The sequence below is a fragment of the Mycobacterium sp. genome (genome assembly GCF_035314905.1).
In the GTDB taxonomy this organism is placed as follows: domain Bacteria; phylum Actinomycetota; class Actinomycetes; order Mycobacteriales; family Mycobacteriaceae; genus Mycobacterium.
The window spans coordinates 1-41,720 of sequence record NZ_DATFYW010000101.1; the positions used below are offsets into that span (position 1 = coordinate 1).

Annotated in this window: 42 protein-coding genes and 1 pseudogene; 26 read left to right on the plus strand and 17 right to left on the minus strand. The window is 68.4% G+C overall.

Features of this window, described 5'->3' with window-relative positions:
- Nucleotides 1-218, minus strand: a 218-nt coding sequence (locus VKG81_RS08505) for a TetR/AcrR family transcriptional regulator (RefSeq protein WP_324395437.1), incomplete at its 3' end; no start/stop codon positions are given.
- Nucleotides 219-391: 173 nt separating this feature from the next.
- Here VKG81_RS08505 and pdxS point away from each other — a divergent pair.
- The 9 genes from pdxS (at nt 392) to VKG81_RS08550 (ending at nt 7,076) form a co-directional block, all read left to right on the plus strand.
- On the plus strand, nt 392-1,303 hold the full coding sequence (gene pdxS / locus VKG81_RS08510; protein WP_324395439.1) for a pyridoxal 5'-phosphate synthase lyase subunit PdxS: 912 nt from the start codon (nt 392-394) through the stop codon (nt 1,301-1,303).
- Between the two features lie 9 nt (nt 1,304-1,312).
- On the plus strand, nt 1,313-2,161 hold the full coding sequence (gene tesB, locus VKG81_RS08515; protein WP_324395441.1) for an acyl-CoA thioesterase II: 849 nt from the start codon (nt 1,313-1,315) through the stop codon (nt 2,159-2,161).
- A complete protein-coding gene (gene pdxT, locus VKG81_RS08520; protein ID WP_324395444.1) occupies nt 2,158-2,766 on the plus strand; it encodes a pyridoxal 5'-phosphate synthase glutaminase subunit PdxT in 609 nt (202 codons plus the stop codon). The genes tesB and pdxT overlap by 4 nt, the downstream gene beginning before the upstream one ends.
- A gap of 47 nt (nt 2,767-2,813) precedes the next feature.
- Complete coding sequence (locus VKG81_RS08525; protein WP_324395445.1) at nt 2,814-3,569, plus strand: YebC/PmpR family DNA-binding transcriptional regulator; 756 nt, start codon at nt 2,814-2,816, stop codon at nt 3,567-3,569.
- Between the two features lie 123 nt (nt 3,570-3,692).
- On the plus strand, nt 3,693-4,271 hold the full coding sequence (gene ruvC / locus VKG81_RS08530; RefSeq protein ID WP_324395447.1) for a crossover junction endodeoxyribonuclease RuvC: 579 nt from the start codon (nt 3,693-3,695) through the stop codon (nt 4,269-4,271).
- Nucleotides 4,268-4,861, plus strand: a complete 594-nt coding sequence (gene ruvA, locus VKG81_RS08535) for a Holliday junction branch migration protein RuvA (protein WP_324395449.1) — start codon at nt 4,268-4,270, stop codon at nt 4,859-4,861. The genes ruvC and ruvA overlap by 4 nt, the downstream gene beginning before the upstream one ends.
- Nucleotides 4,858-5,916: a Holliday junction branch migration DNA helicase RuvB gene (gene ruvB / locus VKG81_RS08540; protein ID WP_324395451.1), complete on the plus strand. Its 1,059-nt coding sequence runs from the start codon at nt 4,858-4,860 to the stop codon at nt 5,914-5,916. Before ruvA ends, ruvB begins: the two co-directional genes overlap by 4 nt.
- Before the next feature lie 23 nt (nt 5,917-5,939).
- Nucleotides 5,940-6,326: a DUF1304 domain-containing protein gene (locus VKG81_RS08545; RefSeq protein ID WP_324395511.1), complete on the plus strand. Its 387-nt coding sequence runs from the start codon at nt 5,940-5,942 to the stop codon at nt 6,324-6,326.
- A gap of 60 nt (nt 6,327-6,386) precedes the next feature.
- Nucleotides 6,387-7,076, plus strand: coding sequence for a hypothetical protein (locus tag VKG81_RS08550; RefSeq protein ID WP_324395453.1), 690 nt, complete (start codon nt 6,387-6,389; stop codon nt 7,074-7,076).
- A gap of 22 nt (nt 7,077-7,098) precedes the next feature.
- Here the strand turns inward: VKG81_RS08550 and gabT are convergent, their stop codons facing one another.
- Genes gabT through VKG81_RS08565 form a run of 3 tightly spaced genes read right to left on the minus strand, consistent with a single transcriptional unit; the run spans nt 7,099 to nt 9,661 of the window.
- Nucleotides 7,099-8,439, minus strand: coding sequence for a 4-aminobutyrate--2-oxoglutarate transaminase (gabT, locus tag VKG81_RS08555; protein WP_324395455.1), 1,341 nt, complete (start codon nt 8,437-8,439; stop codon nt 7,099-7,101).
- A gap of 28 nt (nt 8,440-8,467) precedes the next feature.
- Nucleotides 8,468-9,151 carry a nitroreductase family protein gene (locus tag VKG81_RS08560; protein ID WP_324395457.1) on the minus strand — a complete coding sequence of 228 codons (684 nt, stop codon included), beginning with the start codon at nt 9,149-9,151 and terminating at the stop codon, nt 8,468-8,470.
- A 36-nt stretch (nt 9,152-9,187) separates the two neighbouring features.
- On the minus strand, nt 9,188-9,661 hold the full coding sequence (locus VKG81_RS08565) for a helix-turn-helix domain-containing protein (RefSeq protein ID WP_324395459.1): 474 nt from the start codon (nt 9,659-9,661) through the stop codon (nt 9,188-9,190).
- Nucleotides 9,662-9,718: 57 nt separating this feature from the next.
- Between VKG81_RS08565 and VKG81_RS08570 the strand changes: the two genes are divergently transcribed.
- Genes VKG81_RS08570 through VKG81_RS08580 form a run of 3 tightly spaced genes read left to right on the plus strand, consistent with a single transcriptional unit; the run spans nt 9,719 to nt 12,872 of the window.
- A complete protein-coding gene (locus tag VKG81_RS08570; RefSeq protein ID WP_324395461.1) occupies nt 9,719-10,867 on the plus strand; it encodes an acyl-CoA dehydrogenase family protein in 1,149 nt (382 codons plus the stop codon).
- Nucleotides 10,864-11,841 (plus strand): LLM class F420-dependent oxidoreductase, encoded by a 978-nt coding sequence (locus VKG81_RS08575; RefSeq protein WP_324395463.1) that lies wholly within the window; start codon nt 10,864-10,866, stop codon nt 11,839-11,841. Before VKG81_RS08570 ends, VKG81_RS08575 begins: the two co-directional genes overlap by 4 nt.
- Nucleotides 11,842-11,855: 14 nt before the next feature.
- Nucleotides 11,856-12,872 carry an NADP-dependent oxidoreductase gene (locus tag VKG81_RS08580; RefSeq protein ID WP_324395465.1) on the plus strand — a complete coding sequence of 339 codons (1,017 nt, stop codon included), beginning with the start codon at nt 11,856-11,858 and terminating at the stop codon, nt 12,870-12,872.
- A gap of 51 nt (nt 12,873-12,923) precedes the next feature.
- Here the strand turns inward: VKG81_RS08580 and VKG81_RS08585 are convergent, their stop codons facing one another.
- The 3 genes from VKG81_RS08585 to VKG81_RS08595 form a co-directional block, all read right to left on the minus strand.
- Entirely contained in the window at nt 12,924-13,247 is a 324-nt protein-coding gene (locus VKG81_RS08585; RefSeq protein ID WP_324395467.1) for a hypothetical protein, read from the minus strand.
- A 73-nt stretch (nt 13,248-13,320) separates the two neighbouring features.
- Nucleotides 13,321-13,788, minus strand: coding sequence for an SRPBCC family protein (locus tag VKG81_RS08590; RefSeq protein ID WP_324395469.1), 468 nt, complete (start codon nt 13,786-13,788; stop codon nt 13,321-13,323).
- Nucleotides 13,785-14,114, minus strand: coding sequence for a metalloregulator ArsR/SmtB family transcription factor (locus VKG81_RS08595; RefSeq protein ID WP_324395471.1), 330 nt, complete (start codon nt 14,112-14,114; stop codon nt 13,785-13,787). Before VKG81_RS08595 ends, VKG81_RS08590 begins: the two co-directional genes overlap by 4 nt.
- A 192-nt stretch (nt 14,115-14,306) precedes the next feature.
- Between VKG81_RS08595 and yajC the strand changes: the two genes are divergently transcribed.
- The 7 genes and pseudogenes from yajC (at nt 14,307) to VKG81_RS08630 (ending at nt 23,815) form a co-directional block, all read left to right on the plus strand.
- A complete protein-coding gene (gene yajC, locus VKG81_RS08600; RefSeq protein ID WP_324395473.1) occupies nt 14,307-14,651 on the plus strand; it encodes a preprotein translocase subunit YajC in 345 nt (114 codons plus the stop codon).
- 66 nt (nt 14,652-14,717) lie between these two features.
- Nucleotides 14,718-16,526, plus strand: a complete 1,809-nt coding sequence (secD, locus tag VKG81_RS08605) for a protein translocase subunit SecD (protein ID WP_324395475.1) — start codon at nt 14,718-14,720, stop codon at nt 16,524-16,526.
- A 3-nt stretch (nt 16,527-16,529) separates the two neighbouring features.
- Entirely contained in the window at nt 16,530-17,807 is a 1,278-nt protein-coding gene (gene secF / locus VKG81_RS08610) for a protein translocase subunit SecF (RefSeq protein ID WP_324395477.1), read from the plus strand.
- A gap of 4 nt (nt 17,808-17,811) precedes the next feature.
- Entirely contained in the window at nt 17,812-19,461 is a 1,650-nt protein-coding gene (locus tag VKG81_RS08615) for an ABC transporter substrate-binding protein (protein ID WP_324395479.1), read from the plus strand.
- Nucleotides 19,461-19,985: an adenine phosphoribosyltransferase gene (locus VKG81_RS08620; protein ID WP_324395513.1), complete on the plus strand. Its 525-nt coding sequence runs from the start codon at nt 19,461-19,463 to the stop codon at nt 19,983-19,985. Before VKG81_RS08615 ends, VKG81_RS08620 begins: the two co-directional genes overlap by 1 nt.
- 45 nt (nt 19,986-20,030) lie before the next feature.
- Nucleotides 20,031-22,373 (plus strand): RelA/SpoT family protein, encoded by a 2,343-nt coding sequence (locus VKG81_RS08625; RefSeq protein ID WP_324395481.1) that lies wholly within the window; start codon nt 20,031-20,033, stop codon nt 22,371-22,373.
- A gap of 51 nt (nt 22,374-22,424) precedes the next feature.
- Nucleotides 22,425-23,815, plus strand: a pseudogene (locus tag VKG81_RS08630) (acyl-CoA dehydrogenase family protein).
- A 12-nt stretch (nt 23,816-23,827) separates the two neighbouring features.
- Here the strand turns inward: VKG81_RS08630 and VKG81_RS08635 are convergent.
- The gene (locus VKG81_RS08635) at nt 23,828-24,703 is read right to left on the minus strand and encodes a peptidylprolyl isomerase (RefSeq protein ID WP_324395483.1); all 876 of its coding nucleotides are present in this window, start codon (nt 24,701-24,703) and stop codon (nt 23,828-23,830) included.
- Between the two features lie 99 nt (nt 24,704-24,802).
- Here VKG81_RS08635 and VKG81_RS08640 point away from each other — a divergent pair, with 99 nt between their 5' ends.
- From VKG81_RS08640 to VKG81_RS08650, 3 genes are read left to right on the plus strand one after another with little or no spacing between them, the layout of a single operon-like run.
- On the plus strand, nt 24,803-25,489 hold the full coding sequence (locus VKG81_RS08640; RefSeq protein ID WP_324395485.1) for an MBL fold metallo-hydrolase: 687 nt from the start codon (nt 24,803-24,805) through the stop codon (nt 25,487-25,489).
- Nucleotides 25,486-26,757, plus strand: coding sequence for a histidine--tRNA ligase (gene hisS / locus VKG81_RS08645; protein WP_324395487.1), 1,272 nt, complete (start codon nt 25,486-25,488; stop codon nt 26,755-26,757). The genes VKG81_RS08640 and hisS overlap by 4 nt, the downstream gene beginning before the upstream one ends.
- Nucleotides 26,758-26,779: 22 nt before the next feature.
- Entirely contained in the window at nt 26,780-27,205 is a 426-nt protein-coding gene (locus tag VKG81_RS08650) for a hypothetical protein (protein WP_324395489.1), read from the plus strand.
- 1 nt (nt 27,206) lies between these two features.
- On the opposite strand, the gene VKG81_RS08655 is transcribed toward VKG81_RS08650, so the two are convergent.
- Nucleotides 27,207-28,103 carry a haloalkane dehalogenase gene (locus tag VKG81_RS08655; protein WP_324395490.1) on the minus strand — a complete coding sequence of 299 codons (897 nt, stop codon included), beginning with the start codon at nt 28,101-28,103 and terminating at the stop codon, nt 27,207-27,209.
- 58 nt (nt 28,104-28,161) lie between these two features.
- On the opposite strand from VKG81_RS08655, the gene VKG81_RS08660 reads away from it, so the two are divergent.
- Nucleotides 28,162-29,172 (plus strand): Rv2578c family radical SAM protein, encoded by a 1,011-nt coding sequence (locus tag VKG81_RS08660; RefSeq protein ID WP_324395493.1) that lies wholly within the window; start codon nt 28,162-28,164, stop codon nt 29,170-29,172.
- Here VKG81_RS08660 and VKG81_RS08665 read toward each other — a convergent pair.
- The 4 genes from VKG81_RS08665 to VKG81_RS08680 form a co-directional block, all read right to left on the minus strand.
- Nucleotides 29,154-30,401, minus strand: a complete 1,248-nt coding sequence (locus VKG81_RS08665; protein WP_324395495.1) for an acyl-CoA dehydrogenase family protein — start codon at nt 30,399-30,401, stop codon at nt 29,154-29,156. The genes VKG81_RS08660 and VKG81_RS08665 overlap by 19 nt on opposite strands.
- Nucleotides 30,398-31,540: an acyl-CoA dehydrogenase family protein gene (locus VKG81_RS08670; protein ID WP_324395497.1), complete on the minus strand. Its 1,143-nt coding sequence runs from the start codon at nt 31,538-31,540 to the stop codon at nt 30,398-30,400. Before VKG81_RS08670 ends, VKG81_RS08665 begins: the two co-directional genes overlap by 4 nt.
- Complete coding sequence (locus VKG81_RS08675; protein ID WP_324395498.1) at nt 31,537-32,730, minus strand: amidohydrolase family protein; 1,194 nt, start codon at nt 32,728-32,730, stop codon at nt 31,537-31,539. The genes VKG81_RS08670 and VKG81_RS08675 overlap by 4 nt, the downstream gene beginning before the upstream one ends.
- A gap of 139 nt (nt 32,731-32,869) precedes the next feature.
- Complete coding sequence (locus VKG81_RS08680; RefSeq protein ID WP_414685202.1) at nt 32,870-33,565, minus strand: TetR/AcrR family transcriptional regulator; 696 nt, start codon at nt 33,563-33,565, stop codon at nt 32,870-32,872.
- Between the two features lie 180 nt (nt 33,566-33,745).
- Here VKG81_RS08680 and VKG81_RS08685 point away from each other — a divergent pair, with 180 nt between their 5' ends.
- Nucleotides 33,746-34,609, plus strand: coding sequence for an acyl-CoA thioesterase (locus VKG81_RS08685; protein ID WP_324395500.1), 864 nt, complete (start codon nt 33,746-33,748; stop codon nt 34,607-34,609).
- 1 nt (nt 34,610) lies between these two features.
- Here VKG81_RS08685 and VKG81_RS08690 read toward each other — a convergent pair whose 3' ends face one another.
- From VKG81_RS08690 to ypfJ, 3 genes are read right to left on the minus strand one after another with little or no spacing between them, the layout of a single operon-like run.
- The gene (locus VKG81_RS08690) at nt 34,611-35,438 is read right to left on the minus strand and encodes a mycofactocin-coupled SDR family oxidoreductase (RefSeq protein WP_324395502.1); all 828 of its coding nucleotides are present in this window, start codon (nt 35,436-35,438) and stop codon (nt 34,611-34,613) included.
- Between the two features lie 13 nt (nt 35,439-35,451).
- Nucleotides 35,452-37,110, minus strand: coding sequence for a DUF885 domain-containing protein (locus VKG81_RS08695; RefSeq protein ID WP_324395503.1), 1,659 nt, complete (start codon nt 37,108-37,110; stop codon nt 35,452-35,454).
- A complete protein-coding gene (gene ypfJ / locus VKG81_RS08700; protein ID WP_324395505.1) occupies nt 37,103-37,984 on the minus strand; it encodes a KPN_02809 family neutral zinc metallopeptidase in 882 nt (293 codons plus the stop codon). Before ypfJ ends, VKG81_RS08695 begins: the two co-directional genes overlap by 8 nt.
- Before the next feature lie 72 nt (nt 37,985-38,056).
- On the opposite strand from ypfJ, the gene VKG81_RS08705 reads away from it, so the two are divergent.
- On the plus strand, nt 38,057-39,535 hold the full coding sequence (locus VKG81_RS08705) for a carboxylesterase/lipase family protein (RefSeq protein ID WP_324395507.1): 1,479 nt from the start codon (nt 38,057-38,059) through the stop codon (nt 39,533-39,535).
- 3 nt (nt 39,536-39,538) lie between these two features.
- On the opposite strand, the gene VKG81_RS08710 is transcribed toward VKG81_RS08705, so the two are convergent.
- The gene (locus tag VKG81_RS08710; RefSeq protein WP_324395517.1) at nt 39,539-40,420 is read right to left on the minus strand and encodes an oxidoreductase; all 882 of its coding nucleotides are present in this window, start codon (nt 40,418-40,420) and stop codon (nt 39,539-39,541) included.
- Nucleotides 40,421-40,526: 106 nt separating this feature from the next.
- Here VKG81_RS08710 and aspS point away from each other — a divergent pair.
- A partial coding sequence (gene aspS, locus VKG81_RS08715) for an aspartate--tRNA ligase (RefSeq protein WP_324395509.1) occupies nt 40,527-41,720 on the plus strand: 1,194 nt, incomplete at its 3' end.

A 41,720-nucleotide genomic window follows, 5' to 3' on the forward strand; every position in this document is an offset into this window, starting at 1 on the left:
CCTCGCTGCCCCGTCGTGATCTTCGCGGCGACATAGTCGCCCGCGTAATCGACGGCCTCACATAACAGTTGCGTGCGGCCGCCAGGGAAATAGTGATACGCCGATCCCCGAGGTGCGCCGCTGTGCTCGAGCACGTCGGCGATCGCGGTCGGGTGCGCACCGCGTTCCCGGATCAGCAGTGCGGCCGATATCACCATGCGCTCACGCGGACTTGCCATCCGTCAGCGTCCCTTCGCGCGGATCTCAACGTGTTATGTATGTTGACATACATAAGCCCTGCTGTCCACCGGGTGTGATGCTGTTCGCGCACGCGATCATCGCGTGAGAAATCGGTTGGCGCCCACCCACTAGACTGGGTCGGTACCAGGCATTACCGACAAGAGGGGCAACAGTGGACACCGCGGCTCACCCGAACGGGTCGGGGCAGACCGGAACCGCGCGGGTCAAGCGCGGAATGGCCGAAATGCTCAAGGGCGGCGTGATCATGGACGTCGTCACTCCGGAGCAGGCCCGCATCGCCGAGGGCGCGGGTGCCGTGGCGGTGATGGCGCTCGAGCGGGTGCCCGCCGACATCCGGGCCCAGGGCGGCGTCTCGCGGATGAGCGATCCCGACATGATCGAGGCGATCATGTCCGCGGTCACGATCCCGGTGATGGCCAAGGCGCGGATCGGGCACTTCGTCGAAGCCCAGATCCTGCAGAGCCTCGGCGTGGACTACATCGACGAGTCCGAGGTGCTGACCCCGGCGGATTACACCCACCACATCGACAAGTGGAAGTTCACGGTGCCATTCGTGTGCGGCGCCACCAACCTCGGTGAGGCGCTGCGCCGCATTACCGAAGGGGCGGCGATGATCCGCTCGAAAGGCGAAGCAGGCACCGGCGACGTGTCCAACGCCACCACCCACATGCGCGCCATCGGCGGCGAGATCCGGCGCCTGACGTCGCTGTCCGACGACGAACTCTACGTCGCCGCCAAGGAACTGCAGGCGCCCCATGAGCTCGTCGTCGAGGTGGCGCGGGCGGGCAAGCTTCCGGTGACGCTGTTCACCGCCGGCGGCATCGCCACCCCGGCAGACGCCGCGATGATGATGCAGCTCGGCGCCGAGGGCGTGTTCGTCGGCTCCGGCATTTTCAAGTCCGGCGACCCGGCCCAGCGCGCGGCGGCGATCGTCAAGGCCACCACCTTCTACGACGACCCCGACGTGTTGGCGCGGGTGTCACGCGGCCTGGGCGAGCCCATGGTGGGGATAAACGTGGAGGAGATCGCGGCCCCGCATCGGCTGGCCGAACGGGGCTGGTAAACATCCCGCATGGCAATCGAAGAGATTCTTGATCTCGAACAGCTCGAGATCAACATCTTTCGTGGCAGCGTCGCCAGCACCGGCTCAGGCATCCGGAACCGCACGTTCGGCGGCCACGTCGCCGGCCAATCGCTGGTGTCGGCGGCACGCACGGTTGACGAGCGCTATCACGTGCACTCGCTGCACGGCTATTTCCTGCGGCCCGGAGACCCTCAGATGCGCACGGTCTTCCTCGTCGAGCGAGTACGCGACGGCGGCTCGTTCTCCACGCGGCGTGTCAATGCGATCCAGCACGGCGAAACGATCTTCTCCATGTCGGCGTCCTTCCAGACCGAGCAGCACGGCATCGAGCACCAGGACGACATGCCGCCGGCGCCGGGGCCGGAGGAGATTCCCGAAGTTCGGTCCACGCACTATCTCGAAAGCGACGTATTTCGCCAATTCGCGGAATGGGATGTGCGGATCGTGCCGCGCGAAATGCTGGAGCCGATCCCGGGCAAGGCTTCCCAGCAGCAGGTGTGGTTCCGCCACCGCGATCCGTTGCCCGACGACCCGGTGCTGCACATCTGCGCACTGGCATATATGAGCGACCTCACGCTGCTGGGCTCGGCGCAGGTCATTCACAAGGGCGAGCGTGAGCATCTGCAGGTGGCGTCGCTTGATCACGCGCTGTGGTTTCTGCGCCCGTTCCGCGCCGACGAGTGGCTGCTCTACGACCAGTCCTCGCCGTCGGCAAGCGGCGGACGCGCGTTGACGCAAGGCAAGATCTTCGACCGCGGCGGCCGCATGGTCGCAGCCGTCGTGCAGGAAGGTCTGACGCGGTTCCCGCGCGACCACAAACCGCCGGCTCCGGGGTGAGCACGCCGCGAATCGGTGTGCTGGCCCTGCAGGGGGACACCCGCGAGCACCTGGCGGCGCTGCGGGAGGCCGGCGCCGATGCGACCACGGTGCGCCGCCGCAAGGAGCTCGACGCCGTCGACGCGCTTGTGATCCCCGGGGGCGAGTCGACGACGATGAGCCACCTTCTGCGCGAGTTCGAGTTGCTCGACCCGCTGCGCCAGCGGGTGTCCGACCGGATGCCGGTATACGGGTCGTGCGCAGGGATGATTCTGCTGGCCACCGAAATCGTCGACGCCGGCGCCGACGGACGCCAGGCCGTCCCGTTGCGCGGCATCGATATGACAGTGCGGCGCAACGCGTTCGGGCGCCAGGTCGACTCGTTCGAAGGCGACATACCGTTCGATGGGCTGGACTCGCCGGTGCACGCCGTGTTCATCAGGGCGCCGTGGGTCGAACGGGTGGGGGAGGGCGTGCACGTGCTCGCCAGGGCGGCCGATCATGTTGTGGCCGTGCGTCAAGGCCCGATGCTGGCCACGGCGTTTCACCCGGAGATCACGGGCGATCGCCGCGTGCACAGGTTGTTCGTCGACATCGTCACCGGCCGCGCCGAATCGCCCACGTAGACTCGTCGGGTTACCCGAGTTGTGGGAGAAAGACGAGGTAGTACCGGATGAGCGGCCATTCCAAGTGGGCCACCACCAAGCACAAGAAGGCCGTCGTCGACGCACGCCGCGGCAAGATGTTCGCCCGGTTGATCAAGAACATCGAAGTTGCCGCGCGCGTCGGTGGCGGCGACCCGGGGGGCAACCCCACCCTCTACGACGCGATCCAGAAGGCCAAGAAGAGCTCGGTTCCCAACGAGAACATCGAGCGGGCCCGCAAGCGCGGCGCGGGGGAGGAAGCCGGCGGCGCCGACTGGCAGACGATCACCTACGAGGGCTACGGCCCCAGCGGCGTCGCGGTGCTGGTCGAGTGCCTGACCGACAACCGCAACCGCGCCGCCGGCGAGGTGCGAGTGGCGATGACCCGAAACGGGGGCAGCATGGCCGACCCCGGCTCGGTGGCATACCTGTTCAGCCGCAAGGGCGTCGTCACGCTGGAGAAGAACGGCTTGTCCGAGGACGACGTGCTGGCCGCCGTGCTGGACGCCGGCGCCGAAGACGTCAACGATCTCGGCGACGCCTTCGAGGTGATCTCGGAGCCGTCCGACCTGGTCGCCGTGCGCTCGGCGCTGCAGGACGCCGGCATCGACTACGACTCCGCGGAGGCCGGCTTCCAACCGTCAGTCATGGTGCCGGTGGACGCGGACGCAGCGCGCAAGGTGCTCAAGCTCGTCGATGCGCTGGAGGAAAGTGACGACGTCCAGGACGTCTACACCAACGCCGACCTCCCCGATGAAGTGCTGGCTGAGCTCGACGCGGGCTAGCCGCGGGCGGCCAGCCGATCCCGAGCCGACGTTCCGCGGAGTCGGGCTGCTGCCGCGTGTCGTGCCGGACGAGGTCGCGCGCGGCCGCTAGGCTCTCGAACAACTGTTCGTGAAAGGTGTCGCGTGCGTGTCATGGGTGTCGACCCGGGACTGACCCGCTGCGGGTTATCGGTCGTCGAAGGCGGTCGTGGCCGGCGGGTCACCGCTCTCGACGTCGACGTGGTACGCACACAGGCGGATCTACCGCTGCATCGGCGACTCCTGGCGATCAGCGACGCCGTCGAATACTGGATGGACACGCACAGGCCCGATGTCATCGCGATCGAGAGGGTGTTCTCCCAGCAGAACGTGTCAACGGTCATGGGCACCGCCCAGGCCGGCGGCGTGATCGCCGTGGCCGCCGCCCGCCGCGACATCGACGTGCAGTTCCACACGCCGAGTGAGGTGAAGGCGGCGGTCACCGGTAGCGGCGGCGCGGACAAAGCACAGGTCACCGCGATGGTCACCAAAATCCTTGCACTGCAAGCCAAACCCACACCCGCAGACGCGGCCGACGCGCTTGCCCTGGCGATCTGCCACTGCTGGCGCGCGCCGATGCTGGCCCGGATGGCAGAGGCCGAGGCCGTGGCCGGCGCGCAGCGCAAGAAGTTCAAGGCGAAGTTGAAGGCGGCGCCCGACCGGATGTCACGGAGCGCCACGTGATTGCCTCGATCCGCGGGGACGTCCTCGATGTGGCACTCGACCACGTCGTCATCGAGGCGTCCGGCGTCGGCTACCGGATCAACGCGACGCCGTCGACGCTAGCCACGCTGCGTCGCGGCACGGAAGCCAGGCTCGTCACCGCGATGATCGTGCGCGAGGACTCGATGACGCTGTACGGGTTCGTCGACGCCGATTCGCGTGACCTTTTCCAAACGCTGCTGTCAGTCTCCGGGGTCGGGCCGCGGCTCGCCATGGCGACGCTGGCCGTGCACGAGGCGTCCGCCCTCCGCCAGGCGCTGGCCGGCGGCGACGTCACCGCGCTCACCCGCGTGCCCGGCATCGGTAAGCGCAGCGCCGAACGCATGGTGCTGGAACTGCGCGACAAGGTGGGCCCCGTTGCCGCCACGGCAAGTGCGCCTGCCGTCAACGGTCATTCGGTGCGCGGTCCTGTCGTGGAAGCCCTGGTGGGGCTCGGATTTGCCGTCAAGCAGGCCGAGGAGGCCACCGACAGAGTGCTGGCGAGCGATGACGCAGCGACGACGAGCACCGCCCTGCGCGCGGCGCTGTCGCTGCTTGGGAAGCCAAAATGAGCAGGTTCGAAGCGGACGAGCCCGACGAACGTGAGGTGTCGGCGGCGTTGACGGTCGGCGAGGGCGACATCGACGCCAGCCTGCGGCCCCGCTCGCTTCAGGAGTTCATCGGGCAGCCCCGGGTCCGCGAGCAGCTGCAGTTGGTGATCCAGGGCGCCAAGAACCGCGGGAGCACACCCGACCACATATTGCTGTCGGGCCCCCCGGGCCTGGGCAAGACGTCGCTGGCGATGATCATCGCGGCCGAACTCGGGAGCTCGCTGCGGGTGACGTCGGGACCCGCGCTGGAACGGGCCGGCGACCTGGCCGCGATGCTCTCCAACCTGGTGGAGCATGACGTGCTGTTCATCGACGAGATCCACCGCATCGCGCGGCCCGCCGAAGAGATGCTCTACCTGGCGATGGAGGACTTCCGCGTCGACGTCGTCGTCGGGAAAGGGCCTGGCGCCACATCGATTCCGCTCGAAGTCGCGCCGTTCACCCTCGTCGGCGCGACCACACGCTCCGGCGCGCTGACCGGTCCGCTGCGCGACCGGTTCGGCTTCACCGCCCACATGGACTTCTATGAGCCGGCCGAACTGGAGCGGGTGCTGGCCCGCTCGGCGGGCATCCTCGGCATCGAGCTCGGGGGCGAAGCCGGTGCCGAAATCGCCCGGCGCTCCCGCGGTACACCCCGCATCGCCAACCGGCTGCTGCGACGAGTGCGCGACTACGCCGAGGTACGCGCCGACGGGGTGATCACTCGCGACGTCGCCAAGGCCGCCCTGGAGGTCTACGACGTCGACGAGCTCGGCCTCGACCGGCTGGACCGTGCGGTGCTGACCGCGTTGACCCGCAGCTTCGGCGGCGGCCCGGTCGGGGTGTCAACGCTCGCCGTCGCCGTCGGGGAGGAGGCAACGACGGTCGAGGAGGTGTGCGAGCCGTTCCTGGTTCGCGCCGGGATGATCGCGCGCACACCACGGGGTCGGGTTGCGACCGCGCTGGCGTGGACCCACCTGGGTCTTGCGCCACCGAGCGGGGTCACCGGACTGGGGCAGCCGGGGCTTTTCGACTAGATGAGGGAGGCGGTTTGACACCGATGGTCGTCGCGGGATTGATCTTCGCCGGCCTCGCTGCCGGCGTACACGTTTACATCTTCGTACTCGAGTCGCTGCTGTGGACCGCGCCGCGAACACGCGCCATTTTCGGCACCAGCCAGGAGGAGGCGGCCACCACCAAATTGCTCGCCCTCAACCAAGGCTTCTACAACCTCTTCCTGGCGATCATCACCGCTGTCGGGATCGTGGCCGTCGCGCTCGGTTTCACGGCGGTCGGCGCCGCGCTGGTCTACGCCGGTACCGGCTCGATGGCGCTGGCGGCGGCGGTGCTCATGGTGTCGTCACCTGACAAGGCACGTGCGGCGATCACCCAGGGCGCATGTCCCGTGCTCGCGATTGTCCTGCTCACGGTCGGTCTCGTGCGCTAGGCGGGAGGTTTACGTCGCCGCAGATCATGGGTAATCGGCCCCGGTCGGTAAGGAGGCGTCATGAACGACTTGGACACCGGAGGACCCGCGCGCGGCAGGCTGGACATGCCCCGCAGCCGTGGCGCGGCGAGCGGATTTCTGCTGATTCTGCTCGGCGTGTGGGGTGGGCTCATCCCGTTCGTCGGGCCGTACTTCCACTTCGCTTACACGCCCGATCAGGAATGGACGTGGACCACCGCGCGCGGCTGGCTGGAGGTGTTGCCCGGGGCGGCCACGATGGCCGGAGGGTTGCTGCTGCTGGGGTCGCGCAACCGTGCGACCGCGATGTTGGGTGGCTGGCTGTCGGTGCTCGCCGGTGCGTGGTTCGTCGTCGGTCGCGCGTTCGCCGGATCGCTGGGTATAGGCGACGCCGGCTCGCCGGTCGCGTCTGTCGACTGGAAGCGGGCGGTGCTGGAGATCGCGTACTTCTCCGGCCTCGGTGTGGTGATCGTGTTCCTCGGCGCGCTCGCCCTGGGCCGGCTGTCGGTTCGCAGCCTGCGGGACATCCGGTACGCGCAGCTCCGGGTCGCCGCTGTGGCAGTGCCGCCGGAGCGGGCGGGCGAGCCCGCGCCCGCGCCGACCGAGGCAACGGCGCCGGGCGAGCCGGTCGCCGATGCGACGCCGCCAGACGAGGCGCCCGAAGCGGAGCCGCGGCACCGTTGGGGCGGCCTGTTCGGCCGTCGCCGCCACACAACGACCGCTGCCCCATAGGCAACAACGGCCAACCCCTTCTTCAGAGGTCCGCGAGGATCAAGGCGAGAACGTCGAGGCCTTCGAGGAGTAGCTCGTCGCTGATCGGCAGCGGCGGCAGGAAACGCAGCACGTTGTTGTAGGTGCCGCAGGTGAGCACGATGACGCCGGCGGCATGCGCGCGGGCGGCCAGCGCGCGGGTCAGATCGGGGTCGGGGTCGCCCGTGCCGGAGCGGACCAGCTCGACGGCGATCATCGCACCGCGACCGCGCACGTCGCCGATCCGGTCGTCCTCGGCCTGCATCCGGCCCAGCCGGTCTTTCATCAGGTGCTCGATTTCGGCTGCGCGCGCCAGCAGTCCCTCGGCCTCGATCGTCTCGATGGTGGCCAGTGCCGCGGCGCAGGCGACCGGGTTGCCACCGAAGGTGCCGCCGAGGCCGCTGGCGTGTGGGGCGTCCATCATCTCTGCCCCGCCGGTCACCGCCGACAGCGGCAGTCCGTCGGCGATGCCCTTCGCGGTGACGATCAGGTCCGGCTCGATGCCCTCGTGCTCGCAGGCGAACCACCGCCCGCTTCGCGCGAAGCCGGTCTGCACCTCGTCGGCGATGAAAACCACGTCGTTCGTGCGGCACCACCCAAGCAACGCGGGAAGGAATCCGTCGGCCGGCACGATGAAGCCGCCCTCACCCTGGATCGGTTCGATCACGATGGCCGCGAGGTTGTCGGCGCCGACGGTCTTGTCGATGATGGAAATTGCTCTGCGGGCGGCCAATTCACCGTCGGTGGCCAGCTCCTTGTTGAGTTGGGCATCGCGGTACGGGTAGGACAACGGCGCGCGATAGACCTCCGGCGCGAACGGGCCGAACCCGCTCTTGTACGGCATCGACTTCGCGGTCATCGCCATTGTCAGGTTGGTGCGGCCGTGATAGGCGTGGTCGAAGGCGACAACGGCGCTCTTGTGGGTATACGTGCGTGCGATCTTGACGGCGTTCTCGACTGCTTCGGCCCCGGAATTGAACAGCGCGGAACGTTTTTCGCCCGCGACCGGGGTGAGCCGGTTGAGCTGCTCGGCGACCGCGACGTACTCCTCGTACGGCGTGATCATGAAGCAGGTGTGGGTGAAGTCGGCGACTTGCGCGCGAACCGCATCGACGACCCTGGGGGCGGCGTTGCCGACCGTGGTGACCGCGATGCCGGAGCCCAGATCGATCAGCCGGTTGCCGTCGACATCCTCGACGATCCCGCCGCCTGCCCGCGCGGCATAAACCGGCATCGTGTTGCCGACCCCGCGGGCCACCGCGGCGGCCTTGCGGTTGATCAGCTCGAGCGAGCGGGGGCCGGGGATCTCGGTGACAAGCAGACGGCTCTGTTCGAGAGTGCTCACGGGTTCTCCCTAACGTCGTAGGACGAGCCTAGTCGGCGCCCCCGTCGAAAGTGGGGCCGTCGATGCGGTCGATCGTGGTGAACTCCCCGACCGGCGCCCGCCGCAGTCGCCGCGGCTGACGAACGGGATGGCCCAACGCGATCACCGCCGCGAGCGCCAGCGGTTCGGCGGCGCCGAGCAGCGCGTTGACGTTCGCCTCATCCCGGATCGCCATCGTGGTGACGACGCCGCCCAGCCCTTCGGCGCGGGCGGCCAACAGGATGCTCCACGCGAACGGATAGATGGACGCGCCCCCGGCGAACGAGTAGCGGGTCGCATCGCGGTCGACCGCCGCCAGCTTCGACAGGTCGGCGTAGACCGCAAGCAGGACAGGGGATTCGTCGAGGTGCTCGGCGAAACCGTCGCCACCGCCGGCGCCGTCGGCTGCTGCCAAGGCGTCCGCCTCGGCCTGCCGGTCGTTGACCGGCGACCATGGCCGCAGGCCGGCTGCCGCCATGGCCAGGTAGTCTCGCCACCCTGCCAGATACAGGTCCCGAAGCCGCCGGCGCACCCACCGGTCCTTGATGACCACGACACGCCACGCCTGCGCGTTGCCGCCGCTGGGCGCAAATCGCGCGGTGTCGAGGATTCGTGCCAGCGCCGCATCGTCGACGGGTTCATCGGTGAATTCACGGATCGCGCCGGTGGTGCGAAGCGCCTCGTCGAGTTCCATCGGGCCATTCTGCACGCCCGTTCGCATCCGATGCGCTCAAGCGGATTCGTGCGACGGACGAAATCCCGGCCCGGGCTCGGGCGTGACATCGCGTACCCCGATCTCGCCGCCGCACCGGCGACACGTCAATTGCGGTTCGGCGATCTGCCCACAGGAATTGTGGCGCAACACGATTGGCGGTCCGTCGGGGTGGGGGAGATGCTCGTCGCCCCACTGCATCAGGGTCACGATCGCGGCAAAGAGGTCACGACCGGCGTCGGTGAGGCGGTACTCGTGGCGCTCCGGGTCGCTGGAATACAAGACTCGCTCGAGCAGGCCGGCGTCGACCAGCGTCCGCAACCGTGCCGACAGTGTCGGGCGCGAAATGTTCAGGTTGCGGGTGAACTGCCCGAAGCGGCGCACCCCGAAGAACGCCTCGCGCAGGATGAGCAGGGTCCAGCGCTCGCCGACCAGATCAAGGGTCCGGGCCACGGACTCGGCCTCGAAGCGGTGCGAGAGATCAGGCGCCATGGTTCAAGGATTGTACTGGTTTAGTAAATGAACCATAAGTGGTAACGTCGTTGAACCATGAACCCGACGGACACGCTCGACCCGGCGGTCACCGACATCGAAAAGGTCGCCGAGCGAATCGCCGAGGCGGCGCGGCGCACTTCCGACCTCATCGACGAACATCGCCGTCTACCAGAAGAAGTCCTTGCGCACCTTCACGGCTCGGGGCTGCTTCGCGCCGGCGCGCCTGTGGAGGTCGGCGCGCTGGAGCTGCCGCCGGGAACCGCGCTCCGCTGCGCCGAGACGCTGGCTCGGGGGGACGCGTCGGTCGGGTGGTGCGTGTCGATCGCGATCACCAGCAGCCTGCTGGTCGGCTACCTCCCGGCCACCAGCCGCGACCAACTGTTCGGCCACGCCCGCGGCGTCGCCGCGGGCGTGTGGGCGCCGCGGGGTGTGGCACGGTCGGTCGACGGTGGCGTCGTGGTTTCGGGTCGGTGGGCGTTCTGCAGCGGGATAACGCACGCCGACATGATGTTCGCAGGCTGCCTGCTGGACGACCGACCCAGACCCGTTGTGGTGGCGCTGCGCAAGGACGACCTCACGGTCCTCGACACCTGGCACACGCTCGGCCTGCGCGGTACCGGTAGTCACGACTGCGTCGCCGACGAGGTCTTCGTTCCGACCGATCGGGTGTTGTCGATTTTCGACGGCCCGGTCGTGGACCGGCCGCTCTACCGCTTCCCGGCGTTCGGATTCTTCGCGCTGTCGATCGGGGCGGCGGCGATGGGCAATGCGCAAGCGGCCATCGACGACCTGATCGACCTGGCGGCGGGCAAGAAGGGGTTGGGATCGACCCGGACGCTCGCCGAGCGCCCGGCGACCCAGGCGGCAGTTGCGACCGCGCAGTCGGCACTGGACGCCGCCCGGGCGTTGTACTACGACGCGATCGATGCGGCCTGGCGGGCCAGCCAGCGCACCGAACCGGTGCCCGTCGCGCCGCGCAACCGGCTGCGCCTCGCGGCCACCCACGCGGTGCGGACGTCGGCCGACGTGGTGCGCGCGATGTACGAACTCGGCGGCGGCAGTTCGATCTACGACACCTCTTCACTGCAGCGACGATTCCGTGATGCCTTCACCGCCACGGCGCACTTTCAGGTCAACGAGGCGTCCCGCGAACTGCCGGGGCGCATCCTGCTCGGCCAGCCCGCCGACTCCTCGATGCTGTGAACCGGCACATCGAAGCGGCGCTGCCGTTTTGGCTCGACCGGCCCAGCGAGGAAGCGGTTGACGTCGCGTCGGGGGCGAAAGACGCCTCGATGGAGGCGGTCTGGATCGGCGAAATGGCCACGTATGACGCCTTTGCGCTGGCCACGGCCGTCGGAGTTCGTGTGCCCGGCATCCGCCTGAAGATCGGCCCGCTTCCGGTCGGGGTTCGCAGTCCCGTGGCGCTCGCGCTCGGTGCGGCGTCGGTCGCGTCGCTGACCGGAAGCGGGGTCGACCTCGCGCTGGGTGCCTCCAGCCCCGCCATCGTGGCGGGTTGGCACGACCGCGCGTGGGCGCACACCGCGGCGCGCATGCGGGAAACCATCGAGTGTGTCCGCTCGATCCTCGTTGGGGATCGCGTGGACTTCACCGGCGTGCACGTCCGCAGCCACGGCTTCCGGCTGCGCGCCCCGCGGCCCGAAATCGGGATCGCCGTGGGCGCTTTCGGGCCCGCGATGCTTCGGGTCGCCGCTCGGCACGCCGACGAGGTGGTTTTGAACCTCGTGCCGCCGGAACGGGTTGCCGTTGCCCGTGCGGCCGTCGATGCCGAAGCCGCGGCGGCGGGTCGGCGGCCGCCGCGCCTGACCGTGTGGGTCCCCGCAGCACTCGACCCCGGGGAGCCGGCACTGCGGCAGCTGGCCGCCCAGCTCGCCGTGTACCTGAGTCCGCCCGGCTACGGCGAGATGTTCTGCGAGCTGGGTTTCGGCGATATCGTGCGCCGGGCCCGCGCCGGGGTCCGGCGTCGGGAGCTGGCCGACGCCGTCCCAGTGGAGCTGCTCGACAAGGTCGGCGCCCTGGGCTCCCCCGAGCGGATCGCGGCGCGGTTGAGGGTCTACCACGACGCCGGCGCCGACAGCGTCGCGGTGGTTCCGTCGACCGCCCAAGACCCAGGTGGCGAAGCGACGATGCGCGCTGCCACGGCGGTGTCCTCACACTGAACAGGAGAGCGACCATGACCGAGCTCAATCGTCAATGCCGTCTGGCCGCAAGGCCGACCGGCCTGCCCACGCCCGGCGACTGGGAGCTGGTCGACGGGCCGGTCGAAGGTCCCCGAGACGGCCAGTTTCTGGTGCGCGTCGAATATCTGTCCATCGACCCGGCAATGCGCTCGTGGATGAACGCCGGCCGCTCGTATGTGCCGCCGGTTGAGATCGGCGAGGTCATGCGGGCCGCCGGCATCGGACGGGTGGTCGATTCCCGTCATCGGGATTTCAGTGTCGGCGAGCACGTGTACGGGACCTTCGGGGTGCAGCGCTACGCCGTTTCCGACGGATCGGAGACGACCCACGTGGACACCACGCTGGCGCCCGCCCCGGTTCATCTGAGCGTACTCGGAATCAGCGGTCTCACAGCATATTTCGGGCTGATGGATATCGGGCGACCGGAGGCGGGCCAGACCGTAGTCGTGTCGGGCGCCGCTGGTTCGGTCGGCAGCGTCGCCGGGCAGATCGCGCGGATCAAGGGTTGCCGCGTGGTCGGTATCGCAGGAGGCCGGGAGAAGTGCCGCTGGCTGGTCGACGAGCTCGGGTTCGACGCGGCGATCGACCACGCCGCCGGTGACCTACGTGCACAGCTCAAGGCCCACGCGCCCGACGGCGTCGACGTCTTCTTCGACAACGTCGGTGGCGAGGCATTGGAGGCGGCGCTTGCCCGCCTTGCGCGCGGTGCCCGGGTTGTCCTGTGCGGTGCGGTTTCGCAATACAACGCCACCGAGGCACCGCGCGGACCGGCGAACTACATGCAGCTACTGGTCGCCCGTGCGTCGATGACGGGTTTCGTGATCTTCGACTATGCCAATCGGTACCCGGAAGGTGTTGCACAACTTGCGAAATGGTGGCGCAGCGGCGAGCTGCGCTCGCGGGAGGACATCGTGCGCGGCGACGTCGCCGACTTTCCCGACACACTGCTGAAGCTCTTCCGCGGCGAGAACACCGGCAAGCTCCTGCTGTCGCTGGACGCGCAACAGTGAGGCCGCGACCGGACATTGATCGACGAGCGCCGGCCGCGGCCCTCACCGGATCTACAGCGGGCTGACGGTAACCAGAGGCGCCGCACCCTCGACGGCTGCATCGTCGAAAAACCGCGCATGCAGTGCTTCGATGAGGCGTCGCAGGGTCTCGCGTTCGTGCTCCTCGTCGCGGAGGATCCGGCGCATCCGGCTCGCCTCGGACAATTCGTCGCGATTCTGATACTTGATCACCAGCCGCCGATGGCCGGCGATCTTGTCGACCAGCTCCAGGTAACGCTCGTGCAGCACGGACCGGAAGTACTCGGCCTGGCGGCGATCAGCGCCCCGAGCATCCCTCACATCAGCCCCGGGAACACCAGCAGCAGGCGCGTTCATCGCAGACAAAGTAACTCACGGACACCCGCTTCGCGATCGGAATCCCGATGCCCCCGGATCGGCGACTTGTGTGCTAAGCCCCCGCGAAATCGGCGAAGCGCTGCAGGCCAAGCTGCCAGCCATCGGGCGATCCGACCGCGTCGGCCATTCCCTGTCCGCCGTCGCCCAGTCGCCAGAATTCGCTGTGGACCAGAACCACCCGCGTGTTCTCGCCGTCAGCCATGAACAAGATCGACACCCGTGACGCCTTCTCCGGATCGGTTTCCAGTTGCCATGTGCCGTCGAGCATCCATGCGAACCCGAACCGCGACGGCGGTTCCCAATCGGTGACCAGGCCCCAAACCGACTGGCTGCCGTCCTCACAGCTGTCGTAGACCCGGCCGCCCACGTGGGGTTCAACGGTCATCGCCACGACGGGCGACGCCGCCAGGTGATGGTCAGACGGCCACCACTGCGCCATGTGGTTGGTGAAAAGGTCCCACACGCGCTCCGGCGTGCCCGGCACGGTGATTTCGCGACGGACGTCTGTGCTGATGGTCATGACGGCTCTCCTCGGTCGACGGGTTTTGTGCTTTCGGTGAAATCTGCGAACGACCCCAACGCGTCGCGCCACATGACATCGAGCCACTGGCGGAGCACCTCGAAGCCGTCGGTCGTGACGGTGTAGACGCGTCGGGTGCCGACCGGCTCCGACGCGACGATGCCGGCTTCTTTCAAGATCTTCAGGTGTTGCGAAACGGCGGGCCGGCTTATCGGCAGTTGATCGGCCAGTTCCTGCACCGACGACGGCTTCGCGCGGACCAGGTCGACGATCTGCCGTCGCATCGGATCGGCCAAAGAATCCAGCACCTCTCCGTAAGTTGGCACTTACCGTTCATACCAGCTTACGGATGCGTGGTCAAGGCTCCGGAATGACCCCGATCACCAGCCCGGCGCCCGTCGAGGGGCCGCACTTCGCCGCCCCCTGTGGAGGAAGTGGCACACTGGTCTGTTGCGAGGCCCCCATACAACGACATACCGGGGGCTTTGACCTGCCTGAACCAGAAAGACATCGCTGCTATGGACCTGTTCGTCTTCTTGCCGCTCCTGGTCATCCTCGGAGCGTTCATGTACTTCGCGTCGCGACGCCAAAAGCGCGCGATGCAGGCCACCATCGACCTGCACGAATCGCTACGGGTCGGGGACCGGGTGCACACCACATCCGGGCTGCAGGCCACCATCGCCGGCATCACCGACGACACCGTCGACCTGGAGATCGCACCCGGGGTGGTGACCACCTGGATGAAGCTGGCCATTCGGGACCGGATCGAGCCGGAGACCGACGCCGTCGACGAGCCCGCGACCACCGCGGAACTCGACGACAGCGACGCGACCGGCGAACCGGGCCGCCTGACCCAGGACTGAGCCAAGCCCGCCGGCACGTAGGCTCTGCCGGTGTAGACGAACCGAACTCGAGGAGACCCTAAGAACGTGGCATCGTCTTCGCCGCCGGTGCATCCTGCCCGCTACCTGACCGTTTTCCTGGTGCTGCTCGTCGGCGTGTACCTGTTGATGTTCCTCACCGGGAACAAGCAGGCCAAGCCCAAGCTGGGCATCGACCTGCAGGGCGGGACACGCGTGACGCTGACGGCTCGCACGCCGGACGGCTCGGCGCCGACCCGCGAAGCGTTGGCCCAGGCGCAGCAGATCATCAGCGCGCGCGTCAACGGGCTGGGAGTGTCGGGATCCGAGGTCGTCGTCGACGGCGACAACATCGTGATCACCGTGCCCGGCAGCGATAGCAGCGAAGCGCGCAACCTGGGTCAGACGGCGCGTCTTTACATCCGGCCGGTGATCCACGCGATGCCGGTACAGTCGGCACAGCCTGCGCAGCAGCCGCCAGCGGGCCAGCCGCCGGGTCAGCCCCCTGCGCCGTTGCCGGCCGAGGCACCGCCCGGTTCGCCGCCGGCGCCGCCGGCGCCCGGCGGGCAACCGCCCGGCGAACCGGCTCCCACCGGGGAGTCGGCACCCAGCAGCGAACCTGCGCCGCCTCCCGCGCAGCCGCGTCCGTATCCCCAAGAGCCTGAGCCGACCCCGGATCCGAGCACGCCGCAGCCGGCTCCGCCGGCACCCACACCGCCTGCGGCTGCGCCCGCACCTGCGCCCCCTGCGCCCGCACCGGGCTCCCGCGAGGATCTCGCACAGCGGATCTCGGCCGAGAAGGAACTGCGCCAGAGCACCGACCAGACCATGGAGATCCTCGCGCTGCAGTACGAGAGCACTCGCTGCAATCAGGACGACGTGCTTGCCGGCAACGACGACCCCAACCTGCCTCTGGTCACATGTTCAACCGACCACAAGCAGGTGTATCTGCTGGACAAGTCGATCATCAGTGGTGAGGACATCGACAGCGCAAGTTCGGGTTTCAACCAGCAGACCGCCCAGAATGTGGTAGAGCTCAAGTTCAAGGGCGCTGCCGCGACGACGTGGGCCGACTTCACCGCCGCACACGTCGGCACACAGACCGCTTTCGTCCTCGACTCGCAGGTCGTCAGCGCACCCGAGATCCAGGAGGCCATCCCCGGCGGCCGTACCCAGATCACCGGCAATTTCACCGCCGCGCAGGCCGGCGACCTGGCGAATGTGTTGAAGTACGGCTCGCTGCCACTGTCCTTCGAGTCGTCGCAGGCCGAAACCGTCTCGGCCACCCTGGGTCTGACGTCGCTGCGCGCAGGCCTGATCGCCGGCGCCATCGGTCTGGCTCTGGTGCTGCTGTATTCGCTGTTCTATTACCGCGCGTTAGGCTTCCTGATCGGCCTGTCGCTTGTCGCTTCGGGCGCAATGGTGTTCGCGATCCTGGTGCTATTGGGCCGCTACATCAACTACACCCTCGACCTGGCCGGCATCGCGGGTCTGATCATCGGCATCGGGACCACCGCGGACTCATTCGTGGTGTTCTTCGAACGCATCAAGGACGAGATACGCGAAGGCCGCTCGTTCCGATCGGCGGTGCCGAGAGGATGGGTACGGGCCCGTAAGACGATCCTGTCGGGCAACGCGGTGAGCTTCCTGGCCGCCGCCGTGCTGTACTTCCTGGCCATCGGCGAGGTGAGGGGCTTCGCGTTCACCCTCGGCCTGACCACACTGCTCGACACGGTAATCGTGTTCCTGGTGACCTGGCCGCTGGTGTACTTGGCGTCGAAGTCGACACTGCTGGCCAGACCGGCCTTGAACGGGCTGGGCGCGGTGCAGCAGATCGCGAGGGAACGACGCGCCGCGCATGCGATGGAGCAGGGGTAGCCAATGGCTTCAGGAAAGACATCCGAGACGACGGGAAGGCCTTCCCGCGACATAGTGTCCACCGCCGCGACGCCCCAATCCACGGCGGTGGACGAGGGCGGCGAATCGTCGGCGCTGCCGCGGCACGGATTCTTCACCCGCCTCTACACCGGCACCGGCGCATTCAACGTCATCGGGCGGCGGCGAGTCTGGTTCACCATCAGCGGAATAATCGTCGTAATCGCCATCGCCAGCATCGCGATCCGCGGGTTCACGTTCGGCGTCGACTTCAAGGGCGGCACCACGATGTCGTTCCCGCGCGGGGACGCCACCGTCGAGCAGGTCACCGACGTCTATCACCAGGCCCTGGGTCACGACCCCGAGTCGGTGGTGATGGTCGGCAACGGCAGCTCGGCGACGGTGCAGATCCGGTCGGAGACGCTGTCCAACGACCAGAGCGCCAAGCTGCGCGACGCGTTGTTCAAGACGTTCCAGCCCAAAGGCGCGGACGGGAAACCAAGCGCGCAGGCGATCAGCGACTCGGCGGTGTCGTCGACGTGGGGCGGCCAGATCACCAAGAAGGCCGTGATCGCGCTGGTGGTGTTCCTCGTGCTCGTCGGGCTCTACATCACGGTGCGCTACGAGCGGTACATGGCCATCTCCGCGTTGTGCGCGCTGTGCTTCGACCTGCTCACCACGGCCGGGGTGTATTCGCTGGTCGGGTTCGAAGTGAGCCCGGCCACGGTGATCGGGCTGTTGACCATCCTCGGCTTCTCGCTCTACGACACCGTGATCGTGTTCGACAAGGTCGAGGAGAACACGCGCGGGTTCCAACACACCACCCGGCGCACCTTCGCCGAGCAGGCCAACCTCGCGGTCAACCAGACATTCATGCGGTCGATCAACACCAGCCTGATCTCGGTGATTCCGGTGGTGTCACTGATGATCGTCGCGGTGTGGCTGCTCGGGGTCGGCACGCTGAAGGACCTCGCGCTGGTGATGCTGGTAGGCATTCTCGTCGGCACCTACTCGTCGATCTTCTTCGCCACCCCGTTGCTGGTGACGCTGCGTGAGCGCACCGACCTGGTCCGCACCCACACCCGACGGGTGATGCGGCGGCGCAAACCGGCCGAGGCGACCACGGCCGCGGCCGACGACGACATCGGGCCTGACGAGGACGACGAGCTCGCCGAGCCGGTCGCCGCGCTGGCAGGCAAGCCGGCGCCCGGCGCGCGGCCGGTCCGGCCGTCCACCAGCCGCACTGGACGACCATCGGGCAAGCGGAACACCCGGCGGCGTTAGGCCAATGGGTTTTCGGCGCCCGCCCGCAGTCGTCGTCGCGGCGGCCGTCGCACTGTTCCTCGCCCCGTTCGGATTGACCGCCTGCTCCGGCAACGCCGCCGAGCAGATCAACTACGCCGTCGAGGGGACGGTCAGCACGTACAACGCGAACACCGTTGTGGGCGCGGCGTCGTCGGTGCCGCAGGCGTTCGCCCGGGTGCTGACCGGGTTCGGCTATCACGGGCCGGACGGCCAGATCGTCGGCGATCACGACTTCGGCACCGTCTCGGTGGTCGGGCGCGAACCCCTGCTGCTCGACTATCAAATCGCCGACAACGCGGTCTACTCCGACGGCAAGCCCATCACCTGCGACGACATGGTGCTGGCGTGGGCCGCGCAGTCGGGCCGCCTCCCGGGTTTCGACGCCGCCAGCCGCGCGGGCTACAGCGACATCGCGTCGATCGACTGCCTGCCGGGACAGAAAAAGGCCCGCGTGACGTTCGCCGCGGACCGGCCGTTCGCCGACTACGCGCAGTTGTTCACCGCCACGTCGATGATGCCGTCCCACGTCATCGCCGACGAGCTCGGCGTCGACGTCACCGGCGCACTGCAGAACAACGACGCGCCGACGGTGGCGAAGATCGCCACGCTCTGGAACAGCACGTGGGACCTCAAACCCGGCATCGACGCCAGGCACTTCCCGTCATCGGGGCCCTACAAGCTGGACTCGGTGCAATCCGACGGCTCGGTCGTGCTGGTCGCCAACGATCGCTGGTGGGGGTCCAAACCGATCACCAAGCGAATCGTCGTATGGCCGCGCAGCGCCGACATCGGCGACCGCGTCAACAAGGGTTCGTTCGACGTGGTCGACGTCGCGGCGGGGTCGGCGGGGACGCTGACCCTGCCCGGCGGCTACCAGAGCGCCGATTCCCCGTCGGACGGCATCGAGCAGCTCATCTTCTCGGGACAGGGCCCGCTTGCGGCGCCCCCGGCGCGCCACGCGATGGCCTTGTGCACGCCGCGCGACCAGATCGCCGCCAACGCCGGCGTGTCGATCGCCGATGTGCGGCTCAACCCGGCCAACGACGACGCGTTCGCGGCCGCCGAAAGCGCGGCTGAGGGCGGCCAGTTCTCCAAGTCCAACCCCGACGCCGCCCGCGCCGCGTTCAACGGCGCCCCGCTGACCGTGCGGATCGGGTATCAGTCGCCGAATGCGAGGCTGGCGGCGGCGGTCGGCGCCATCGCCCACGCCTGCGCGCCGGCGGGGATAACCGTTCAGGATGTGTCGTCTGAGGGCACCGGGCCGTTGGCGCTTACCGGCAACCAGATCGACGCGCTGCTGGCCAGCACCGGAGGCGCGACCTGCAGCGGCTCGAGCGGCTCGTCGCCGGTCGACGCCTACGACCTGCACACGGGCAACGGCAACAACCTGTCCGGGTACTCCAACCCGCATGTCGACGACATCATCAACACGCTGGCCGTGACGAACGACCCGAAGCAGATCGGCAAGCTCGTCTCCGACGGAGCCGGGGTGCTGTGGGCCGACATGCCCACGTTGCCGCTGTATCGCCAGCAGCGAACGCTCGTCACATCGAAGAAAATGTATGCCGTGAGCAGCAATCCGACCCGCTGGGGAGCCGGATGGAACATGGACCGATGGGTGCTGAGCCGATGATTCGTGACATCACGGACGTGATCGCGTCGTTGACCCGGGAGGTGCACGACTTCCCGGAGCCGGGTATCCAGTTCAAAGACCTGACGCCGCTGCTCGCCGATCCCGACGGGCTGGCGGCTGTCACCGAGGCGCTGGCCGAGATCTCGTCGGGGGCCGAGCTGGTGGCCGGCATCGACGCCCGGGGTTTCCTGCTCGGTGCCGCGGTCGCGACGCGGCTCGGCACCGGCGTGCTGGCGGTCCGCAAGGGCGGCAAGCTACCGCCACCGGTGCGCACCGAAACCTACAGCCTGGAATACGGCACCGCGACGCTGGAGATCCCGGCCGAAGGCGTCGACCTGGCCGGGCGAAACGTGGTGATCATCGACGATGTCCTCGCCACGGGCGGCACCTTGGCGGCCACCGCACGGTTGCTCGATGACGCCGGCGCGGCCGTGACCCGCGCGGCTGTGGTGCTGGAGCTCGCCGCGCTGCGTGGCCGTGACGCGGTTGCGCCATTGCCGGTCAGCAGCTTGCGCAGCGTGTGAGCGATATCCTCGAAGGGCGGCGCAGGAATGCCGAAGGAGGTGGCGATGGCTGACGACCAGGGCACGGCTCAGGCCGTGCAGACGCCTCCAGGCCCGGAAACGTCCTCGTTGGAGGTACCCAAGCCGTCATCGAGCGCGTCGCGGCGCGTACGTGCGCGGCTGGCCCGGCGGATGACCGCACAGCGCAGCGCCGTCAACCCGGTGCTGGAGCCGCTGGTCGCGGTGCACCGCGAGATCTACCCCAAAGCCGACCTGACGATGCTGCAGCGCGCCTACGAGGTCGCCGAGCAGCGCCACGCCGACCAGTTCCGTCGTTCTGGCGACCCGTACATCACCCACCCGCTGGCGGTCGCCAACATCCTGGCCGAGCTCGGGATGGACACCACCACGCTGATCGCCGCCCTGCTGCACGACACGGTCGAGGACACCGGCTACACACTGGAGGCGCTGACCAACGACTTCGGCGAGGAGGTCGGGCATCTGGTCGACGGGGTGACCAAGCTCGACAGGGTCGTGCTGGGCAGCGCCGCCGAGGGCGAGACCATCCGCAAGATGATCATCGCGATGGCCCGCGACCCGCGGGTGCTGGTGATCAAAGTCGCCGACCGGCTGCACAACATGCGCACAATGCGCTTCCTGCCGCCGGAGAAGCAGGCCCGCAAAGCGCGTGAGACGCTCGAAGTCATTGCGCCGCTTGCCCATCGGCTGGGGATGGCCACCGTCAAGTGGGAGCTGGAGGACCTGTCGTTTGCGATCCTGCACCCGAAGAAGTACGAGGAGATCGTGCGCCTGGTGGCCGGCAGGGCACCGTCGCGTGACACGTACCTGGCCAAGGTGCGGGCCGAGATCGTCGCAACGCTCAACGCGTCGAAGATCAACGCGGTCGTCGAGGGCAGGCCCAAGCACTACTGGTCGATCTACCAGAAGATGATCGTCAAGGGCCGCGACTTCGACGACATCCACGACCTCGTCGGCGTGCGCATCCTGTGTGACGAGATCCGGGACTGTTACGCCGCTGTGGGCGTGGTGCATTCGCTGTGGCAACCGATGGCCGGCCGGTTCAAGGACTACATCGCCCAACCGCGCTTCGGGGTATATCAGTCGCTGCACACCACCGTCGTCGGTCCCGAGGGCAAGCCGCTGGAGGTGCAGATCCGCACCCGCGACATGCACCGCACCGCCGAATACGGCATCGCCGCCCACTGGCGCTACAAGGAAGCCAAGGGCCGCAACGGCGTTCCGCATCCGCATGCCGCTGCCGAGATCGACGACATGGCGTGGATGCGCCAGCTGCTGGACTGGCAGCGGGAGGCCGCCGACCCCGGCGAGTTCCTCGAGTCGCTTCGTTATGACCTTGCGGTGCAAGAGATCTTCGTCTTCACCCCCAAGGGAGACGTGATCACGCTACCCACCGGGTCCACCCCCGTGGACTTCGCCTACGCGGTGCACACCGAGGTCGGGCACCGGTGCATCGGCGCCCGGGTCAACGGGCGTCTTGTCGCGCTGGAGCGCAAGCTCGAAAACGGCGAGGTGGTAGAGATCTTCACGTCGAAGGCGCCGAACGCCGGACCGTCGCGGGACTGGCAGACCTTCGTCGTGTCGCCACGCGCGAAGGCGAAGATCCGGCAGTGGTTCGCCAAGGAGCGCCGCGAAGAGGCGCTGGAGGCCGGCAAGGACGCGATCGCTCGCGAGGTGCGCCGCGGCGGGCTGCCGCTGCAGCGGCTGATGAACGGGGAGTCGATGGGCTCGCTGGCCCGCGAGCTCCGCTACAACGACGTCTCGGCGCTGTACACGGCCGTGGGGGAGGGCCACGTGTCCGCCCGGCACGTGGTGCAGCGGCTGTTGGCCCAGCTCGGCGGCGACGACGAGGCCACCGACGAGCTGGCCGAGCGGTCGACACCGGCCACGATGCCGGTGCGGCAGCGCAACACCGAGGACACCGGCGTCGCGGTGCCCGGCGCGCCCGGAGTGCTCACCAAGCTGGCCAAGTGCTGCACGCCTGTGCCAGGGGACAACATCATGGGCTTCGTCACCCGCGGCGGCGGGGTCAGCGTGCACCGCACCGACTGCACCAACGCGGCGTCGCTGCAGGAACAGTCCGAACGCATCATCGACGTCGAGTGGGCGCCGTCGCCGTCGTCGGTATTCCTGGTCGCCATCCAGGTCGAGGCGCTGGATCGTCATCGGCTGCTCAGCGACGTGACCCGCGTGCTCGCCGACGAAAAGGTCAACATCCTCTCGGCATCGGTGACCACCTCCGGGGACCGGGTGGCCATCAGCCGGTTCACCTTCGAGATGGGCGACCCAAAGCACCTCGGCCACGTCCTCAACGTGGTGCGCAATGTCGAGGGGGTCTACGACGTCTACCGCGTGACCTCGGCCGCCTGAGGGGCGCGAACCGCCGGTTTCGTTGCCCGGTACCGCGGGTATCGGGTTTACGTGGGGTTTGATCTGTCGCCGACCGCGGCGCAACACGACCTGGCGAATCGGGCGCACAAGTTCGCCGAAGACTGCATCCGGCCCGTAGCGGCCGAATACCACAGACGCCAGGAATTTCCGTGGCCCGTGCTCGACGAAGCGGCGCAGCGAGGCTACTACAACCCGCTGTTCTACCGGGACCTGATCGGCGACCCGACCGGCCTTTCGCTTCCGATGTTCATGGAGGAGGTGTTCTGGGGCTGCGCCGGGATCGGGTTGGCGATCGTGATGCCCGCGTTGGCCCTTTCGGCCATCGGGCAGGCGGCCACGCCGGAGCAGATGCTGCAGTGGGCACCCGAATGCTTCGGCACCCCAGGAGATCTCAAGCTTGCCGCGCTGGCGATATCCGAGCCCCAGGGCGGCAGCGACGTCCGCAACCTGCGGACCCGTGCCACCCGTGACGGAGGGGACTGGATCATCGACGGCCACAAGATGTGGATCGGCAACGGCGGCATCGCCAACGTCCACGTGGTCAACGCCGTCGTCGATGAGGAGCTCGGGCACCGCGGGCAGGCGCTGTTCGTCGTGCCGGGGCGCGCTGCGGGCCTGGAGATGGTGCGCAAACTCGACAAGCTCGGCTGCCGTGCATCGCACACCGCGGAGCTGAAATTCAACAGCGTCCGCATTCCCGCTGCCAACCTCCTCGGCGGCGAAGACAAGCTAGAACACAAGCTCGCCAAGGCCCGCGAAGCCGCGGGGGGCGGCCGGCGCTCCGGATCGGCGACTCTGGGCACGTTCGAGCAGAGCCGCCCGATGGTCGCCGCGCAGGCGCTCGGAATCGCGCGTGCGGCCCTCGAATACGCCACCGCCTACGCCAACCGGCGGCACGCGTTCGGGGCGCCGATCATCGACAACCAGGGCATCGCGTTCCCGCTGGCCGATCTGGCCACGCAGATCGACTCGGCCCGGCTGCTGACGTGGCGGGCGTCGTGGATGGCGGCCAACGGGGTCCCCTTCGAGCGCGGCGAGGGCTCGATGTCGAAGCTGGCCGCCAGCGAGGCCGCGGTCAGCACCACCGAACGGGCCGTCCAGACGATGGGCGGTTGGGGCTACATCGGCGACCACCCGGTCGAGAAGTCGAGAAGTGGTATCGCGACGCCAAGCTGTACACGATCTTCGAGGGAACCAGCGAGATTCAGCGCGTTGTGATCGCGAACGCGCTGGGCGCGGCGGACGGGGGCAGGCCGCTGCACTTCGAGCTCGAGCCATCCGGTGGTCCGATCAACCGGATGTTCGGCCGTGGCGCACCGATCCGCACACGCGCATCCAACGCCGCGCTGGCGATGAAGGACCGCTTGCCGGAGCCTGTCATGCGCGTCGCGATGAAAGCGCTTCGCCCGCCGCGCAAGTGACTCGGCGCCGGGTCAGTCGAGCCGCACCGACTTGATCGTCACAGGCGTAGCGGGCTTGCCGTCCTCGCCGCCGCCGGCCACACCGGCCGCGGCGATCTTGTCCAATGTGGCGAGGCCGGTCTGATCGATCGTGCCGAACACCGTGTAGTTGGGCGGCAGCTGCGAATCCTTGTACACGAGGAAGAACTGGCTGCCGTTGGTGTCCGCCCCGGCGTTGGCCATGGCCAGCGTCCCCCGCGGGTACACGATCGGCTGCTGCAGCGCCGGGTCGCCGGGTGGGTACTGGTTCGTCGGGTACTCGTTGGCGAACTGGTAGCCGGGACCGCCGGTGCCGTCCCCGGTCGGGTCGCCGCACTGCAGCACCCCCAGGGTCGGCGAGGTGGTCAGCCGATGGCACGGGGTGTCGTTGAAGAAACCCTGCTGGGCCAGGCTGGCGAAGCTGTTGACCGTGCAGGGGGACTTCGCGTTGTCCAACTGGATGCCGATCGGTCCCTGATCGGTCACCATGCTGACGCTGACCTGCGCGGGATCGGTCGGCACCTTCCCGGTCCGCGGCGGGTTGACCTGTTTGGACGCCGGCTGCTGGCCGGCCGGATACTGGCAGTTGTCGCCCAAGCCGGCCGGCGGGTTGAACGGCGGCAGCACACCCGAGGCCGCCGGCGCGGCGCTCGCGGCCGTCGTGGGCGTGCTCGGCGCGGCGGCCGTCTTGTGACCCCAGTCCTTGCCCATCACGAAGTACACGACCACGGCCGCGACCACCGCGACCGCAAGCACCGACGCCGCCGCGATCGTCACGGTCCGGCGACGACGGGCCTGCTGTGCGCGGCGCTCGAGCTGCCGTTCCAGTTTCCGCTTCGCTGTCGCACGCCGCTGTTCGTTTGTCGGCACCGCCGTCGTCCTCCTGATTCGTGGCCTAGCAGGCATTCGCGCCACCGAGTGTGCCATGCACCCGCAAACCCGCTTGTCGGCAGTGGAAAACTGGAGGTCGTGTTGATCACCGGCTTCCCCACCGGCCTGCTGGCGTGCAACTGCTACGTGGTGGCGCGCGAGCGCGGCGGCGAGGCGTTCGTCGTGGACCCCGGCCAGGGCGCTATGCCCAGGCTGCGGCGGGTGCTGGACGAGCATGAGCTCAGCCCGAAGGCGGTGCTGCTGACCCACGGGCACATCGACCACATCTGGTCGGCACGCCAAGTCTCGGACAGCTTCGGCGTTCCCGCGCACATTCACCCGGAGGACCGGTCGATGCTGACGGACCCGATCGTGGGCTTCGGGCCGCGGCTCGGGCAGCTCCTCGTCGGCGCGTTGTTCCGCGAACCCAAGCGGCTCGTCGAACTCGGCGACGGTGACAAGCTAGACATCGGGGGCATCGGCGTCACCGTCGACCACACCCCCGGCCACACCCGCGGATCGGTGACGTTCCGGATCACCGCCGAGACCGGTCTGGGTCGCCAGCCGGGCCCCGTCGACGTCGTGTTCAGCGGCGATACGCTCTTCCAGGGTTCGGTGGGACGGACCGATCTTCCCGGCGGCAGCGGGCGCGATCTGCTCGGCTCGATCGTGACCAAGCTGCTGGTGCTCGACGACGACACCCTGGTCCTGCCGGGGCACGGCGACTCCACGACCATCGGTGCCGAGCGCCGCACCAACCCGTTCCTCGAAGGCCTGGGTTCGTGACCGAATTCCACGCGCCCAAGGGCGTCCCCGATTACCTGCCGCCGGAGTCGGCCCAGTTCGTGGCCGTGCGCGACGGCCTGATCGACGCTGCGCGCCGGGCCGGCTACAGCGACATCGAACTGCCGATCTTCGAAGACACCACGCTGTTCGCGCGGGGCGTCGGCGAGTCCACCGACGTGGTCTCCAAGGAGATGTACACGTTCGACGACCGCGGCGGCCGCTCGGTGACACTGCGTCCGGAGGGCACCGCGGGTGTGATGCGCGCTGTGATCGAGCACGGGCTCGACCGCGGACAGCTGCCGGTCAAGCTCTGCTACGCCGGGCCGTTCTTCCGCTACGAGCGACCCCAGGCCGGGCGCTACCGCCAGCTGCAGCAGGTGGGCGTCGAGGCGATCGGCGTCGACGACCCCGCGCTCGACGCCGAGGTGATTGCGGTCGCCGCCGCCGGGTTCCGGTCTCTCGGCCTCGAGGACTTCCGGTTGGAGATCACGTCACTGGGCGACGACACCACCAGGGCGCAGTACCGCGACTTGCTGCAGGACTACCTGCTGGCGCTCGACCTCGACGAGCCGACGCGCCAGCGGGCGGTGATCAACCCGATGCGCGTGCTCGACGACAAGCGCAAGGAGGTCCGGGCGATGACGGCCGACGCGCCGGTGATGCTGGACCACTTGTCCGACGGCGCGAAGCAGCATTTCGAGAGCGTGCTCGCGCATCTTGACTCCCTCGGTGTGCCGTACACGATCAACCCGAGGCTGGTGCGCGGGCTCGACTACTACACGAAGACGACGTTCGAATTCGCGCACGACGGGCTCGGCGCGCAATCCGGCATCGGCGGGGGCGGCCGCTACGACGGGCTGATGCGCCAGCTCGGTGGAAAAGACCTGTCCGGCATCGGTTTCGGGCTCGGGGTCGACCGGACGATGCTCGCATTGCGCGCCGAAGGCAAGACAGTCGGAGCCACGACTCGCTGCGACGTGTTCTGCGTGCCTCTCGGCGAACAGGCCAAGCTCGAGCTCGCGGTGCTCGCCGCCGAGCTGCGGGCGGCCGGCGTGCGGGTGGACATGGCCTACGGCGATCGCGGCCTCAAGGGCGCGATGCGCGCGGCCGACCGCTCCGGTGCGGCGCTGGCGTTGGTGGCCGGTGATCGCGACATCGATGCGTCGACGATCGGCGTGAAGGACCTGTCGACGGGTGAACAGGAGGATGTGGCGGCCGGGACGCTTGTGACGGATGTGCTTGCCCGGCTGGACCGGAAGCGCGTGTAACCAATCCGATAGCGTGCGCGACATGACCTACATGGGACGAGCGGCAAACAGGGTCGGGGTGGCTGTCGGGCTGGCAGCGGTCGCGGGCGTGGCGGCCACACATGCGACGTCGAGCGCCGATCCGGGCGCCCACCAGGTCACGTACACGGTCACCACACAAAGCGAGATGACCGGCAACATCTACTACATCAACGCCGAGCCGCCGAGCCAATCGGCCTACGACGCCAACTCGTCGCAGTTCCTCACGCAGGTGCGGACGCCGTTGGAGCCGGGGCAGCCCTGGGTGTATCAGACGACGCTGACCGACCCGAATCAGTGGGCCCTGGTCAGCGCCAGCGGCGCGCTCCGGGTGGCGCCACAGCTGCACTGCGAGATCGCGGTCGATGGTGTGACGGTGGTCCAGCAGGACGGTGCCAGCGGCGTGCAGTGTGCGCTGCGGCCCTGGTAGGTCAGCCGGGCCGACCCGGCCGCAGCTTGCGGACGAACTCCGCGACCGCCGCGCCGATTTCGTCGGGGCTGTCCTCCTGGATGAAGTGCACACCGTTCACCGTGACCTCCTGCAGGTTGGGCCACGCCCGCACGATCCCGCGGATGCGGTCGCGCACGATGGCACCGGGTTCGGCGTTGACGAACAGCTTCGGTACGTCGCTTGCGGCCAGCCAGCGGCCATAATCCTCGACCACCGCGGCGACGTCGGCGGGCTCCCCGTCGATCGGGATGTTGCGCGGCCAGGACAGCGTCGGCCGGCGGTCCTCCCCAGGGTTGGCGAAGGGCCGCCGGTAGTGGTCCATTTCCTCGTCGCTGAGCTTGCGCCGGATCGCGCCGGGCAGCACCGCCTCAACGAACAGATTCTGCTCGAGCACCATTTCTTCGCCGGCCGGCGAGCGGAAGCCCTGAAACACGCTGCGAACGCTCTTGTCCCAGTCGTCCCACGTCATCGGCGTGACGACGGCCTCCATGAATGCGATCCCCTGCACGCGGTCGCGGTGCTGGTTCGCCCAGTCGAACCCAAGTGCCGAGCCCCAGTCGTGCAGCACGAACACCACGTCCTCGCCGAGATCCAACGCGTCCCACAAGGCGAACAGGTAGTCGCGCTGTTCGAAGTAATGGTAGCGGTCCGGGCCTGAGGGGCTGAGCTTGTCGGAACCGCCCATCCCGATGAGATCGCATGCGACGAGGCGGCCCAGGCCCTCGAGGTGCGGCATCACGTTGCGCCACAGATACGACGAGGTCGGGTTGCCGTGCTGGAAGACGATCGCTTCGCCGTCACCTTCGTCGATGTAGGCCATGCGTTTGCCGTTGACCTCCCGATGTTGCAGACGCCCATAGGGTTTCGCTCCGGTCATAGGAACACCCTACGCGGCGGTCCTTGACAGCTCCTCGAACTTGAGTTCGAATGGAGGCATGCGGTGGGACGGTCAGGCCATCGACGTCGACGACGGAGCGCTACCGGGCCTGCAGCGACTGGGCTTTGTGCGCAGCGTGCGCACCCCGCAGTTCGAAGGCATCACGTTCCACGAGGTGCTGTGCAAGTCGGCGCTCAACAAGGTGCCCAACGCAGCCATGCTGCCGTTCCGGTACACCGTCAACGGCTACCGCGGCTGCTCGCACGCGTGCCGATACTGCTTCGCCCGCCCCACGCATGAGTACCTCGAGTTTGATTCGGGGAAGGATTTCGACAGCGAGATCGTCGTCAAGACCAACGTGGCCGAGGTGCTGCGCCGCGAGCTGCGGCGGCCGTCGTGGCGGCATGAAGCCGTTGCGCTGGGCACCAACACCGACCCGTATCAGCGGGCGGAGGGTCGCTACGCGCTGATGCCCGGCATCATCGGCGCGCTCGCCGATTCCGGCACACCGCTTTCGATCCTGACCAAGGGCACGCTGCTGCGCCGCGACCTGCCGTTGCTGACCGAAGCGGCCCGGCGCGTCGCGGTCGGCGTTGCGGTTTCGCTGGCGGTCGCCGACCCCGACGTGCACCGCGACGTCGAGCCCGGCACGCCGTCGCCGCAGGCCCGGCTGGCGCTTATCGCCGCGATCCGCGATGCGGGACTGGACTGTCATGTGATGGTCGCGCCCGTGCTGCCGCATCTGACGGACTCGGTTGAACATCTCGACACGCTGCTGGGCCTGATCGCGGGCGCCGGTGCCGGCGGGGTCACCGTGTTCGGCCTGCATCTGCGTGGGTCCAACCGCGGCTGGTTCATGGAATGGCTGGCGCGATCGCATCCCGAGTTGGTCGACCGCTACCGCGAGTTATACAGCCGCCGGGCGTATCTGCCGCCCGACTATCGCGAGATGCTGCGGTCCCGGACCGCTCCGCTGGTGGCCAAGTACCGGCTCGGCGGGGACACGCGCACCCGCACGCCGGCACCCGCGACGACGGTCGCGGCACCGGTTCACCCGACGTTGTTCTGATCGGCCCGCCCGCTGCGACGAACCTCTTTGAACGGCACCCCGCGGTCGGCGGCATATTCGCGTGGGAGGCCCAGCACGCGCTCACTGATGACGTTGCGTGCCATCTCGGTGGTGCCTCCTCCGAGGGAGGTGGTTTGCCGCGCGAGATAGCGCTCGCCGAACCGCATCAGGCCCGCCGAGTCCTCGACCACGCCGGCGCTGCCGGCGATCGCGAGGGTGGTGTCGATCTCGAGTTGGACGGTCTCGGCGTGGAAGTTGCGAACGATCGAACCCGCAGCCGAAGGCAGCGATCCGTCACGGACCGCGTGGTAGACGTGGTCGTTGAGCTGATCCTGCACAATCCGGTGGACCAGCGCCCGTCCCGCCATCCCGCGGATGCGTTCGCTGTCGGCCTGCCCGACCGCCCGGGCGAGTGCGACGTAGTCGACGGGCCTGTCGGTGACGCCTTCACTGCCGATTCCGCTGGCGAACTCCGACCCGCCGCCAACCGCGCGCCGCTCGTGGTAAAGCTGGCGAGACGCTACCTGCCAGCCGTTGTTCACCTCGCCGACGACCGCATCGTCGCCCACCTCGAGGCCGTCGAAGAACTCCTCGCAGAACTCGTTCGACCCGTTGACCTGCCTGATGCGGCGCAACGTTATTCCCGGGCTGTCGATGGGCACCAGGAACATCGTCAGGCCCTCGTGCTTGGGTACATCCCAGTTCGTTCGGGCCAGAAGTAGCCCGTAGTCGGCGGCGAATGCGCTGGTGCTCCACGTTTTTGCGCCGTTGATCACCCATTTGTCACTTCGGTGGTCGGCCCGGGTGATGACGCCGGCCAGATCCGATCCGCCGCTGGGTTCCGACAGCAGCTGCACGAGCACCTCTTCGCCCCGCAGCGCCGCAGAAACGTGTTGGCGGTTTTGCGCGTCGCTGCCGGTGTCGAGGATCGTCGCGCAACAGATCGTGAAGGTGGGTGTGTTGAGGATGATCGGCATCTCGTAGCCGACCGTCTCGGCGTCGAACGCCTTCTGGTATTCGAGGCTCAATCCCAGGCCGCCGGACTCGCGCGGGAAGCAGATGCCGGCGAATCCGCCCTCGTAGAGACGCTTCTGGAGTTCTCGGGCTCGTTGCCAGGCGGACCCGCTGCCGCGGTCGGCCACGGGCGGATCGGCCGGGTCGATGCCGGGCATGTTCTCGGCCAGCCACGCCCTGGCCCGGGCGGCGAATTCCGACGGGGTCTCGCTCATGAGGCGGAGTCGATCTGGTTCGTCAGCTCGTACACGCGTACGTTGTGCTCTTCAGGCGTGCCGAACATGGCGCGATACAACGCGACCCGGCGCAGATACAAGTGCAGGTCGTGTTCCCATGTCACACCGATTCCGCCGTGCAGCTGGATGCAGTCCTGCACCATCGGTGCGGCCTTCTCACCGACGTAGGACTTCGCCACACTGACCGAGATCGCCGCGCGCGGCATGCGTGAGGCGACGTCCGCCACGGCCGCACGGGCGGTGGCCCGGCATGCCTCCAGCCACATCTTCATGTCGGCGAAACGGTGCTTGAGCGCCTGATACGACACCAGCGGACGGCCGAAGGTGTAACGGTCGAATGCCCACTGGAGGGTGAACCCGAGCACGGTGTCGAGAATGCCGACGACCTCGGCGCACTGCAGCACCTGGGCGATCTGGCTCTGCCGCTCGACAAGTGCCGCGGTCTGCCCCGCGGTTCCCACCACGGCGGCCGCATCGATCTGGACGCCGTCGAAGCGCACCCGGGCATAGCGCTTCACCAGGTCGAGCGATCGTTGCGGTTCGATCCGGATCCCGGGACTGTCGGCGGGCACCAGGAACTGCCGGATCGCGCCCTCGCAACGGGCAACCACCAAGAAAAGCCCGCTTTGCGCGCCCGCCTCGACGCGATCCTTGACGCCGGCGAGGCGGTAACCGGTTGCCGTCGGCGTTGCCGTGAGCTCGGCCCGGAGCGGCGCCCATGGCTTGCCGGGCTCGTAGACCGCCCAGGACGCGACGACATCGCCTGCTATCAGCGACTCGATCGTCGTTGCGTGCCGCCGGCTTTCGGCTGCATCGACGAGGCCGGCCAACACGATGCTCACCGGGTGCAGTGGCCCAGGCGCGACGGTGCGGCCGATCTGCTCGGCGAGGGCCGCCAGGTCGTCGACGCCGTTACCGGAGACGCTGCCACCGCCAAGTTCCTCGGGCACCAACAGGCCTGCCCAGCCGAGCTCGGCGGCGCGCCGCCACCAGTCCGGCTCGAAGGAAACACCGGCGTGGTGCAGCTCGCGCACCCGGCTCAGCGATGCTTCCTTTTCCAGGAATGCCTGGGCCGTGGAACCGAAGAGCAACGCCTCCGGCGAGGCGGCTTCGGTCACGCGGGAACCGGGCTGGGAATCTTGAACAGATTCATCATGTTGCCGCCCATGATCTTCGCCTGGTCGTCGTCGGGCAGGTCGGCGAGCTCGTCGACGAAGGTGATGGGATCCTTCAGGCCCTCGGGATGCGGCCAGTCGGAACCGAACACCACCCGGTCGGTGCCGACCATCCTGGCGATGTCGACGACCCTGTCCTCCCAGAACGGGCTGATGTAGACGCAGCGCTTGAACGCCTCGACCGGATCCTCGACGAAAGAGTGCGGCATCTTCGCGTACACGCTCTTGAACTGCTTGAACAGGTACGGCACCCAGTCGGCGCCGTTCTCGATCGACAAGATCCGCAGGTCCGGGTTGCGCGACAGGGCGCCGTGGCAGACGAGCGCGCTCATCGCGTCCTCGATCGGGCGCTTGCCCATCGCGACCATCCGGAAGGCGGTGGGCTTGAACGGCAGGAATTCGTCGCCCGGCTCCCACACGTTGAGGAACTCGGCGTATCCACTGTCGGACGCGTGCATCGACACGGGGATGCCGGCCTTGATGCAGGCCTGCCAGAACGGATCGAACTCCTCGAAGCCGAACGACCGGGTGCCGCGGTACCCGGGAACCGGCGCCGGACGCACCAGCACCGTGCGGGCGCCGCGGTCCAGGCACCACTGCAGCTCTTCGAGGGCCCGGTCGACGATCGGCAGCGTGACCACCGGCGTGGCGAAGATGCGGCCCTCGTAGTCGAAGGTCCAGGTCTCATACATCCACTCGTTGAGCGCATGGATCACGTCGTGGATGAGCTCCGGATCGTCCTTCATCCGCTCCTCGACCAGGCTGGCCAGCGTGGGGAACATCAGCGCGTAGTCGATGCCGAGCTCGTTCATGACCTCCAGCCGCGGCCCGGGCTCGCGGAAGGCGGGGATGGCCTTCATCGGCTCGCCCATCACCTCGCGGTAGGACTTGCCGCCGCTGCCGTGGCGGAAATAGTCCTCCTGGGCCCCCGGCCGCGCCACCACCTCGAAGGTGGGGTTGGGAATGTAATCACTGATGTGGCCGCGGACCACGATCTTGGTGCGGCCGCGAACCTGGACGTAGTCGATGACGTGCTTGCGTTTGTCCGGCAGGAACTTGGTCAGCGCCTCCTGCGGCTCATACATGTGGTTGTCGGCGTCGAACACCGGGAAGGGCAGCTCGCGTGACGGCATGGTGACCTCCTTGAGGGTCTCAGTTGAGCCCGAAGCGGTAATGACGTTACCACTCTTGTAGCAGCGAAAACGAGGCCTGCGCAAGTTGCGGTTGTCACACCGTCGCCGAGCAGGTTCTCCGAAACGGAGAACCTGCTCGTCAGCCATGTGATTCGTCGCTGTCTGATTTGTCGCTTTCCAGTCCGCGTACGCAGAACTCGTAGATGTGCCCGCTGTCGATCGGGACACCGTTGAGCTCGGCGCCCAGCATGCGCAGGCGCATGGCGCCCAGCACCGTCTGCATGATCAGCGCGGCCGCGGTCTCCACGTCGAGGTCGGGGCGGAACGCTCCCTCGGAGATGCCCCGATCGAGAATCTCGCGGATCAGTTGGTGCAGCGGCGACAGAACCCTGGCGTACTCACGGGGCAGGCTCTCGGCGAGATGGTCGTTGTAGAACGTCAAACCCCTGTTGATGCCCTCTTGCGTGCTCGAGTGTGCCGGCGCGCAGATCCGGTCGATCAGTACACGGAGCGCCGCCGCGCCGGGTAGCTCCGCCGTTTCGTCGCTCCATCGCTTCGTCGACTCGGCCATGATCTTGTCGATCAGGGCGAGCAGCAGTTCGTCCTTGGTCGCGAATAGCTGGTAGAACCCCCTCAGCGACGTCTTCGATCGCTCGACGACCTCGAGCACGGTGAAGTCGGTTCGCCCCGTCTCGCCGAGGATTTCCAGCGCCGACTTCATGAAGCGGTCCGTGCGGGACTCCGCCTTGCGCCGGGCAGCGTCCAGCGATTGCTCCACCGCCCGCTGCCGCAGGCTTCCGCCGGTATCCGCCGGCTCGTTCGATGTCGGGGCCATGGGGAACATCCTCCCGGTCGCGCCCAGCTGCTCGTTGAGCTTGGAGAACGACGTTACCGGTATAGCAGAGCCAGAAGCCGTCGTGCGGCTACTGTGTTGGACCGACAGGCGGCGCGGTCGACCGTGCGGGTGGGCGAGGGGCATCCCGCGGTCGCCGGACAACGGAGAGGCTGAACGAACATGACACAGTGGTCAGTGACCGGGCTGCTCGCGCTGTTCGACGTGCAACCCGACGGAGGGGACCGCTTCACCGGTCAGACCGGCATCGCCGGTGAGGACGAGCGGCAGGTGGTGGAGGGCACCCAGGTGCTGGCACAGGCGATCGTCGCCGCGGCGAAACGGTTTCCCGACAAGTCGGTGCGCTCGGCGCATGCGGTGTTCGCCCGCGCGGTCACCGTGGGGCCGCCGGTCGAATTCGACATCGACGTCCTACACGAGGGCCGCTCGATGGCCACCGCCATCGTCGCCGCGCAGCAGAACGGTCGGCGCTGCATCACGGTGACGGTGCTGGCCGACGTGCCCTCAGACGACGTGATCCGTCACAACCTCCCGCGCCCGGACGTCGCCGCCCCCGCCGACTCGAACTCCTCGCCGATGCCGATGATCGGGCGCGAACTGCGGCTCGTCGACGTGGTTGACGTCAACAGTCCCGACGAGGTCGGGCCGCCAGAACTCTACGCGTGGCTGCACTACGACCCGATCCCGCAGCGCGACGATTTGGCCAAGGCGCTGATCGCCTATTTCACCGGCCACCTCGGGATCTCGACGACGATGCGCGCGCACGAAGGCATCGGCACCGCGCAGTCCCACCTGACGGTGTCGACCGCGCCGATGACCGTCACGGTCAGCTTCCACGAACCGGTGCGGTGGCACGGCTGGCTGCTGTACTCGCACGAGAGCACCCAGGTCGGTGCCGGCATGTCCTTCGTGCGGGGCACGGTGCACACGGAGGAGGGGGACCTCATCGCGTCCTTCTCCCAGGATGCGCTCATCCGTCCGCTGCGAACCAGCGACACGGCCATCGCGGCGAAGTCCCGGCTCTAGGTCAGATCTTCAGATAGCCCTTGTCGGCAGGGATCTGGGCCGCTGTCACCAACGAGGACGCATCACCGGCGAGCCACACGACGATGTCGGAGATCAGGTCGGGGTCGGCCAGCGAGTCGGTGGGCAGCGCCCCGGGCGAGAAACTGTGGATGTAGTTCGGGTGTTCCTGGAAAACCTTGTACATCGACACGTCGTTGCCCATCGGGGTGTCGGTGCCGTACGGGTGCACGGAGTTCACCCTGATCCCGAACTCGCCCAGCTCGACCGCCAGCGAGTTGGTCAGCCCCACGACACCGAACTTGCTCGCACAGTAGTGGCCGCAGCCGGGAACCGCCTTGATCCCGGCGGCCGAGCTGACGGTGATGATCGACCCGCCGTTGCCTGCTTCGATCATGGGCGGCACCACGGCCTTGATCGTGTTCCACAACCCGGTGAGGTTGATGTCCAGGGTGTCGTGCCACTGTCGTGCCGAAATCTCCCAGAGCCGGCCCCAATTCAGCACACCGGCATTCGCCACGACGATATCGAGGCGACCGAACTCTTCGAGCGCATCGGACACCACGCGCTGCTGGCCGACGGCGTCGCGGACGTCGACGCGGTCGGCCAGGATCTTGCGTGCCTCGCCTTCGACCAGGCTCACCGTCTCGGCAAGGTCTTCCGGCTGCGAGGGCGGGTACCCGTTGTGTTCGGCGACGGGCCCGCAGGCGTCGATCGCGACGATGTCGGCGCCCGCGCGGGCGAGCCGCACACAGTGCGACCGACCCTGCCCGCGGGCGGCGCCCGTCACATACGCCACCTTGCCCGCAAGGGGGCGATCGGTATTGGTCATGCCGGGCAGCTCCTTATGGTCGATGGTCGCGCGGTCGGTCGGCCGTGACATCGCCGGACAGTGCCGAGGACAGCACCTCAAGACCCAACCCGCCGAGATCGAGTGCGCGCCGGTGAAACTCCTTCAAAGACACACCGTCGGCGAGCACCTCATCGCGGAGTCGCTGCCAGATGCGCTGGCCCACAGCGTAGGAGGGGGCCTGGCCGGGCCAACCCAGATACCGGTCGAGCTCGAAGCGCAGCGTTTCCTCCGCCTGCGCGCAATGGGTGCGCAGAAACGCCCATGCCCGGCCGGCGTCCCATATCCCGCCGTCGGGAGCGGTCAGCCCGCAGTGCACACCGATGTCGATCACCACGCGGGCGGCGCGAAACCGTTGTGCGTCCAGCATGCCCATTCGCTCACCCGGGTCGCCGAGATAACCGAACTCGGCCATCAGCCGCTCGGCGTACAACGCCCAGCCCTCGCCGTGCCCGGACACCCAGCAGCCGAGCCGGCGCCAGCGGTTCAGCACGTCGGCCAGCACGACTGCGCGGCCGATCTGCAGGTGATGGCCCGGCACACCCTCGTGATACACCGTGGTGGTCTCCTGCCAGGTGTGAAACGTCGTGACCCCCGGAGGCACCGACCACCACATCCGGCCCGGGCGGCTCAAGTCCTCCGACGGGCCGGTGTAGTAGATCCCGCCGGTCTGCGTCGGCGCGATCCGGCACTCGAGCCGCCGCAGCGGTTCGGCGATGTCGAAATGCGTGCCCGCCAGCGTGTCCACCGCGCGGTCGGACAGCTGCTGCATCCAGGCCCGCAGCGCCGCGGTTCCCTCGACGGTGTACCGGGGCTCGGCGTCGAGCCTGCGCATCGCCTCGGCCACCGTGGAGCCCGGATAGAGCCGCTCCGCGATCGACTCCTGCTCGGCCACGATTTCTTTCAGCCGGCCGAGGCCCCACTCATAGGTTTCGTCGAGGTCGACCGCCGCGCCCAGAAACGCGCGCGACAGCACCCGGTACGCGTCGCGGCCGAATGCGTCGTCGTCACGGGCACGGGGTCCGATCTCGTCGCGCAGGACCGTCGCGAGCCGGCGGTAGGCGTCGGCCGCGGCGGTCGCGGCGTTGGTCAATTCGCCGCGCAGATGCGGCGGGGCAGGTTTGACGAGGCCGGCGAACAGCTGCTGAATGCGGCGTGCCTGCTCGATGCCGCGGGCCACCTGCCGCGCGGCCGGGGGGTGTCCACCCGCGACGGCCGCACGCAGACCGTCGGTGTAACTTTCCGCGCCACGGGGAACCGCCGCCAGCCGACGCCGGATCACCGCCCAGTCGTCGTGGGTGTCCGTCGGCATCAGGTCGAACACGTCGCGCATCGACTGCAACGGCGAGGCGATCACGTTGAGCTCGCCGAGATCCAGCCCGGCGTCGTGCATTTCGATCGCCACGCCGAGTCGCTCGCGCATCGCCGCGATCGTCACGCGGTCGACGTCGTCGACGGGTGCCACGCCGGCCAGTTCGCGCAGCGCCGCGCGCGCCGCCGCGGCGCGGGCGGCCGCCGCGCCGGGGGAGTAGTCGGTGATGCCCTCGTCGTGGCCGGCGACGCCGAGTTCCGTAGCGGCGCAGGGGTCGAGCGCGGCAAACGTTTCGAGGTAGCGCTCGGCTACGGCGTCGACCGGGGTCCTGGCTCTACCCAAGGTTGGCGGCGTTGTAGGTGTCGCACTGCTTCGGATCACCGGTCTGGTAACCCACCGTGAACCAGTGCTGGCGCTCCGCCGACGACCCGTGCGTCCATTGTTCGGGGTTGATCCGGCCGGTCGCCTGCTTCTGGATCCGGTCGTCACCCACCGACGCGGCCGCCGACAGCGCGTCGGCGATGTCCTTGTCGCTCAACGGCTCCAGGTAGGGGACACCGGTGCTCTGCTGCCTGGTGACGGCGGCGTAATGCGCCCACACACCGGCGTAGCAATCGGCCTGCAACTCGGTGCGCACACCGTTGCCCGTCGCGCCCTGCGCGCCCTGCTGCGCGCGGCCCAAAACGCCGAGCAGGTTCTGCACGTGGTGGCCGTACTCGTGGGCGACGACGTACTCCTGTGCGAGCGGCCCGCCGCTGGAACCGAATTGGTCGACGAGCACCTTGAAGAAGCCGGTGTCGAAGTACGCGGTGCGGTCGACCGGGCAGTAGAACGGCCCGACCGACGTGTCGGCGGGTCCGCAACCGGTGTTCACGTAATCGGTGAACAGCCGCATCTGCGGGCGGGTGTAGCCGGGAAGAAGCTGCGACCACACCCCGTCCACCGAGTTGCCCGTGGCCACCACCCGGCACTGCACGTACTTGTTCGCGTCGGCACCGGTCTTGCACATACTGATGTCGACCCCGGGTCCCGCCGCCTGCTGGGGCACGGCGGCTTGCTGGCTGAGGACGTTGCCGGGATCGACGCCCAGCAACAGCGCGATCACCACGATCACCAGCCCGCCGATACCGCCGCCGATCGCGATGCCGCGGCCACCGCGCCCTCCGCTGGTCGACGTGGTGCTCGTGTCGATCCGCATGCCCTCGTTGAACGTCATCGCATTCGCTCCATCGCTTCGCTGTTCGGGCTGCTACCGGCCGTCCCCAGCTTCCCACACTACGATTCCGGCGTGGCCGTGGATGTCGAACTTCCCACCGTCGTCCACACGACGTGCGGTGCGGTACGCGGCACCACCGAGGGCGGCGTCGGCGTATGGCGCGGGGTGCCCTACGCCGAGCAGCCCGTCGGCGGGCGCCGGTTCCTGGCGCCCGCCGCACCGCAGGCGTGGACCGGGGTCCGCGACGCCACTCGGCACGGTCCGCTGCCGCCGCAGGGCAAGTCGTTCGTCGGCGGCGGCCGCGACGATCCGAAGGCGCGCGATGAGGCCTGCCTGACGCTCACGGTGTGGTCGCCGAACACCGGTGGGGCGCTGCCGGTGATGGTGTGGATTCCCGGCGGCGCGTTCGTGTTCGGCGCCGGGCAGTTCCAGCTGTACAACGGGTCGCGGCTGGCAGCCAACGGTGACGTCGTGGTGGTCAACGTGACCTACCGCATCGGGGTTTTCGGGGGTCTCGAGCTGAGCGCGCTGGGCGACGGGTTCGACGACAACCTGGCCCTGCGCGACCAGATCGCCGCGCTGCACTGGGTGCGCGACAACATCGCGTCGTTCGGCGGTGATCCGAGCCGCGTCACGGTGTTCGGCGAGTCGGCCGGGGCCACGTCGGTGCTGGCGTTGCTGGCAAGCCCGGCGGGCACCGGACTCTTCAGCCGGGCGATCGCACAGAGCCCGGCGCTGCCGCTGATCGCCGACCACGAGGTGCGGGCCCGGCGCGCCCACGACTTCCTGCGTGAGCTCGGCGTCGCAGCGGCTGAGGTGAAGGCGTTGCCGGAGCGATGGCTAAGGCACGCCGCGGGCCGGCTTCAGCTGCGCAGCGCCGCGAGCACACCCACGTTGGCCTACGGGCTCACGTACGGCGTCGACCTGCTGCCGCGCCATCCGATCGCCGCCGCCCGTGCCGGCGAGCTGGCCCGACTGCCGCTCATCGTCGGAACGAACAGCCACGAAGCGACGATGTTCGCGTGGTCCAAGCCGCCGATGCTGCCGACCACACCCGCGTCGATCGACGCGTATTTCGACCGCGTGGCGCCGGACGCGCGCGACCGCGTGGTTGCCGCGTATCCGGACTATCCGCGGCGGCGGGCGGCGATCGCCGTCGGCTCCGACGTGATGTTCGGCGGCCCGACATGGGCGTTCGCCGACGCGTACAGCGCCACGGCGCCGACCCACTGCTATCGCTTCGACCACGTCGGCCTGAGCCTGCGGGCCCTCGGCCTCGGCGCCACCCACGGCAGCGAGATCGTTCACGTCCACCACAGCTACGGCTCGTTTCTGGGCCGGAAGCTGCATCCGCTGGGACGCCGTGTGCAGCCGTCGGTGGGCAGGCGCATGCAGCGCGCGTGGCTGGACTTCGCGCACGACGGCACCGTGCAGGACTGGCCGCACTACGACGTCCCCCGGCGAGCCACCCGCGTCATCCGCTCGACGCGCGACGTCGTCGTCGACGACCCCGACCACGACCGCCGCGTGGCCTGGGCCGAGGTGTACTGAGCCTCAGCCGGGCCCGTCGCTCGCGGCGGCGAGGAGCGGCACGACAACCTCGCTGATCGGCACCGGCAGGCCGTGGATGCGTGCCTTGCGGACGATCACACCGTTGCGGACATCCCACTCCAGCGGCCGCTGCGCCTCACGATCGACCAGCATCGAGGTACCCATGTCGTCGGGAGCACGGCGGAACATGTCAACCATCTCCTCGACCGCGCGGTCGTCGAGGTCGGCGCCTTCGGCGCGGGCCACCGCGCGGCATTCTCGCAGGTAGGACCGCGCAAGCGCCGCGATGTCGTCGCGCCGGAACATGCCCGAGCGTCGGCCCGTGAGCACCTCGAGCCCCGCCAGCGCGTTGACCAGCAGCTTGCGCCACGCCTCCGTGGTGAAGTCGGCCGCCCTGGTAACGACGCAGCCGGCCGCACCCAGGACGCCGGCGACGAACACGGCGGACGCGGGCAGCGTCACCCGGGGCTCCCCACGCAGCCGCACCCAGCCGCCGGGCTGCGTCTCCGCCGGGAACCAGACGATTCCCGGCACGACCGTGGAGCGGGGGCAGTGCGGCTGCACCTGATCTACCTGCTCGACCCCGTTCTGCAGCACGCATACGGTGGTGTTCTCGTCACACAGCACCGCCAGCCAGCGGGCCGCCTCGTCGTTCTGGGTCGCCTTTACGGCGAGCAGCACGAGATCGACGGGCCCGCTCAACTCGGCGGGGTCGGTGTGCACCGGCCCGCCGACGATGATCGGATCGCTGCCGTCGGGCCGAACATCGAGGTGGTCCCGGAACGTGCGACCGCACAGGACGACGGAATAGCCGGCGGTGTGCAGGCGGGCCGCCACCGTCGACCCGACGGCGCCGGGCCCCACCACCGCGATGCTCGTGCCCAATGAACGGTCTTCGCGCGAGCGCTCATCCACGAGCGCCAAGCTACCGCTGTTTCGGCGCATCTAGACTGGGCAGTCGTCTTCATCAAGTTATCGGCAGGGAGTTTTTGTGCTGCGCAGTCACGCCGCCGGTTCGTTGCGGGCCGCCGACGCCGGACAGAAGGTGACGTTGGCCGGGTGGGTCGCGCGTCGGCGTGACCACGGCGGCCTCATCTTCATCGACCTGCGCGACGCGTCCGGGGTGTCGCAGGTGGTGTTCCGCGAACCCGATGTGCTGGCTCACGCGCACCGCCTGCGGGCCGAGTTCTGCGTCGCGGTCGAGGGCGTTGTCGAGATCCGGCCCGAGGGCAACGAGAACCCCGAGCTGCCGACGGGCGACATCGAGGTCAACGCCACGTCGCTGACCGTGCTCGGTGAAAGCGCCCCGCTGCCGTTTCAGCTCGACGAGCCGGCGGGGGAGGAGGCGCGGCTGAAGTACCGGTACCTGGACCTGCGCCGCGAAGGTCCGGGATCGGCGATCCGGTTGCGCTCCAAGGTCAGTGCCGCCGCGCGAGAGGTGTTGGGCAGGCACGACTTCGTCGAGATCGAGACCCCGACGCTGACGCGCTCGACACCGGAGGGGGCCCGCGACTTCCTGGTGCCCGCCCGGCTGCAGCCCGGCGACTTCTACGCGCTGCCGCAGAGCCCGCAGCTGTTCAAGCAGCTGCTGATGGTGGCAGGCATGGAACGCTACTACCAGATCGCGCGCTGCTATCGCGACGAGGACTTCCGCGCCGATCGCCAGCCGGAGTTCACCCAGCTCGACATCGAGACCTCGTTCCTCGATCAGGCGCAAATTCAGGAGCTGATGGAGGGCTTGGTGCGGTCCCTGTTCAAGCAGGTGCTCGACGTAGAGCTGCCGAACCCGCTGCCGCGCATGACGTATGCCGAGGCGATGCGCCGCTACGGTTCGGACAAGCCCGATCTGCGAGTCACGCTGGAATTGGTCGATGTGGCCGATCTCGTCCGGGGCTGCGACTTCAAGGTGTTCGCCGGGCCGGCGGCCGACCCGCGCGGCCGCGTGGCCGCGTTGCGCGTGCCGCAGGGCGGGAAGCTCACGCGCAAGGAGATCGATGACTATACCGCCTACGTGGCCCGCTTCGGCGCGAAGGGGCTGGCCTACATCAAAGTGAACGATGTCTCCCAGGGGCGCGACGGATTGCAATCGCCGATCTTGAAATTCCTGAGCGATGCGGCGGTCACCGGAATTCTGGGCCGCACCGCGGCCAGCGACGGTGATCTGATCTTCTTCGGCGCGGATACC

What these genes read in the sequence shown, in the direction of transcription:
- VKG81_RS08690 (WP_324395502.1), bottom strand. Translation starts at nt 35,438, where the DNA reads ATGACCAATACCGATCGCCCCCTTGCGGGCAAGGTGGCGTATGTGACG.
- tesB (WP_324395441.1), top strand. Translation starts at nt 1,313, where the DNA reads ATGGCAATCGAAGAGATTCTTGATCTCGAACAGCTCGAGATCAACATC.
- VKG81_RS08660 (WP_324395493.1), top strand. Translation starts at nt 28,162, where the DNA reads ATGCGGTGGGACGGTCAGGCCATCGACGTCGACGACGGAGCGCTACCG.
- VKG81_RS08655 (WP_324395490.1), bottom strand. Translation starts at nt 28,103, where the DNA reads ATGACCGGAGCGAAACCCTATGGGCGTCTGCAACATCGGGAGGTCAAC.
- VKG81_RS08560 (WP_324395457.1), bottom strand. Translation starts at nt 9,151, where the DNA reads ATGGAACTCGACGAGGCGCTTCGCACCACCGGCGCGATCCGTGAATTC.
- VKG81_RS08615 (WP_324395479.1), top strand. Translation starts at nt 17,812, where the DNA reads ATGGGTTTTCGGCGCCCGCCCGCAGTCGTCGTCGCGGCGGCCGTCGCA.
- VKG81_RS08525 (WP_324395445.1), top strand. Translation starts at nt 2,814, where the DNA reads ATGAGCGGCCATTCCAAGTGGGCCACCACCAAGCACAAGAAGGCCGTC.
- ypfJ (WP_324395505.1), bottom strand. Translation starts at nt 37,984, where the DNA reads ATGACGTTCAACGAGGGCATGCGGATCGACACGAGCACCACGTCGACC.
- ruvB (WP_324395451.1), top strand. Translation starts at nt 4,858, where the DNA reads ATGAGCAGGTTCGAAGCGGACGAGCCCGACGAACGTGAGGTGTCGGCG.
- secF (WP_324395477.1), top strand. Translation starts at nt 16,530, where the DNA reads ATGGCTTCAGGAAAGACATCCGAGACGACGGGAAGGCCTTCCCGCGAC.
- VKG81_RS08565 (WP_324395459.1), bottom strand. Translation starts at nt 9,661, where the DNA reads ATGGCGCCTGATCTCTCGCACCGCTTCGAGGCCGAGTCCGTGGCCCGG.
- VKG81_RS08550 (WP_324395453.1), top strand. Translation starts at nt 6,387, where the DNA reads ATGAACGACTTGGACACCGGAGGACCCGCGCGCGGCAGGCTGGACATG.
- VKG81_RS08580 (WP_324395465.1), top strand. Translation starts at nt 11,856, where the DNA reads ATGACCGAGCTCAATCGTCAATGCCGTCTGGCCGCAAGGCCGACCGGC.
- VKG81_RS08545 (WP_324395511.1), top strand. Translation starts at nt 5,940, where the DNA reads ATGGTCGTCGCGGGATTGATCTTCGCCGGCCTCGCTGCCGGCGTACAC.
- VKG81_RS08680 (WP_414685202.1), bottom strand. Translation starts at nt 33,565, where the DNA reads ATGGCCCCGACATCGAACGAGCCGGCGGATACCGGCGGAAGCCTGCGG.
- VKG81_RS08650 (WP_324395489.1), top strand. Translation starts at nt 26,780, where the DNA reads ATGACCTACATGGGACGAGCGGCAAACAGGGTCGGGGTGGCTGTCGGG.
- VKG81_RS08590 (WP_324395469.1), bottom strand. Translation starts at nt 13,788, where the DNA reads ATGACCATCAGCACAGACGTCCGTCGCGAAATCACCGTGCCGGGCACG.
- VKG81_RS08685 (WP_324395500.1), top strand. Translation starts at nt 33,746, where the DNA reads ATGACACAGTGGTCAGTGACCGGGCTGCTCGCGCTGTTCGACGTGCAA.
- VKG81_RS08570 (WP_324395461.1), top strand. Translation starts at nt 9,719, where the DNA reads ATGAACCCGACGGACACGCTCGACCCGGCGGTCACCGACATCGAAAAG.
- VKG81_RS08625 (WP_324395481.1), top strand. Translation starts at nt 20,031, where the DNA reads ATGGCTGACGACCAGGGCACGGCTCAGGCCGTGCAGACGCCTCCAGGC.
- VKG81_RS08585 (WP_324395467.1), bottom strand. Translation starts at nt 13,247, where the DNA reads ATGAACGCGCCTGCTGCTGGTGTTCCCGGGGCTGATGTGAGGGATGCT.
- VKG81_RS08675 (WP_324395498.1), bottom strand. Translation starts at nt 32,730, where the DNA reads ATGCCGTCACGCGAGCTGCCCTTCCCGGTGTTCGACGCCGACAACCAC.
- yajC (WP_324395473.1), top strand. Translation starts at nt 14,307, where the DNA reads ATGGACCTGTTCGTCTTCTTGCCGCTCCTGGTCATCCTCGGAGCGTTC.
- VKG81_RS08665 (WP_324395495.1), bottom strand. Translation starts at nt 30,401, where the DNA reads ATGAGCGAGACCCCGTCGGAATTCGCCGCCCGGGCCAGGGCGTGGCTG.